Below are 53,139 nucleotides of genomic sequence, written 5' to 3' on the forward strand. Positions count from 1 at the left end.
TCGAAACGCTGCCGGATGCCCACCAATATGCCAGCTTCGGCCATCTCGATGGCTATTCGGCGATCTACTACACCTATCAGTGGTCGCTCGCGATTTCGACGGACCTGTTCTCGGAATTCGAAGCCAATGGCCTGCGGGACGGCGCCACCGCGAAACGCTACCGGGATCTGGTCCTTGCGCCGGGGGCGTCGAAGCCTGCGGCGGAGCTGGTGCATGACTTCCTTGGCCGCGACTGGTCGCCGGAAGCCTATGAGGCCTATTTGCTGAATGCCGCCGAGGCAGAAGTGGAAGAGTAGGGGCCAGGGGGCGGCCGACGGGTCACGGGAGGCTGGCAGGATGAAATGGCAAATCGTCTATTCCGGCATTCTGTCGGCCGGGATGAGCGGCCTGGTTGCCCTGATCGTGACGGCCATCAATACCGGTATTGATCCGGGCCTGGTGCCGCGGTGGCTCGGCGCCTGGGTGCTGGCTTTCCCGGTCGCCTGGTTCGCCGCGGTCTTCTGGGGGCCGTTCGCCCGCCGGATTGCCCGGGTGTTCGTCCCGCCGCCGGGGGAATGAACCGTGCCGCAGCGGGCCGCTTGCCGTCGGCCTGGAACCGGCGCATTTAGGCGCCATGTCAAAACCTGAATACACCCGCCCGCGCACGCGGCTCTACCTGATCACACCGCCCCGGATCGACGATGCCGATGCGTTTGCGGCGCTGCTGGAAACGGCGCTGTCCGCCGGGGACGTCGCCTGCCTGCAGCTGCGCCTGAAAGACGCGAGCGGGGCCATCGATGAGGCAGCTACGCGGGAAGTAGGCGCCGCCGTCACAGAGATGGCGAAGGCCTATGGCGTCGCCGTCCTGATCAATGACAGCCCGCAGCTCGCGGTCGAGCTTGGCGCCGATGGCGTGCATGTCGGCTGGGACGATGTGCCGGTGAAAGATGCCCGCGCCATTGTCGGCAAGGAGATGATCGTCGGGGCGACGGCCAAGAATTCCCGCCATATCGCCATGCAGGCCGGGGAGGCGGGGGCCGACTATGTCGCCTTCGGGGCCTTCTATCCGACATCGACCAAGGACGGGACGGTGCAGGCCACCCCGGACCTTCTGGAAGTCTGGCAGGAGAGCATGGAAATCCCGTGTGTCGCCATTGGCGGCATTACCGTGGAGAACGCCGCGCCGCTGGTGACAGCCGGGGCGGATTTCATTGCCGTGTCATCCGGGGTCTGGGATCACCCGGACGGCGCCCCGGCCGCCATTGCGGCGTTCAACCGGATACTGGACGAGCTGGATCAGGGCCGGTCCTAGCTGGCCGGCGTGCCGGTGCTTTTCATGTTCTTGATGTCGCGCAGGTCGTCGCTGATGCGGAAGAACAGCAGGTAGATCTCGCAGATGAAGCGCCAGAACAGCAGCCCGACAACCGCGCCGATCAAGGCCGCGATGACCATGCCGAGGCCGCCCAGGAAACTCTGGGTCATCATGCCAAGGCCGCCGAGAAACGTCACGATGGCGTAGAGCGCGATGCCGACCAGGCCGATATAGTACATCACCTTGATCAGCGTCGTGCCGATCAGTTTGTCGAAGTTCAGGAATTGGTTCAGCATTTTTCAGTCCCCTTTTTAGCCGAAAGAGGGGGAGAGTTTGCATCCAAAAGGCGGAATCTGCAAAACGGCCGGACGGGCTCCGGTATGGCGGATGGCCGTTTAATCCCTGAAAGCCCATTAACACATGGGCTTCTTGACCCTTTCCGGCCAAAGGCTTACGCCCCCGCCTGTTTCCGGATGAAGCCCGCCGCTGGCCGGGCCTTTGCCCATTCCAGCCGCAAAAGATAGGATAAGCCGATGTCCAAACCGTCACCTGTTGGAAGCGTGATGATCGCCGCCGCCCGCGCTGCCGGGCGCTCACTGGCGCGTGACTTCGGTGAAGTGGAAAACCTGCAGGTCTCGAAGAAGGGCCCCGCAGACTTCGTTTCGAACGCCGACCACCGCGCCGAAGAGATCATCTTCACCCACCTCACCAAGGCCCGTCCGGGCTATGGCTTCGTGATGGAAGAGCGCGGCATTGTCGAAGGCACAGACAAGTCCAACCGGTTCATCGTCGACCCGCTGGACGGCACGCTGAACTTCCTGCATGGCCAGCCGCATTTCGCTGTTTCCATCGCGCTGGAACGCGATGGCGAACTGCTGACCGGTGTCGTCTTCGATGTCGCCAAGAACGAGATTTTCTGGGCCGAGACCGGCCGCGGCGCCTGGCTGGACAATCGCAAGCTGCGCGTGGCGGCCCGCCGGAACCTGAATGAATCGGTCATCGCCACCGGCACGCCGTGGCATGGCAAGTCCGAAGAGAGCCACGTCACCTTCGCCCGCGAAGTCGCCGCGATGACGCCGGCCACCGCCGGGATCCGCCGCAATGGGTCCGCCGCGCTGGACCTTGCCTGGGTCGCTGCCGGCCGGTTTGACGGCTTCTGGGAGCGGAACCTGCAATCCTGGGATATCGCCGCCGGCATCGTGCTGGTCCGCGAAGCGGGCGGCATGATCAGCGAACTCGACGGCGGGGATGTGCTGCAGACCGGCTCGATCCTGGCGGCCAATGTCGACCTGCATCCGAAGCTCGAAAAGCAGATCCGGCATGCGGGTTCCTTCGGTAAGGCCGCCTCCGTCTGAGCGCCTTTTCCGGCTGGTGACCCGGAAATTAATAGATGACGCTCGCGTCACCTATTTCCTTATCCGTAAAAACACGTAATCATGTGTCGCATGACACAGCCAGATACAGACGTTCTCATCATCGGCGCGGGCCTTTCGGGCATCGGCGCTGCCGTTCACCTCGGCAAGCAGTGCCCCGGCAAGACCTATCGGATCTTCGAGCAGCGGAGCGCCATGGGCGGGACGTGGGACCTGTTCCGCTATCCCGGCATCCGTTCGGATTCGGACATGCACACGCTGGGCTTCAACTTCAAACCCTGGACCGAGGCCAAGGCCATCGCCGACGGGCCGTCGATCCGGAACTACATTCGTGAAACGGCGGACGAGCACGACATCACCCGCCATATCCAGTTCGACACGAAGATCGTGGCCGCAGACTGGTCGAGCCCGGACCAGGTCTGGCACATCACCTCCGAAGACACGAAAACAGGCAAGCGCACGGACCTCACGGCGCGGTTCCTGTTCATGTGCGGCGGATACTACAATTACGATGAAGGCTACCGGCCGGACTTCCCGGGCGAGGACAACTACAAAGGCCAGTTCGTACATCCCCAGCACTGGCCGGAAGATCTCGACTATACCGGCAAGAAAGTCGTCATCATCGGCTCCGGCGCGACAGCGATGACGCTGGTGCCGGCCATGGCGGAGAAGGCGGGGCATGTGACCATGCTGCAGCGCTCGCCGACTTATGTCGTCTCCCGTCCGGCGGTGGACAAGCTTGCGAACTTCCTGCGCGCCATCCTGCCGGACAGCTGGGCCTACGCGCTGATCCGCTGGCGGAACGTCGCTTTCCAGCAGTATTTCTTCCGGAAGACGCGCGAGAATCCGGAACAGGCAAAAGAGCGTCTCCTGAAAATGGTGCGCGAGGAACTTGGCCCCGACTATGATGTCGAGAAGCATTTCACGCCGCACTACAATCCGTGGGAACAGCGTCTCTGCCTGGTGCCGGATTCGGACCTGTTCAATGTCCTGAAATCCGGCAAGGCCAGCGTCGAGACGGACCATATCGAGACCTTCACGGAGAAGGGGATCAAGCTCAAATCCGGTAAGGAGCTGGAAGCCGACATCGTCATCACCGCGACGGGGCTGAACCTCGTTTTCATGAACGGTGTCGATGTCTCGCTGGACGGGGTGAAGGTCGATCCCGGCAAGCTGCTCAACTACAAGGGCGTGATGCTGTCCAATGTGCCGAACCTCGCCGTGACGTTCGGGTACACCAATGCGTCCTGGACGCTGAAGGCGGACCTGACCAGTGAATATGTCTGCCGCCTGATCACGCTGATGGACCAGAAGGGGGCGACTTCCGCGATGCCTTACCTTCCGGCCTTCCCGAATGAGACCGAACCCTTCGTGGATTTCTCGTCCGGCTATTTCCAGCGGGTGATGGACCAGTTCCCGCGCCAGCACACCGAAGCGCCTTGGAAGCTGCACCAAAGCTATTTCACCGACCGGAAGAATTTGCGCGAGGAGCCGATCGAGGATGGTGTCATGACGTTCACCACGCCCGAGAACGCCGCTGCGTCCAAGCCGGCCCTCCAGGCGGCGGAATAAACCCGCCTCTAAACAAAGGCCTGCAGGCTTCCTATCTGTGTCCCTGTAAGGGGCGTACAGAAAAAGGAGTGTCTGTATGTGGTTGTGGCTATTGTGGTGGTGTGTGGATGATCACATCGCCGAAGCGGTCGGTGCGCCGGGTCTCGGCGAATTGCCGATCTGGGTGCCGTTGATCCTGTCACTTGCCTTCGCCTTCACGGTGGACGGCAAGGTCAAGAAATGGAAGCGCCGCTGATCTCAGCCTTCCGCAAACTGAAGTTCGGCGAGGCGGGCGTATAGCCCGCCTTTGGCGACCAGTTCCTCGTGGCTGCCTTCCTCGACGATTTGCCCGTGCTCCATGACCAGGATGCGGTCGGCCCGGCGCACGGTGGACAGGCGGTGGGCGATGACCAGGGTCGTGCGTCCTTCCGAGGCGTTTTCGATGGCCCGGCGGACTGCGGCTTCGCTCTCTGAATCGAGCGCGGAGGTCGCTTCGTCGAGCAGGAGAACCGGCGCATCCCGCACCAGGGCGCGGGCGAGCGCGATCCGCTGGCGCTGGCCACCGGACAGGCTGCGGCCCTTCTGGCCGAGCGGTGTGGCAAGGCCTTCCTTCTCTGACAGGAAGTCCATCGCTTCGGCCATGCGGGCCGCGTGTTCCAGCAGCTTTTCGTCGGGATTATCCGTACCAAAACCGATATTCTCTGCCGCCGTGCCGGTGAACAAGGCCGATTCCTGCGGGGCGTAGGCAAAGTTGCGGCGCCAATCGCGCGGGGTGACCTCTGCCGAGGCGATCCCGTCCAGAGTCACCTGGCCGGATTGCGGATCGAACAGACGCAGGGCGAGGCGGAACACGGTCGTCTTGCCCGCGCCGCTGGGGCCGACAAGGGCGACGAACTCGCCGGGCTTCACCGTCAGGGAGAAATCGGTCAGCGCGGAGACCGGCTTGCCGTCATTCGTGGCCTCGTCATAGGCGAAGGTCACATGATCGAAGGTGAGCGCGCCGGTGATTTTCTCCGGCATCGGGCGCGGCAGGGCAGGCGGGGCGATCTCGGGCTCTGCATTCAGCACTTCCGCGGCGCGGTCGGCGGCGCCGGCGGCGCGCATGACCTCGCCATAGACTTCCGCCAGCATGCCGAAGCCGGACCCGGCATACAGGGCGTAAAGCACCATGGCGGAGAGGTCACCGAAGCTCATTTCGCCTTTCGCCACAGCCCGGGCGCCCATCCACAGCACGCAGACAAACCCGCCGAACAGAAGTACCGAGACCATGACGATCATCAGGCTGCGCGCCGTGATCCGGCGCATGGCCGCGGCGAAGGTCGCCTCAACGGCCTCGGTGAAATTGGCAAGGCGGCTGTCTTCACGGCTGTAGGCCTGGACAAGTTCGATGGCGTCGAGCGCTTCTGACGCTTCGGCGCCCGCATCGGCGAGGCGCGATTGGGCCCGGTTCGACATCGCCCGGATGATCCGGCCAACACCCACCACGGGCAGCATCGCGACCGGCAGCATGGCCAGCAGGGTCAGGCCCAGCTGCCAATTCACCACCATCATCATGGTCAACGCGCCAAAGGTCGTGATCAGCGTCCGCGTCGCCATTGAGGCGGAGGTACCGAGAAATTGCTCGATCAGGGTGATGTCGGCCGTCAGGCGGGAGACCGCTTCGCCGGAGCGCATTTTCGAATGATAGCGGGGGCCGAGGGTCAGGAGGTGGGCATAAAGGTCCCGGCGCAGGTCAGCCGCGATCCGTTCGCCGAACCGGGAGACGAAATAGAAGCGTACCGCGCCCAGCACACCGGAGGTGATGGCGGCCGCCGCGACCCAGAAGAAGGATTTGTTGACCAGTTCCAGCAGTTTCTGCGTGTCGCCGCCTGCCTGCCGGCCGCTGTCTGCAGCCTTGCCGAGCAGGATTGGCAGGGTCAGGCTGAGTGCGGCGGCGCCGACCAGAAAGACGAGCGCAATCGCCACGGTCCGCCAATGCCGTCCGGCATAAGGCAGCAGCAATGCCAGGGGCTTCAGGCTGCGCCCTTTGGGGCGGTTGATGGCCTGTCCGCCGCCTGGTTCTGTCGCGCGCCGGTCGATCGTTTGCTGGGATTCCGTGTCGGCCATGAGGAATACCTTTGCAGGACTATGGAAAACGGGTGCTAGGCCCTCTTGCGAAAGGGGCTTTCTTCAGTTACACGCGCCACTTCTGAAAACGGGCAGCAGCCACGCCCGCGCACCCCTACTGGTGAAGCGCGGCGGCCACAAGGCCCGCAGGTAACGGATCACAGAAGGGCGCGAGCCATGAAAAAAGAAGGTCATCCCGACTATCACTTCATCACCGTGGTGATGACGGACGGCACAGAGTACCAGACGCGCTCGACATACGGCGCTGAAGGTGACCGCCTCATGCTGGACATCGACTCCAAATCGCACCCGGCCTGGACCGGCGGCGACGGAAAGCTGATGGACCGCGGTGGCCGCGTGTCCCGCTTCAAGGACAAGTTCAAAGGCTTCGTCTAAGCCTGCCGCACCGTTTCACGGTTGCGATCAAAACAGCCCCGGCCCGCAAGGCCGGGGTTTTGTTTTGGCCGCTGCCTCTGGCGCTTAACTTTCCCTTAAGCGGTCGGGCCGAGCTTTCCTGCCAAAAGGCAGGGAGAGGCCCATGGGACGGAGCGGCCGGCTCAAGGAATGGTTGATCACCTTTGTGGTGCTTGCGGGCATCGCGTTCGGTGTTGCAGTGGTTGCACGGGAACCCGTCGACCCGGCAGGCCCGGCGCCCTTCGATACCTCGTCCGTTTACTGGTCCGATGGCGATTCAGGGCGTCTGGCGGATGGCACCAAGTTCCGTCTCCACGGCGTGGATGCCCCTGAAACCGGGCCGCTGGACTGGGTTTCCGGCGCAAAATGCGAGCGGGAACGCGAACTCGGCTATCAGGCAAAGGCTGAGGTGCGTGAGCTGACACGCAACCGAACGCTCACCGTTTCGCATGATTACGGGCCCGACCGGTATGGCCGGCTTGTCGTTGATCTGTCGCTGGACGGGCAGGACCTCGCTGCGTTGCTGGTCGCTGGCGGCACTCACAAGACCTGGGATTATGATGGCGGCGATGCCAAGCCGGAATGGTGTACGGGCCGTACACAAAAACCGGTTACCGGATCCTGACCCGATTGCAGCGCCAGCAGAGCGCCAGACGGCTTGCCCGGCAGGTGCCGGGGCACCTAGGCTGCGGCCTGGAACAGACATGATGGAGCGATCCCGATGAATTACACGCCGAAGCGATGGATCCGGCTCGGCCTTGGGGCCGCCCTGATAGGCACGGCGGGCCTGGCTGCCTGCGGCGGAGAAGGGGGCGAAGCTGGTGAAACGGCCATGACTGCGCCGGGCGGCGCTGCATCTTACGCGCAAGGCGGCGAAATGGGTGAAGGCGAAGGCGGGGAGGGCGTTACGGCGGTTGATCCGGCCATGCTGCTGCCCATCGATCAGCGCGCCGCGATGATTTCCAGCGAAGTGACCGTGGCTGCTGCCCTCGCCCGGGCGGGGGAGCCTGACGATGCCGCCGAGCACCTGCGCATCGCGCTGGGCGAGATCCAGCCGGGCGGCCTGTCGCGCCTCGTCGAGAAAGGCTTCGATCCGGACCTGATCGACCAGGCCGAAGACGCGCTGTCCGGCAGCGCGCCGCCGGATGAGGTCGAGGCGAAGCTGGCCGCCGTTGAGGCCAATATGGCTGATCTTCAGGCCAATGCAGGCGGCGACCCGCTTGAATTGGTCATCTTCCTGATGAAGCGCTGTGAGAATGCCTACCGGGCCGGCGTGTCATTTTCCAACGAGATTGACGATCCGATCCGGTACCAGAAATCCTATGGCTATGCCGTTTCCGCGCAGAAGGCAGCCGACGCGATCACGTCCGGCGATGCCAGCCGCCTGCAGCTGGAGCTGAAGATGCTGGTCCTGATGTGGCCTGCTGAAGGCCCTGTGACCGGGGACGTTCCGGCCCCGCCATCGACGTTCCTGTCACAGGTCAGCCGCATCGGGCTGGAGCTCTCAACGCTTGAGTAGAGCGTCGATAAAGCCGATGGCCTCGAAGGAGGACCAGTCCGCTTCGCCGGCAAGACGGGCGATTTCCTTGCCGTCCGGCCCGTAAAGAATGCTTGTGGGGAAGCCCTGAACGCCGCTGTCATAGACGAGTTCGTACTGTTCGGGCGTAACGATGCGGAACGGAATGTTCGGGGCCCCGAGCTGGCCGAGGCGTTGCTCGGCGTATTCCTTGTCCTCGGCGGCATCGACACTGATGGCCACGACTTCGAATGTGTCGCCGCCACGAGCCTTTTGCAGCGCGCCCAGAGACGGCATTTCCTTTTCGCAGGGCGCACACCAGGTCGCCCAATAGTTCACGAGGATGGTTTTGCCCTTGAACGCGTCCAGCGTGCGGGCCGATCCGTCCGCCAGATAGAAGGGATCCGTCCCTGCCGGGTCGCCGGCGCTGCTGAAATCCAGCTTCGCGAGGCTGCCCGTTGCATATTGGGCCAGCGGATTTTCATCACGTTTTCCAATGCCTGCGCTGATCAGCACATAGACAATTGCGATCACTCCGACCAAGAAGAGGCCGGGAATGGCGTAGCGCTTCATGTTTGCGCCTTCCGTAAGTTTGTTGAAGGGGTATGCCAATGACGAGCGGCAAAGGCCAGACGATGTGGGGGGGACGGTTTGCCGCGACCCCGTCCGACATCATGGAAGAAATCAACGCCTCCCTCGATATTGACCGGCGCATGGCGGAAGAAGACATCGCCGGCAGCCGGGCCCATGCGGATATGCTGTCGGAGATGGGCATCATCTCCTTTGATGACAATGAGGCGATCCAGGCCGGGCTGGACCAGGTGCTGAACGAGCTGCGCGACGGCACGTTCCCGTTCCGCCGGGAGCTGGAAGACATCCACATGAATGTCGAGGCGCGGCTGAAGGAGATCGTCGGCGAGCCTGCGGGGCGCCTGCACACGGCGCGGTCCCGGAATGACCAGGTGGTGACCGATTTCCGCCTGTGGACACGCCGGGCGCTGGATCATTCGGCCCGCCTGATCGGCGGCCTGCAGGGCGCGCTGGTGCTGCGGGCGGAAGAACATGCCGGCACGATCATGCCGGGCTTTACGCACCTCCAGACGGCACAGCCGGTAACGCTTGGCCACCATCTGCTGGCCTATGTCGAGATGACGTCGCGTGACTGGACCCGCCTGTCGGACTGCGCCAATCGCCTCAATGAGTCCCCGCTGGGTGCCGCGGCGCTGGCCGGAACCGGCTTTCCCATCGACCGGGACATGACGGCAGAAGCGCTGGGGTTCGCCCGCCCGATGGCGAACTCGCTCGATGCGGTCTCGGCCCGTGATTTCGCGCTGGAGTCGCTGGCGGCCCTGTCCATCGCGGCAACGCACCTCTCGCGCCTCGCTGAAGAGATCGTGCTGTGGTCCAGCGCGCAGTTCAGCTTCGCCCAGCTGACCGATGAATGGTCGACCGGCTCTTCGATCATGCCGCAGAAGCGCAATCCGGACGCGGCCGAGCTGGTACGCGCCAAGGCGTCGCTGATCACCGGGTTTTATGCCGGCCTGCAGGGCGCCGTGAAGGCGCTGCCGCTCGCCTATGCCAAGGACCTGCAGGACGACAAGCGCCTGACCTTCGAGGCCTTCGATACGTTTGACCTCTGCGTGCGGGCCATGACCGGCATGATCGAGACGATCCGGTTCAAGCCGGAAAACATGCGCGCCGCCGCCGCCAAGGGCTTTTCCACCGCGACCGATCTTGCCGACTGGCTGGTGCGGGAGCTCGGCCTGCCGTTCCGCGAAGCCCATCACGTGACCGGGTCGCTGGTGGCCGTCGCGGAAGGGAAGGGCGTCGACCTCGCCGACCTGACGCTGGCCGACATGCAGGAGGTTCACAATGGCATTACCGAGGCGGTTTTCGATGTGCTGACGGTTGAAGCATCTGCCTCATCTCGGACATCATATGGTGGCACAAGCCCTGTTCGTGTCGCCGAACAGGTGGCACAGTGGAAGCAGAGACTTGGACTGGAGTAACCGCCGCATGAAACGCCCTCTGGCTATTGCCGCCCTTATTCTCGGCACGCTGGCCCTTCCGGCCTGCGGCCTGACCGGTGACCTGAAGCGCCCCGACCCGCTCTGGGGCGATCCGAACGACGTTGAAGCCGAACTCCCCGAAGGGAATACATCCACCCTGCCGAAGTTGCCGCCCCGCCAGGAAGCGGAAGACTCCGATACCAGTGGTGAAGATGAACTCCTGGGCGGCCCGGAGGACTAATTTCATGAACAGACGCCTGATCCGGCCGGCCGGGCGCATGCTCGCCGGTCTTGCCCTTCTTGGTGCGCTGAGTGCCTGCGCCACAAGTGAGGGGATCCAAGCGGTCAACGCCCCCGGCGCCTATGAGCCGATCGCTGTGGTCGCTGTTGTGGAGCCGGAGCGCGGCCCGCAAGTGAACCAGTGGGGCGGTATCGTGCCCGATGCCAAACCCGTCACGCCCGTCGATGACGGCGCGCTGGCCGAAATCGACAGCTAGGCGGCGGCGATGCATCATTTCGACTACCGGGACGGACGGCTCCACTGCGAGGACGTCGATCTGGCGAAGCTGGCCGATGCCGTCGGCACGCCTTGCTATGTCTATTCCACGGCAACGCTTCAGCGGCATGCCCGCGTGATCGCTTCGGCGTTCGAAGGGCAGGACTGCCTGATTGCCTATTCGGTGAAGGCCAATTCGAACCTGGCCGTGCTGGCGACGCTGGCGGCGGAAGGCTGCGGGGCGGATGTCGTCAGCAGCGGCGAGATGCAGCGCGCGCTGCGGGCGGGCATCCCGGCCTCGAAGATCGTGTTTTCCGGCGTCGGCAAGACGGCCCGCGAGATGGAACTCGGCCTGCGCGAGGGCATCCACCAGTTCAATGTCGAAAGCGCCGCCGAGCTTCGCCTCCTGTCCTATGTGGCCAATGGCATTGGCCTTGAAGCGCCGATCGCCATCCGCGTGAACCCGGACGTCGCCGCGGGCGGCCATCCGAACATTTCCACCGGCAAGAAGGGCGACAAGTTCGGCGTGCCGTGGACCGAAGCCGAAGAGCTTTACGCCGAAGCGGCCACGCTTCCCGGCATCCGGGTCGTTGGCGTCGATGTCCATATCGGCAGCCAGATTGGCGATCTTGTGCCCATGCGGGCCGCATTCGAGAAAGTCGTGGGCCTCGCCCAGCGCCTGCGGGCGGCCGGGCATGACATTGCCCGTATCGATGTCGGCGGCGGCCTCGGCATTCCCTACAAGCAGGGTGACGAACCGCCCCCGCCATCGGCATACGCTGCCATGATCGCGGAAGTGAGTGCGGGCCTCGGCGTCCAGGTCATCCTGGAGCCGGGCCGGGTCATCGCGGGCAATGCAGGGGTCATGCTGACCACGGCGCTGTATGAGAAGACGGCGCCGGACCGGTCTTTCCTGATCGTCGATGCAGGCATGAACGACCTGATGCGTCCGGCCCTGTATGGCGCGCACCATGACATCCAGCCGCTGAAACAGGCGGCCCCGGATGCCCCTGAAAAGACCTATGACGTGGTCGGCCCGATCTGCGAGTCGACCGACAAGTTTGCGTCCGGACGTGACATGCCCGCTGTAGAGCCGGGCGAGCGGCTGGCCTTCATGTCAGCCGGGGCCTATGGCGCTGTGCTGTCTTCGTCCTACAATACACGTCCCCTCGTGCCGGAAGTTCTGGTCAATGGCGACCGGTTCGACATTGTCCGCCGCAGGCCGGACCTCGAGGAAATGTTGCAACTGGAACAGGTGCCGGATTGGCTGAAAAGGACGGACTGAAAACGATCGGGGGGAAGGTCGCGGCCACGCGCCGGCGGCTGGGCCTGCTGGCGTTCGCCCGGGCCTTCTGGCCGCTGTTCGTTTTTCTTGTCCTGTTCCTGTCCATGGCGCTGGCCGGTGCGTTCGACCAGCTGCCGCCAGCCCTCGGTGCCGTTCTGGCGCTTATCTTCCTCATGGGTGGCGCAATCTTCCTGCTGCGCGGGACGCGCCGTTACGCGCCGCCAGTAGAGGCCGAGGCCGTCCAGCTGCTGGACCGTCAATCGCCGCTACGCCCGGTCTCGTCGCTGAGCGACCGGCCGGCGGACCCGTCTCGCGGGGCCCAGGCCCTGTGGGTGCGCCATCGCGACCGGGTGTTGAAAGCCGCGCGGGATCTGAAGCTGCCGAACCTGTCTGCCGAATGGCGCCAGCTCGACCCCTTTCGCCTGCGCTACGTCCTGCCTGTGGCCCTTGTCGGCATTGCCGTGCTGGCGGGGGAGCAGGGACCAGGCCGCCTGTTGCGGGCGCTGAACCCGGACTATGGCGCGCTGGTCGGCGCCGACGACATGACCGTCGAGGCCTGGATCATCCCGCCGGACCATACGGGCCGGGCGCCGATCTTCCTGAAACCGGGGCTGAATGATGTCCGTGTGCCGCGTGGATCCGAGATCACGCTACGCACCGAAGCCCCGACGGCGCCGCGCCTTGTCCTGAAGGGGCGGCATCGCAGCTCGCAGTCTTTCGCCGCCACACCCGACGGGGCCTGGGAAGCCAAGGCCACGCTGGAGGAAGACGCCCGCGTTTCCGTGCGCTGGTGGGGCGAGCGGGCCGCCTGGCGGCTGCTGGCCTCGCCGGACGATCCGCCCACGGTGCAGTTCGTGTCCGTGCCCACCTATGGCCGCCTCGACCGGACGGAATTTGCCTGGACCGCCGCCGACGATTACGGCGTGGTGAAAGCCGAGCTGGCGATCCGACTGCAGGACCCCAATCCGGCCGCCCCGGACGCGGAAGACCGTGTCGCGATCCCGCTTGCGGCGCCGTCCATGCCGGAAATCAAGGACACGACCCAGATCGACCTGACCCGTCACCGCTGGGCCGGCCTGCCGGTGGAGGTTCATCTGGTCGTGACCGATGCGTCCGGGCAGGAGGGGGTGAGCAAGACCGAGTCCTTCACCCTGCCGGAGAAGCTTTTCCTGGACCCGGTCGCGCGGGTCGCACAGGAAGTACGCGTGACGGTGCTGCGGGAACCGAGAGACTATGCGTCTCTGACGAAAAATCCGGACGCCCTGAAACAGGGGGCGATCAATAACCCGGCGGCCAACCGGCTGAACGCCGCGCCGCCGGATGTCCAGAAGGCCGCCCTGATGCTCGACTCCGTGACGCTGATGGGCGAGCGCTACATGCCGAACCAGGCCTATTACCTGACCTTCAAGATGGCAGAAGGCGTGCTGGAAAGCGCCGGCACGAAGGATGAAGCTGACGCGGTGGATCCGCTGCTGTGGTCGCTGGCGCTGAAGGCCGAGTATGGCAGCGCGGCAGATGCCCTGCGCCGTCTTGAAGCCGCGCGCCGCGCGCTGGAGCAGGCCCTGCGGGACGGGGCGTCGGAAGAAGAGATCCGCCGCCGCATGGAAGCATTCCGCGATGCGGCCAATGAATACCTCGCGGCAAAGATGGCCGAAGCCGTCGCCAATGGCGGCGAGATGCCGGATACGAATGAAGACGGCATGGCCATGGGCGGGGGCCAGAGCCTTGGCGGGCAGGATTTCGAGGACATGCTGAATGCCTTGCAGGACCTGACCGATACCGGCGCCACGGAGCAGGCGCGCCAGTTGCTGTCCGATATCACCAACATGCTGCAGAATCTGGAGTTCCAACGTGGCCAGAGTGGCAACGGCATGGCCGGCATGCCGGGTTCCCAGTCGGATGGCGAAGAGCAGGAAGACCTGCCGCCGGAAGAACAGGAAATGACCGACGCGATGCGCCGCCTGTCCGAGATCCTGCGCGAACAGCGCCAGTTGAACGATGATACGCTGGCCCAGCAGCGCGGCGAAATGCCATCAGGCCAGCAGGGCCAGTCCGGAGAGTCCGGTCAGGACTCAGGACAGGAGTCCGGCCAGCAGCCGGGCGGCCAACAGGGCCAGCAGGACGGCCTGCAACCGGGGCAGGGCGGTCAGGGCCAGGCCGGCAACCCATCCGAAGGCGACAATCCGCAGGGCGGCGGCCGCCCGGGTGGTGAGCGTCCGGGCACGAACAGTTTTGCCGGAACCGATGAAGGCGACGCGCCGCAAGGTGGCGGGACGCTGGCCGAACGCCAGGCCCGGCTGGGCGAGCTGGTTGAGAAATTCGCCCGCGAGCAGGGGCTTGGCGAAGGGGCTGGCGAAGACGATGCGCTGACCGGCGCGATCGACCCGGACGCGCTGGCGGCCATTCGCGAGGCTCAGCGCAACGCCGAACGGAACCTTGCCCGCGGTAATGAGGGCGCCGCGTCGAATGACCAGGCCCTTGCCACACAGGGCCTGTCGGATCTCAACCGGAACCTTGCTGCTTTGCTGGATGAAATGCAGCGCGAGCGGACCAATCAGGGCCAGGCCCGAAACGATCCGTTCGGACGCGAAGCCGGCGGCATGGGCAACAATGGCGACAATGTCCGTGTGCCGGAGGAAGCCGAACGCCAGCGCGCCAAGGATATCCTTGAAGAGCTGCGCCGCCGCTACAATGAAAGCGACGACGAAGAAGAACGGGAATATCTCCGCCGCCTGCTTGATCGCTTCTAGGGGGGACGCAGGATGGAGGCGGACAAGCGCAGGCTTCGGGAACGGCAAAGCCGCGCCAACCCCGTGCCGCTCATACTGGCGCTGCTCATTTTTGCGGCCGCCATCCTTGCCATTCATGCCCGGCTGGATCACCTGTCGATGCATCTGATCTATGCCCGGTTTTCATCGCTGGCGCTTCCCGCGGTCCTGATTGCCATGTTGGGCATGCTGGCGAGTTATGCGGCGGCGATGCTTCGCGACAGCCTGACGCTCCGCCATCTCGGTCTTGCCCGGCCATGGCGCGATATGGCGCTCATCTCCTTCACGGCGCAGGCCGTCGGCAATTCCCTCGGCGAAACGGAGCTGACCGGCTCAGCCGTCCGCTCCCGGATCTATGGCGGGCTCGGCCTGTCCGAGGATGAGAGCCAGGCCGTCACTCGCATGACGCGGATCAGCCTGACGGTCGGGGCATTGCTGCTCAGCGGGTTCGGCCTTGTCTTCCGGTCTGAGGCGTTCCCGGTGCATTTCGGCATTCCGGACAGGGCTGCCATCGGCATGGGGTGTGTGCTGCTGGCGCTGGTCGTGTGGCACATCGCCAATGCCAGCTTTCTTGTGCCGGGTGGCCTGACGGGCGTGCTGGCGCGCGTCGGGGTCAGCCTGGCGGACTGGGTGGCGGCAGGTCTTGTCCTGTTCGCCTTGCTACCGGCGGAGACCGCGGTCGGCTTTGCGGCGTTCGTGCCGGTGTTCGCGCTCGCCTGTCTTGCCGGGGGAATGAGCGGCCTGCCGGGTGGCATCGGCGTCTTCGAGGCTGTGATCCTGCTGCTTGTTCCGGCCAGCCCGGTGGAAGGCCTGGTCGCCAGCCTGATCGCCTTCCGGGCAATTTATTACCTCCTTCCGCTCGTCATCGCCGCCGCAGGCATGAGCCGCCGCCTGTTGCGCCGTCATGGCCCCGCCCTGCAAGGGGTCGGGCGCGGGGCAGGGGATGTCGCCACGCTGTTCGCGCCGGTCGTGTTCGGCCTGCTGGCCTTTGTCAGCGGGGCCTACATGCTGGTGGCCGCGATGACGCCTGCGCTGCTGGCGCCTTTACGTGCGGCGGCGCACTACCTGCCTTTGCCGCTGATCGAGCTGTCGCACTTCCTGGCATCGATCGTTGGCCTGTTCCTGATGATTGTGGCGAATGGACTGTCGCGGCGGCTCAGCCATGCCTGGATGGTGGCCATGGGGCTGCTGGTCGCCGGGATCGTGCTGACGCTGACCAAGGGCGCGGGCCTTGCCGAAGCGCTGCCGCTGTGCGTCGTGCTGGGCGTGCTCGGCCTGTCGCGCCCGGCCTTCTACCGCGCCACGCCCTTGGCGGCGACACGGCTGACGCCGGTCATGGCGCTCGCCATCCTCGCGACGCTGGGCGCGGTGATCTGGCTCGGCCTGTTCTCCTATGAACATGTTGATTACCGGGGCGAGCTCTGGTGGCAGGTGGCGTTGCAGGGCGGCACGTCCCGCTTCCTGCGGGCGGCGGCAGGGGTCAGCGTGCTGGCCTTCCTGATCCTCGCCTGGAATTGGCTGCGTCCGTTGCGGGCGCCGCCACAGGAGACACCTGAGCCGAGCGAAATCCGCGAGATCCTTGCCGGCGCCGACACGGCCCAGCCGGGCGCGGCGCTCGCCCTGAGCGGCGACAAGCGGTTCCATTTCAGCCCGTCGCGGCGGTCTTTCATCATGTTTGGCGTGCGCGGATCGAGCTGGATCGCAATGGGCGAGCCGGCAGGCCTTGCCGAAGAGATCCCCTCGCTCGTCTGGTCCTTCCGCGAGGCCGCTGATGCGGCCGGGGCGGGCATTGTGTTCTATGGCGTCGGGCGCAGCTTCCTGCCGCTGGCTGTCGAGCTTGGCCTGTCGGTGCAGAAGATCGGCGAGACGGCGATCGTGCCGCTGACGGAATTTTCGCTGGAGGGGCCGGGCAGGTCGCGCATGCGGCAGGTCTACAACCGGGCGGGCCGCGACGGTCTGAGCTTCGAAGTTCTGCCGCCCGAGGACGTGGCCGGACACATGGACCGGCTGCAGGAAATCTCCGACGACTGGCTGGACGCCCATAGCGGGGCGGAAAAAGGCTTCTCCCTTGGCCGGTTCGATCCCGACTATATCGCAAGCTTCCCGGTTGCCGTGGCCCGGCTGGACGGTGAGATCGTCGCCTTCGCCAATCTCTGGCCGGGGGCCGGCAAGCAGGAGATCGCCATCGACCTGATGCGGTTTTCGAGTGCCGCACCCCGCGCCGTGATGGATTATCTCTTCGTCTCCACCATGCTCTGGGCCAAGGAGGCCGGGTATCAGCGCTTTGACCTCGGCATGGCGCCGCTGGCGGGGCTGGAGGCGCACCGTCTTGCCCCGGCCATGACCCGCATCGGGGCCTTCCTGTTCGAGCATGCCAATGCCGTTTACGGCTTTGAGGGCTTGCGCGCCTACAAGGACAAGTTCCACCCTGTCTGGGAGCCGGTTTACCTCGCTGCGCCGAATGCGCGGGCGCTGCCCGGGGCCCTGGCCGATGTCGGCATCCTGACCAGCGGCGGGCTGACCCGGATATTCCACAAGTAGCGCCCCTTGCACCATGGCGCTGTGTCTGCCTTGATGCGCGCAAAACAGGGAGACATTCATGCCACGCTGGGAATACACCAAAGGGCTGAAGGACATCGGCAACGGGCTCTATGCCTGGCTGCAGCCGGATGGCGGCTGGGGCTGGTCAAATGCCGGCCTGATCGTGGACGGGGACCAGTCGCTACTGGTCGACACCTTGTTCGACGCCCACCTGACACGCGACATGCTGAGCGCGATGGCGGACGCCTCCGGCGTCGGCGCCGAAGAGATCGGCACCATCGTCAACACGCATGCCAACGGGGATCATTGCCACGGCAATGGCTGTTGTCCGCATGCGGAAATCATCGCATCCGAGGCCAGCGCGAAGGAAATGGCCGAAGTGCCACCCGCCATGCTCGCCCAGTTCAAGAAGATGGGAGGCCAGCTCGGCCCGGCCGGAACCTATTTCGCCGACATTTTCGGACCGTTCGATTTCGACGCGGTGGAAGAACGCCTGCCAACCCAGACATTCACCGGCCAGATGGACCTGACCATCGGTGACAAGGTCGTGGAGCTGATCGAAGTTGGCCCCGCGCACACAGGCGGTGACGTCATTGTCCATGTCCCGGAAGACCGGGCGGTGTTCACCGGCGACATCCTCTTCATCGACGGCACGCCCCTGATGTGGGCCGGGCCGGTCAGGAACTGGATCAATGCCTGCGAAAAGATCATCGGCATGGACGCCGACGTCATCGTGCCCGGGCATGGTCCGGTCACGGACAAGGCCGGTGTGCAACGCGTCGCCGACTATCTCGCCTATATCGATGCCGAGGCGCGCAAGCGTTATGATGCCGGCCTTGGCGTGCGTGAGGCGGCGCTCGATATCGCGCTGGGCGATTATGCCAATTGGGGCGATGCAGAGCGCATCGCCGTCAATGTCGACAGCCTCTACCGCGAATATCGCGGCGACGGGCAGGTGACGCCGGTGATGGAGCTCTTCGCGCTGATGGCCGAAACGCGGGATGCAATGCGGGCCTGACGCCATGGTGACGTACTGGTGCACACCATGTGCGGAAGATGCCGCCCGCTATCGCGCCGTCATCAAGGCTTTGGCCCTGGCACAAGGCGCGCCCGCCTATCAGGCGCATCTGACACTCGGGACTTTGGAACGAGCCGCATCTGATCTCAGTGAGGTCGTTGCCGCATTGAAAGGGCTCGTCCTTGAGCCGGTGGGCATTGGTGAAACGGATGTCTTCACCAAATCACTTTTTGTGCAGTTCGAGGCGTCAGATACGCTGCTTGCTGCACGGCGCCAGCTGGAGACAGTACAGGGGTTTCGTCAGGGCAGGGCCTTCGATCCGCATATCAGCCTTTGTTATGGCGCGCCGCCCGAGGGCAGTGCGGCCCGGCGCGATGTACAGGATTTGCTGAGCAAACCCGTACGCTTCGACAGACTGATTGCGGTGAATATTACGCTGCCGATTGAAACCTATGCGGATGTGATGGCCTGCACGGTGGCGGAGACCTTCGAGATCTAACCGCAGGCACCTAGCGGTTCGCGCCCGGCACCCATTTGATGTCATCCGCGCCATTGCTGTTGGCGGCGCGGGCCGCGACAAACAGCCAGTCCGACAGGCGGTTGATGAAGGCAAGGGCTTCCGGGCTCACGGGCTCGTTCTCCATGCCGGAGAGTTCCGCGATCTTCCGCTCCGCCGTGCGGCAAAGGGTGCGTGCGACATGCAGTTGCGCGGCCAGCGGCGTGCCGCCCGGCAGGATGAAACTGTCCAGCGGGGGAATGCGCGCATTCATCGCGTCGATCTCTTCCTCCAGCCGCTTCACCTGCGACTCCACGATCCGCAGCGGCGTCCATTCCAGAACGCGGCCCCGGTCCGGCGTTGCGAGGTCCGCGCCGAGGTCGAACAGATCGTTCTGTATACGGCGGATGGCCGTCAGCATTTCGTCATCGGCATGCAGGGCGGCCACACCGAGCGCCGAGTTCACCTCGTCGACACTGCCATAGGAGGCGACCCGCGGGTGCCACTTGTCGACCTGTTCGCCGGTCGAGAGGCGGGTTTGCCCCTTGTCGCCGGTGCGGGTGTAGATTTTGTCGAGTTTGACCATGGGGTCTCCTCTGGAAAGTCAGAAATGAATGGCCCCGGCCATGAAGCCGATCACCACCAGGAGGGCGATCACGATGGCCTGGATGAAAATACGCATCCGCATCAGCTTGTTGGAGCGGCTTGGCTGGTTCTCGTCGGTCCGTGCCAGATTGGCGATGCCGAGGCCGAGCACGACCAGCAGGGCTGCCAGTGCGCCGTAGAAGAGAATGGTAATGAGCATTTGCATCAGGTGTCGCCTTTCCGGCCTTGTAACGCTTCTAGCATAGACTGGCGACCGGGTGGCGACAGGCGCGAAAGCGTCGCGCCCCGCCTGCGTGCGGTCAGCCGCCCGATTCCAGCCTTGCGGCCAGGGCCTCGATCCGGTCGGAGACGGCCGCCATGGCGTCGGCGGCCTTCTGTTCGGCGGCAGGGGAGGTGCCATCTGTGCGCCGGGCGGAATCCAGCTCGTCGAGCAGGGCCAGCGCGGTGATCAGCAACAGGCGGTCTTCCCCGATATCGCCCACGGCGCTGGCAATATGTTTCACCCGAGCGTCCAGCTGCTGTGAAAGCGCGACAATCCGCGCTTCCTGCCCGGGGGCACAGGCGATGGAATAGTTCCGGCCGCGCAGGATGATATCGGCCTTGGCCATGCCTCAGGCCTCCTTGCCGAGCGCGGCGCGGACTTCTTCGATCGCGGCCCCGAGGGCAGCGCTCGCTTCGTCTGCCAAGGCCTGCAATTCGGTCTCCCGGGCAAGGGATGCGTCGAGTTCCTCGGCCAGTCTTTCCCGGTCGGAGACGAGGGCGGCCATCTCTGCGGCGACCACGTCGGGATCGCCTGCACGGGCCAGCAATCCGTCGACGGCCCCCTCCAGGCGCCGGATGGCCGCATCGAGGCGGCGTGATTCGCGGTCGATGTCGCTCATGTTTCCAAGGCTTAAACTCAATACGCAGCTACGCCAAGCGGCTTGACGTAGCTGCGGGAGTCTGGCCTAGCACACTTCCGGAGCGACTGAGGGAGATCAGCAGAATGGCTGTAACCAACCGGGACATGGCAAATGCCGTGCGTGCCCTATCCATGGATGCGGTGGAAGCCGCGAAATCGGGCCATGTCGGCCTGCCGCTGGGCATGGCGGATGCAGCCACTGTGCTGTTCCGCAAATTCCTGAAATTTGACCCGGCTGACCCCAATTGGGCAGACCGCGACCGGTTCGTCCTGTCGGCGGGCCACGGCTCGATGCTGATCTATTCGTTGCTGCACCTGACGGGCTACAAGTCCGTCTCGCGCGACGATATCCGCAACTTCCGCCAGCTGGGCGCGAAGACGCCGGGCCACCCGGAAAACTTCGTCACGCCGGGCGTGGAGACGACCACCGGCCCGCTGGGGCAGGGCATCGCCACGGCGGTCGGCATGGCGATGGCAGAGCGTCACCTGAACGCCCGCTTCGGTGACGACCTGGTCGATCACCATACTTATGTCATCGCTGGCGATGGCTGCCTGATGGAAGGCATCAGCCAGGAAGCGATCACGCTGGCCGGGCATCTGAAGCTGAACAAGCTGATTGTCCTGTTCGATGACAACTCCGTCACCATCGACGGTGGCACGGACCTGTCCGACAACACAGACCAGTGCGCCCGCTTCGAAGCCTCCGGCTGGATCACGAAGAAAGTGGACGGCCATGACGAGAAATCTGTCGAGGCCGCGCTGACTTGGGCGAAGAAGCAGAAGAAGCCGGTCATGCTCGCCGTGAAGACGATCATCGGCTATGGCGCGCCCAAGATCGCCGGCACCGGCAAGGCCCATGGCGGCCCGTATGGCGCCGAGGAAATTGCTGGCATCCGCGAGAATATCGGCTGGAAATATCCGCCTTTCGAAGTGCCTGCCGCCATCGAGAAAGCCTGGGCGAAAGCCGGGGAGCGCTCGAAGAAGGAGCACGAGGCCTGGAACAAGCGTCTCGCCGGATCCGAGCACAAGGGCGAGTTCAACGCCGCCATGACCGGGCGCCTGCCGAAGAACATCGCCAAGGCGATCATCAAGCACAAGAAGGCCGTCGTCGCGGGCGGTGAGAAGAAAGCCACCCGCCAGTGGAGCGGTGCGGCCCTTGAAGTGCTGACGCATCTGGTGCCGGAAATGATCGGCGGCTCGGCCGACCTGACCGGCTCCAACAACACCAAGACCAGCCATACCGATCCGATCACGCCGAAGAACTGGGCCGGCCGCTATGTCCATTATGGCGTGCGCGAGCATGGCATGGCCGCTGCGATGAACGGCATGGCGCTGCATGGCGGCATCCTGCCTTATTCCGGTACGTTCCTCGTCTTCGCAGACTATTCGCGCGGGGCCATCCGCCTCGGCGCCCTGATGGGCACGCGCGTTGTGCATGTCATGACGCACGATTCCATCGGCCTTGGCGAAGACGGCCCGACCCACCAGCCGGTGGAACATGTCGCCAGCCTGCGCGCCATGCCGAACATGCTGGTCTTCCGCCCGGCAGACGGTGTGGAAACCGCCGAGTGCTGGGAACTGGCCATCGCCAACGAGACCGGCCCATCCGTCATGGCGCTGACCCGTCAGGGCGTTGCCCCGGCGCGGACGACGCATACGGATGACAACCTCTCCGCCAAGGGCGCCTATGTGCTGTCCGACTGCAAGGGCAAGGCGCAGGCCACCATCCTGGCCACCGGTTCTGAAGTCGAGATCGCGCTGGCCGCGCAGGAGATGCTGGCCGAAGACGGCATCGCCGCGCGCGTCGTGTCGTGCCCATGCCTTGAGCTGTTCGAGCAGCAGCACGGCAATTACCGCAAATCCGTTCTCGGCAGCGCGCCGCGCGTGGCCGTCGAGGCGGGCGTCCGTTTCGGCTGGGACCGCTGGATCGGTGAAGATGGCGGCTTTGTCGGCATGAGCAGCTTCGGCGCCTCGGCCCCGTACACCGATCTCTACAAGAAGTTCGGCATCACCGTTCAGGCGGTCGCCGCCGAAGTGAAGAAGCGCATCGCTTAAACAGCGTCAGCGGCCGGTATAATTCGCCCTCGGACGAATGAGCCGGCCGCTTGCCTGCTGCTCGATCGCATGCGCGATCCAGCCGGCCATGCGCCCGCTGGCAAAGATCAGGAAGGGCGCATCCTCCGGCAGGGAGAGATGCACCGACAGCGCCGCGAGCGCCATGTCGACATTCGCCGCTTCGCCGCTGGCGGCTTCCGCGGCCTTGATGGCGCGCTTCAGGGGCGCGGCAGGTTTCATCCACCGGATCAGCGCGGCGGCCCTTGGGTCGCCTGCCGGATAAAGCGCGTGGCCGACCGCCGGAATATGTTCGCCCCGTGCGGCCAGGCCTGACAGCGCTGCCTTCGGGCCATCTTCCATTGCCTGCTTGAGATAGGCGAGCGCCCGGGCGGAGGCCTCGCCATGCAGCGGGCCGGTCAGCGTGGCACAGCCTGCCAGCGCCGAGGCTGCCAGCGGCGCCCCGGTGGAGGCGGCCACCCGCGCGGCAAAGGTCGACGGGTTCAGCTCATGGTCCGCCACCAGCACCAGCGCCCGGCGCAACAGGTCCGTCCCGCCGGGGGAGAGGCCCCAGTGACGCCCCAGCCGCTGGTGATAGAAACCGCGTCCGCCGGTGCCCGTCACGGCCGAGCACACGCCTGCCAGCAATTGTGCGCCATCGTCCGACAGGGCGGTCTCGCCGCGTCCGAAGGCCGGCGGGTCATGCGCCGCCCGGGTAGCGAGATAGGCGAGCAGCCGCGCCTTGCCGGTCTCCTCCGGCGCGATGTCTCCGGCGGCGGACCGGCTCGGAAAGGGGGTCTTCACCTGCCATAAAAGTGCTGCCGCTTCTTCCAGCGTGGCGTCTGCTGCGACGCGCACGGCATCCCTGCCGCGATAGATCAGCTTGCCGTCGCGCACCGTTGTGATCGCGGTTTCCATCACCGGGTCGCCCCAGGAAATGGCGGCGCTGGCGATCGCCTGCCGGCCCCGGCCACTGCGGCGGCGTTTGACCAGTCCTGTAATATCTGCAGCGGAATAGACACTCGCGCGCGGGTCGTTTTCATCCGGCCGGGAGGCAATCAGCCCCCGGCTCACATAGGCGTAGAGCGTCTGCGGCTTCACGCCCAGCGCTTCGAGTGCGTCGTCTCGTCCAATCCAGCTCATATGTTGATTATATTGATCAAGATTGACGAACGCCAGCCCCGGCGCGACATGAAGCCCAGATTTGTTGCCCAGATTTATTGAAGGAGATCTCCCATGGATTCCGGATTGGAAAATGTCGTTGCTGCTGAAACCGTGCTGTCGGACGTGGACGGCCAGAATGGCCGCCTGGTCATTCGCGGCTGGCCAGTGCAGCTGCTTGCCGCCTCAATGGCCTATGAGGATGCAGCGCACCTGCTGTGGCAGGGCTTCTTCGATGACTTGCCGGATGCGCAGGCGCTGGGTGCTCGCCTCGGCGCGGCGCGGGTGGAGGCGTTCGATCTTGTCGGACAAATCCCGGACGGGCTCGATATCATCCGCTTCCTGCGCACCGGCTGGTCGCTGCTGGAAGATGATGAAAGCCTCGATTCCGCGATCCGTCTGGCTGCCGCCGGGCCGGTCTTCACCGCGGCGGCTGTGCGCCGCGAACGCGGACAGGCCCCGATTGCGCCGGATGCGGATCTGTCCCAGTCGGCAGACTTCCTGAAAATGATCACCGGCAAAGTGCCGGGGGAGGCGGAGGCCCGCGCGCTGGACGCCTATCTCGTCACCGTGTGCGATCATGGCCTCAACGCGTCCACCTTTGCCGCGCGTGTCGTTGCCTCGACACGGGCGGGCCTTGTCTCGGCGGCAATGGGCGGCATCTCGGCCCTGAAAGGGCCGCTGCACGGCGGCGCGCCAGGACCGGTGCTCGACATGCTGGATGAGATCGGCATTCCAGAGAACGCCGAAAGCTGGATTGATGCCGCGCTCTCCCGGGGTGAGCGTCTCATGGGCTTCGGCCACCGGGTTTACCGCGTGCGCGATCCGCGCGCCGATGCACTGAAGGCAGCGGTCGCGCGCCTGCCGGGCACGTCGGGCCGGATTTCCTTTGCCGACCATATCGAAAAGACCGTCCTCGGACGGCTGGCGAAGAAATACCCGAACCGGACGCTGGAGACGAATGTGGAGTTTTCCACCGCGCTCTTGCTGGAAGCGCTCGCCATTCCGCGCGAAGCCTTCACCGCTACCTTCGCCTGCGGCCGCATCCTCGGCTGGACAGCCCATGCTCGCGAACAGATCGGTGAAGGCCGCCTTGTGCGTCCCCGCTCGGTCTATACCGGCCCGGTGCCTGAAATGGCCTGAGTGTGCAGGGTGTGGGAGAGGCTGCCGCCTTTCCCACACCTTCCACCATTCATCCCGGAATTTGCGGCGCAAATGACCAGGCGCCAGATGCCGTGTGGCGGCTGCGGGACCGGGGCCCGGATAAGCCCTGCGGGCTCTCCGGGATGACACGGGGCGGGCGATCTCAATTCGTCTGATAGGGCGCGGGCCCATCCTTCCGCCCATGCATCCTGACCTCCAACGCTACTTTACCCATGTCTGGCCGCTGTTCTGGCCGTGGCTGGTGTGGAACCTCGTACGCGTTGCCCGCTGGCACACGCGCACCGGACGGGAGGCTCTTATGGCGGTCGATTGTTTTGGCAATATCCGGCTGGTCTTCGTAGCCGATGCCCCGCCGCCCGATGATCTCTATACATATGAAGCGCCGCGCCTCGCGGCATGGGAGCATCCGGCCCTTGGCAGCGATGTGCCCGTTTGCGTGTCTGAGACGCAAGTCCGTCATGATCCGGTGAAGTCCGGTATGGTCATGCATGATCATGACATGGTCCGGCATGATCCGGTTCAGCACGTCCGGGGTCCGCCCTAGCCGGGCGCTGCTCCCAATTCAGCATCTTTCACCGGACGGCAATCGCCGCGCCGGGCAAACGTGCTGCGCGAAACCTTGCGGCCGGGCCGGGGAGGAGGCAGGGTTCCCGGAAACGGGAGGAAAGCATGACCTATGAAACGGTCTACACGATCATCAATCTCAGCGTGCTGCCGGCCTGGCTGCTGCTCGCGCTGGCGCCGGGATCAAACGTGACGCGCCTGATTGTGCATTCAGGCGTCTATCCGCTGGCACTCGGCATTTTCTATATCGTCACCCTGTCCATGAGCATGTTCTTTGGCATGGGCGCCGATGGCGGCAGTTTCAATTCGGCCGCGGGCGTCTCCCAGCTGTTCTCCCATCCGCTCGGCATCCTTGTCGGCTGGTCGCATTATCTCGTCTTCGACTTGTTCGTCGGGGCATGGGAGTCGCGCGATGCCCGGCGCCGGGGCGTGCCGCACTGGATGGTGGTGCCCAGCCTGTTTTTCACCCTGATGTTCGGACCGGTCGGCCTGTTGCTCTACCTGATCCTGCGGGCCATCAGCGGCAAGGGGCGCTGGGGCCTCGTCGAAGCCTAGGCCTCGTCGTCCGTCCTGGCCTGGCGGAACAGGTCCAGCTGGCGCGGGTCGACATAGCGCCGGCGCGACGGCTTGGTGCGGCCGCGGCGGAAGTAGAGATCGTCGGTGTGATCGCCCGCCTGGCTGGCGGGCGGTTCGGCCTTCGGGGCAGGTTTGGCGGGCTTTTCCGCTGCCTCGCCCGGCGCGGCCAGTTTCCACCAGGTGACCGCGACCACGGGCCGGCCCTTGTCGTCCTCATAGCGCTGGAGGTGGCCATGGGCGAGCGCATCGGAGGGCGCGAACATGGCGTCTGCGGCTTCGGTGGAAACGGTCAGCCAGTCGGTCGCCAGTTCGACGACCTTCAGCTCGCCATCCAGCGTTTCGGCAAGCGCTTCGGCTTCGGCCAGGGTGCGCGCAGCCGGGGCCACCTTGGACAAGGCGGCGTCGAGGGATTTCCCGAGGGGATAAGCATGGCTCATAGGCCGCTGGAAGTAAGCGCTGCTTCGCTCGCCGTCCAGCCTGCATCCGCCGCTGCAGAAAGCCGCATCGCAGCCAGACGAGCCAGGCGCAGGATGACTGCCTTGCGACGGGCAGGGGAGAGCTTCTCCGCCGGCGCCTCCCGGATGACCGCAGCTCCGAAGGCATCGGCGACGATCAGGCCGGCCTCTTCAGGGATCAGATCCTGCGGAAAGTCATGATCGACGGCGAACCAGAACCGGTCGCAGAAGGGAATATATTCCGGCCATTTGGAGTCGGAGCGGAAATCCGGCACGCCGGACTTGATCTCCACCATCCAGATTTCACCGCCGGGCCCAATGGCGGCAATGTCGGCCCGGCGATTGTTGGCGAGAGTCATTTCCTGGATGCCGCACAGCCCCAGATCCGCCAGCAGGCGCAGCGTTCCGCGGGCAATCGCGGCCGCGCGGGCAAGGTCTTCGGCCGGATCGGCGGGCTTGGTCATGAATCGAGTGTTCCGGTATTGTTCCGGCCAACCTAGTCCCGCTCCGGCGGCGCGGTCAAGCGGGCGGCCATCAGGCCGCTTTCAGGCTGGCGGCGGGGGCAGGGCAGGCGGCAGGGTTTGAAGGTTCAGCCCGTGGCTCACCTCCATATGCCGGTCCTTCACATAGCCACGCGCCAGCACCAGCGTGCCTTCCGGCAGCTGGCAATACGCGGCGGCGGCGTTGGCGATGTCGAGCTGCAGCGGACTGCCGCGCAGGCTGAGCGCGCAGCTAGTGCCATATTCGTCTACGCCCGCCATGCCGGTGATCGTGCCGCGCACCAACTGGAACCGGTCGAAGCTTTCCGGCAGCGCGGCCGCATCGGCCACACGGTAAGCCTGCTTCGCCCAGAGGCCGCGCCGGTCGTCCCGGGCTTCGGCTTCCAGCGCGGGGAAAGACTCGCTGCCGCCGGCGGTGTCCGGATAGATGCGCATCCGCGCGCCGCCGCGGCGGAGCATTTCGGCATTGAGCCACAGGTCCGGCCCCAGCGCATCGGTGGTGCGGACCTGGGCGAGGGCGCGGTCGTACCGGTCGCGCGTCAGCCCGGCATAGAAAAGCTGAACCTCCCGGCCGAGCGCCATGTCTTCCAGCATGCGCCGGGCCTCCTGCTGGAAAGGGTCGCCCGCCCGCTCCTTGTATGGCCGGGCAGGGGCCTCGATGCCGGTGAGGCGCACGCTCTGGCCGGTGTCCAGCACGAGCGCGTCGCCATCAATGATGCGCACCACGCGGCCATGTTCCCCCGGCTGCAGCGCGTCGAGGGGATGCGGCTTTGCGCAGGCGGCCAGCAGGCCCAGCCAGACGAGCCAGAAGCAGAGGAGGAGAAGCCGTTGCATACCCGGAACGTCCTAGCATGCCCGCCGGCTGCCGCCAGCCATCAAACCGGGTTCAACCCTCCGGCCAATTGCCTTATAGATCGCTCCCGACGGTCCCGTAGCTCAGCAGGATAGAGCAACAGATTCCTAATCTGTAGGTCGCGCGTTCGAATCGCGCCGGGATCGCCATCCTTATCGACATCCGCCAAGGATCACGGCCGTGCTGACTAGCAGTGCGGTTTCATGTGTTTTCTCGATCTGCGAAGGGTCAGTTCGGGGTGATAGGCGTGCGCCGTTCGAGATGGTCCTCGATCTGGTCACGTTGCAGCCAGAGTTCGCGGAACTCCTTGTCCGACAGCAGTTTCAGCTGGTCGCTGTAGTGCGTCGTGCCAGGCTGGCGGGCGTTGCCGTAGCTCATGCGGCCATAGGCTTTGATCGGCGTTGAGAACTCGACCATTGCCACCCAGGTTTCACCATGGAGCGGCGTGCGGACACCGTCCTCATTTGGTTCCGACCAGGTGATGACATCGAACGAGCCAAGGTTCCCGTAGCCGCTGTGCCCCGGGACGTTCACGTCTTCCAGAATGAAGCGGGAGACCTCGCCATAGACCGGATCGATGACGCCAAATTTTTCCCGGGTCGAGACGATCGCCTCGCGGAGCAGCGCGACAGCCACTTCCGGGTCTTTCAGGCCGGAAGGCGTGGAGATCGGGTTCTCCGCACTCCACGGAATGGCGAAACCATCCTGACCGGTCATGCGCGGCCCGGCGAACAGTTTTGCCCATTCTTCGAACAGGACACCGGCCCGGTTATCGGAAGAGAACGTCCTGTCCCAGGCGGTCAGGATTTCGACAGCCTTTTGCATGTCCGGGTCGTCGTCGCCGGAGGCGGCGGCCAGAAGGTCCGGAAGGACACGGTCTGCCATCAGCGCCTGCGCCGACAGTTTCAGCTCGACAAATTTCTCGAAGGTGATGTCGTTTGAACCGGTCATCATCTTCAGGGAGTTCTGCGCCCGCATCGACAGGGGCGTGCGCGGCGCGAAATAGGCCGGATAGTCGTCCGGTTTGTACGGCACCGGAAGCGTCGCTTCCCATGGCGGATCGTTCGAGTTCTGAATGAATCCGGACTCAGGATCTGTCACGCGCGGCAAATCGTCGAAGTCATGGATCTCGGTCCAGAGGTATTCAGACGTATCGCCCGGCACCAGTCCGCGCCAGAAGGCGATATCTCCCGACGGGCGCTTCGGCGCGATGCCATTGAAGATGTACTCGATATGCCCATCACGGTCGGCATAGGAGATGTTGAATGTCGGCACCTGGAGCCGGGAGATGGCATCGTGGAATTCGTCATAACTGTCCGACGTCACCATATCGAAATATTGCTGCAGCATGCCGGGGCGATCGAGGCCGGCGACGCGAAGCGCAACCGTCTTGCCATCCGGCCGTTCGAAGACCGGGCCATGAACCGTAGAGCGGATCGTCACCGGCACATCCAGATATGTCCCGTCCTCCTGGAGGCGCTTGTAGCTTGTTTCCTCGACATCGAAGGGAAGCACTTCGCCATCAAAGAGATAGCCATTGTCCTTCAGGGTCAGTTCGTAGGTCGTGGCCCCGACCATGCCATTCACGGTGTTGGAAATACCCATCTGCTGGTTGAAGGCAAAGCGGATCACGGGAAGCCCGACCTGCGTTGCGCCATAGACTTCGAAGTCCGGCCCGACGAGGTGGGCTTCATAATAGATGAAGAACGGCATGCTCCAGGGCAGGTGCGGGTTCTGCAACAGCATGCTGTGCCCGCTTGCCGTTTTCGAGGGCGCCACCGCCCATGTGTTCGATCCCTGCTTCTCAAGCTCGGGCGGATCGCCTTCACCAATCGTGCGGTTGGGGGAGGCGACATAGACGAAATTCATCAGGCGGTGGGCATGCGCCACGACATCGACGCCGGTGACGGGCAGCACCCTCTTCACGTCATCATCAATCGCTTCCGGGTGTTCCTCGGCATAGGCATTCATGCCGGCGGCAAAGGCATCGAGATTGGCCCGGAAATCCGGGGTCTGAGCATCATACCAGACCTTTGCCCGCGCCGGCACGCCGTTCATGATCAGCCATCTGGTCGTATCCTCATAGGCCGCGCCCCAGTATTCAGCGCCTTTGCCCCGGGCTTCGCCATAGAGGCGGAAGATCGTGTTGGCGTGGCTGTTTGCCTGCGCATAGCCATACCCATAGAACACCGTTTCGGCATCGGATCCGTAAATGTGGGGGACGCCGTAGGTGTCCCACAAGATTTCTCCCTTGGGCGCGGGCGCTTCCGGTGTGAGCTCTGCCACCACCGCAACAGGCGCGGCTGCCTCAGGGGTCGGCCCGGCGCCTGCGCATGCCGTCAGGATGATCCCGCTGGTCGCAGCGATCATTCCCGTCATCAGGTGTCTGATCTTCATTCCAAATTCCTCGTCATTCTCAAATAGGCGAGCCAGCCAACCGGTAATCCGGCCGGACTGTAATTGCGCTAGTAGCCAAGGGCGAGGCCGTCCTTGCGCATTTCGCTGGCAGCGCCGTAGCTTTCGCCTGTGAACATGGTGGCCTGATAGCCGCCGAAGCCGCCATCTGTGCCGCCGACGGTCCAGCCCATCCTGGCCAGCAGCGCTTTCGTGGTCTCCGGTACGCCGGTTTCCAGCTTCAGGGTGCCAAGCCCCGGCGTGTAGACACCGGTTGGCTGTGATGAGCCATCATGACGCCAGCGCGGGCAGTCGCCTGCGGCCTGCAGGTCCAGGTCATAATCCACCATGTTGAGGATGATCTGCGTCTGCCCCTGCGGCTGCATCCCGCCGCCCATGACGCCGAAGGCCAGCCACGGTGCACCGTCCTTGGTGGCAAAGCCGGGAATGATTGTGTGGAAGGGGCGCTTGCGCGGCGCATAAAGGTTCGGCGAGCCGTCCTGCAGGCTGAAACCCGCGCCGCGGTTCTGGAAGCTGAAGCCCAGCCCGTCCGCCATCAGGCCGGAGCCCATGCCGGCATAGTTGGACTGGATGAGGCTGACCATCATGCCGCTGGAATCGCTGACCGTCAGATAGGTCGTGCCGCCCTGATGCGGGGCATCGCCCGGGAAGGCGCGCGCCATCGGGCGGTCAGGCCGGATCAGCGATGCCCGCTGCTGCCCATAGGAATCCGAAAGCAGCATATCGATCGGGATGTCCGCAAATTCCGGATCGGCGAACCAGCGGGCGCGGTCTTCGAAGGCGAGGCGTTTGGCTTCTGCCTGGTAGTGGATCGACTGGGCCGTCATCAGGCCGGCTTCGCGCATGTCGAAATTCTTCAGGATGGAGAGCATCTGGAGCGTGGTCGGCCCCTGGCTGTTCGGCGGCATGCCATAGACCGTCACACCGGCGCGGTAATCGACATGGTTCGGCTCGACCCATTTGGCGTGCTGGGCGGCAAGGTCGGCCCGTGTCATCCAGCCGCCAATGCGTTTGAAATAGGCTTCGATCGTGTCAGCGATCGGGCCGTCATAATAGGCATCCCGGCCGCCTTCGCCGATCATGCGCAGCGTGCGGGCCAGATCCGGGTTCCGGACGATTTCACCCTCCTCGGGTGTGCGTCCGCGCGTGTAATAGATGCTCTTTACGTTTTCGACTTCCTCGATTCCGGAATCCGGGCGCAGGAAGTAGGCCATGTCGCTTTTCATGCGCGCGGCGATCATCAGCGCGATGGGCATGCCTTCCTCGGCGATGCCGGCGGCCGGCTCCATCAGGTCTTTCCAGGGCAGCTTGCCGTAGCGCTGGTGCATCGTCCACCAGGCGTCGACCGCGCCCGGCACGGTGACTGCGGGGGCGCCATGGAAGGGGACGCGGCCTTTTGGCGACCTTGCCCGCAGCGTCTCAAGCGACAGGGCGGCCGGGGAATGGCCGGACCCGTTCAGGCCCATGACCTTGCCGAGGGCCGGGTCCCACATGAGGCAGAACGCATCCCCGCCAATTCCGTTGGCGGTCGGCTCGACCACGCCCAGCGTGGCATTCGCCGCGATCGCCGCATCGACCGCCGAGCCGCCCTTGCGGAGAATGTCGAGCGCGACAAGCGTTGCGCGCGGATGCGACGTCGCCGCCACACCATTCATGCCCCACACCACGGAGCGGGACGCAAAAGGGGCGCCTGCCAGGCGGTCACCTGAATAAATCGTATTGCTGAGAGGTGGGGGTGCATCGTCCGGCGGCGGCGCAGCGGGCGCGGCCTGTGCCGCGAGGGCCGGGGGTGGCGCCGTGGTGCAGGCTGAGAGGGCCAGGGCCGCCGTCGCGGGTCCGGTAAGGAGGAATTGTCTGCGCTTCATGATGAGATCTTGATCAATGGAGGAGGGGATCGAAGGAACGATCTCAGGTCCCGTCGCCGGGAACCTCAAGCATTGAGGGCGCAAGATGCCGCCGGCCTTCCAAATTGCCCGATTGCGGGCGGTCCGGAGCGGTGAGCGCTAATCTTTTTGGCAGGCTTCGGCGAGAGTGCAGGCGCGGTCGTTAGCGCGCAAACAGTTGCGAGAGGTCCTTGAACGCCTTCATTTCGATCGCATTGCCGGACGGGTCCCGGAAGAACATGGTGGCTTGTTCACCGGCCTGTCCCTTGAACCGGATGTAGGGCTCGATAACGAAGTCCGTGCCCGCTGCGGTCAACTTGTCTGCGACCTCCTGCCAGTCGGACATGCTTAGCACCACGCCGAAATGCGGCACAGGCACGTCATGGCCATCGACGCTGTTCCCCGGATCTCCGGTCTTGGCGGAGTCAGGAACCAGATGGGCGACAATCTGGTGGCCGAAAAAATCGAAATCGATCCATTCGGCTGCGCTGCGTCCCTCGGGGCATCCGAGCAGTTCGCCATAGAATTCCCGCGCGGCTTCCAGATCGTGGACAGGAAAGGCGAGGTGGAAAGGGCGAAGCGACATCAGCGTGGGTCTCGTCATAAAGATGCGGGGAAGTGATCCCCTGTAGCAGGTCCGGACACCGCGCAGATATCCGTCATTTCTGTCATCCGTGGCAGCCGGATGAAAATCTGTGTTCAGATTATTAGCGGGTCGGGACCGGCACGTCGCCCGAATAATCGTAGAAGCCCTTGCCGACCTTGCGGCCGACCCAGCCGGCCTCGACATATTTCACGAGAAGGGGGCAGGGGCGGTATTTCGTATCGGCGAGCCCATCATGCAGCACCTGCATGATCGACAGGCAGGTATCGAGGCCGATGAAGTCCGCCAGCGTCAGCGGTCCCATCGGGTGGTTCGCGCCAAGGCGCATGGCCGTGTCGATGCTCTCAACCGTGCCGACCCCTTCATACAGGGTGTAGACCGCCTCGTTGATCATCGGCACCAGGATGCGGTTCACGATAAAGGCCGGGTAGTCCTCGGCATTGGTTGTTGTCTTTTCAAGACGGTTGGCAAAGCCGATCGCCGTCTCGTAGGTCGCCTGGCTTGTGGCAAGCCCCCGGATCACTTCCATCAGTTTCATCAGCGGCACCGGATTCATGAAATGCATGCCGATGAACTTTTCCGGCCGGTCGGTGGTGGAGGCCAGGCGGGTAATGGAAATCGAGGATGTATTGGTGGCCAGATAGGTCCGGGACGGGACGATTTCGCAAATGGAGCGGAAGATCTGCTCCTTCACTTCGCGCTTTTCCGTGGCCGCCTCGACAACCAGGTCGTCGTTTTCGTGCGCCTTGATCGACGTGGAGGTCTTGATACGGCCCATCGCCGCCTTCATCTCGTCCACGCTGAATTGCTCGCGGGAGACCTGACGGGCCATGTTCTTCTCGATGGCATCCATGCCGTGCTTCAGCGCGTCTTCGGAAATATCCGTCATCACGACATCGTAGCCGGCAAGGGCGCTGACATGGGCAATTCCGTTGCCCATCTGGCCTGCGCCAATCACGCCAATGGTCTGAAGGTTCGTCATCCGCTATCGCCCTGAGTCTTCTTTGCAACTGTCTGACATATCCTGTTTGTGCAGTGCGTCAAAGATCAAGTCAGCACATCAGATACGCCCATGCCGGAATGGCAAAGAGGCGGCAATGTTGCTTCCGGACAACAAAAAGCCCGGCACAGGCCGGGCTTTTCGCGTAATGGGTGATTTTGTTTCGCTTAGAGCGCGTCCGTCAGTTCCGGAACGGCAGCGAACAGGTCAGCGACCAGGCCGTAATCGGCAACCTGGAAGATCGGGGCTTCCTCATCCTTGTTGATGGCAACGATGACTTTGGAGTCCTTCATGCCGGCAAGGTGCTGGATGGCGCCGGAGATGCCGATGGCGACATAGAGTTCAGGCGCGACGATCTTGCCGGTCTGGCCAACCTGATAGTCGTTCGGGGCATAGCCAGCATCCACAGCGGCGCGCGAGGCACCGACAGCGGCGCCGAGCTTGTCCGCCAGCGGGAAGATGACTTCCTGGAACTTCTCGGCAGAGCCGAGGGCGCGGCCGCCGGAGACGACGCGCTTGGCGCCGGCCAGTTCCGGGCGATCCGACTTGACCATTTCTTCCGAAACGAATTCCGACTTGAACGGGCCTGCCGGGGCATCGACCGTCTCGACCGAGGCCGAGCCGTCTTCGCCAGCAGCGTCAAAAGCGGTCCCGCGGACGGTGATGACTTTCTTCGCATCGGCCGATTTGACGGTCATCATGGCGTTGCCGGCATAAATCGGACGCTCAAAGGTTTCCGCATCGATCACGCCTGTGATCTCGGAAATCTGCATCACGTCCAGCTTGGCCGCCACGCGGGGGGCCATGTTCTTGCCGGCCGTCGTTGCCGCGAAGAAGACAGCGTCATAGCCGTCCATCAGCGGAACGATCAGCGCTTGCATCGGTTCAGCGAGCTGCTTTGCGACACTGGCACCGTCGGCGTGAAGCACCTTGCGTACGCCGGCCACTTTCGCAGCCGCCGCAGCCACATCGCCAGCGCCTTCGCCGGCAACCAGGATATCCACATCGCCGCTGAGTTTTGCGGCGGCGGTCACGACCTTGTTGGTGGCGTCCGAGAGGGCCGCATTGTCGTGTTCAGCAATTACGAGCACAGCCATATCAGACAACTCCTGCGGTTTTCAGTTTCGACACGAGGGTGGCGACATCCTCGACCTTTTCACCAGCCTGGCGCACCGGCGGTTCGGTGACCTGAACGACAGACAGGCGCGGAGTGATGTCGACGCCGTAGTCGGCCGGGGCCTTCTCGTCGATCGGCTTCTTCTTCGCCTTCATGATGTTCGGCAGGGAGGCGTAACGCGGCTCGTTGAGGCGCAGGTCCACCGTGACAACGGCCGGCAGGGCCAGCTTCACGGTTTGCAGACCGCCATCGACTTCGCGGGTCACGGTCAGCGCATCGCCGTCCTTCTCCAGCTTGTAGGCGAAGGTGCCTTGCGGCCAGTCGAGCAGGGCGGCCAGCATCTGGCCGGTCTGGTTGGAATCGTCGTCGATCGCCTGCTTGCCGACGATCACGAGGTCCGGCTTTTCTTCCTCGACCACTTTGGACAGCAGCTTGGCAACGCCCAGCGGCTCAACCGTTTCATCGGTCTTGATCAGGATGCCGCGGTCACCGCCCATGGCGAGCGCCGTCCGGATGGTTTCCTGTGCCTGTTGCGGGCCGATGGAAACGATCACCACTTCGGTGGCCGTACCGGCTTCTTTCAGGCGGACAGCCTCTTCGACGGAGATTTCGTCGAACGGGTTCATCGACATTTTGACATTGGCGAGATCGACCCCGGTCTTGTCCGGTTTGACGCGGACTTTCACGTTGTAATCGATCACGCGTTTGACGGGCACGAGGACCTTCATGAGCAGCGCTCCACACGTTTCGAGAGATTGGACTTATAAGATGGGCGTTGCCTACAGGCACTGAAAAGCTTTCGCAAGTTTGACGTTGACGTAAGTGTCAAATTGGCGCGCTAAAATGGGGTAATTTCCGGCCTCAAACGGCGTGATTCCTGCAATATGAGACCCCTATGACGCGATCTGGACTGTTCTTCAGCCTAATTTTTGCCTTTGCCCCGCTCTTTCATGCGGCTGCAGAGGGCCTCACCCGGCTGGACCCCGGCCTCTATGCCATATCCACCGAAATCGAAACCAGCATGCAGGATCCGGGGACGGGCACGCTGCTGGAGACCTGGACGGATCCCTTTGGCGGAGCAGCCTGCCTGGAGGGGGAGGAAGCCCGCCATATCCGCCCGGACTCGTTCATCGACCCGCGCTGCCATGTCTCCAATGTGCGGGCGGATCCTTATGGAGAGGCCTTCGACCTTGTCTGCGCCTTTCCGGAAGGCCTGCTCAGCGGGACCGGGACCCTCGCGGTGGATCCGACCCGGCCGACGGAGTTCCTCCAGCGGTTCACCTTGCGCAGCCCTGGCCCGGTTGCCTCCCAATGGGTTACCATCCGGGGCCGTCTTGTCGGCGCCTGCCTGCCGGACGACCTGGCCGCTGGCCCCTAGACAGCAGCGCCTACGTAGAATCCGCAATTGGCAATTTCACTGGCCGGTCGGACATGTCATAGAGACGCCGCACATTATCGGAGGACATCCATGTCGCACACGCCCCACGAACTGACCGAAGAATTCCCGGATCTCGCTGACAAGATCCACGCGCTGAAGACCAGCGATGCCCACTTCGCGAAGCTCGCTGACGAATATCATGAGCTGAACCGCCAGATTCACCGCATCGAAACCGATGTGGAACCGGCGAGCGACGAGCACCAGACGGAACTGCGCAAGCAGCGCATGGCGCTCAAGGACGAGCTCTACAACATGCTCAAGGCGTAAGCCCTTTCCGGCAAAGGCCAGGGCGCGAAGGGTTTAGGTAGAATCCCGAATGGGCGTGTCTGCCTCTGTCTGCCAGATTTGGCGGGAAGACGGATGCAGTTGACCCGGGAGGATGAGCCCGATGACCCACTTGCCCCTTGGCCTTGCCGGCGACTTTCCGGAATCCGTCGGCCGTATCTTTGAACTGGAAGCGGAAGAGGGGGATTTCGTGCAGCTGGCCGAAGCGTACGAAGCCATCACGCTGGAACTTCAGGAAATCGAATGCGGGATCGAGCCGGCCTGTCATGCCTATGTGGCCCAGCTTCGCCGCCAGCGTGATACGCTCCGCGAGACCCTGTTTGCCCGTCTGAGCGCCTGACCTAGCGCCACAGCTTCGGCTGCGCGTCCGCCACACTGTCCCGGCAGCCCTCGTCCCACGGATAAAGCCCGTCCAGCAGGCCAGGCCAGACGATCTGGACAAGCGCCGGATGCCCGCCCTGGCCATTACGGGCCCACAGCCAGTCGGCCAGCTCGGCATATTTCCCGAACGCATCCTCGTGCGAGACCTTGCGGCCGACGCAATCGAAATCCTCGTGCAGGCCTTTCCAGACCTGGTTGTCTTCCAGCTTCCGGCCCGCCTTGATCTGGTCGTGGACGTTAGCCAGCATGTCGTACATCACATCCCGGTGCAGGCCGAAAACGATGAATTCCGGGGCGTCCAGCGTTTGCGAGAAGCCGACCGTATAAGTGTAGTTCGGGGTGACCAGCTCGGGATCGTACCGGTGTGCGGCATACCAGCCATGGGCCTCGATGCTGCCCAGGATCCGCTGTTCTTCTTCGCTCACGATACCGCCCGCCATGGGCGAATGACGCGCTGTGCCGGGCTTGGGGTCAAGAGATAAGTCTTCAGGTGACGGAGATTTAAGCATGACAAGGCGTTCATGCGGGCGACCCTGGGACCTGGTGCCGGGGAGGCAAGGCCGTGATCCTCTGGACGCTCGAAGACGGCATCTGGAAGATGCAGTGGGACAGCTAGAATAACGGCCCGGTGGACCAGGGGCTTCGGTCGCCGGCAGACCGGTCTAGTAATGCGGCGGGGGCGTGTTCGCCGGGGCCGCTTCGCTCACGGCCTGTTCGGTTTCGGCGACCCGTTCGCCCAGCCGAGCGACCTGACGCTCCAGCCGGTCGATCACCTTCCATTGCGCCGTGATGGCCGCGTTCAGGTCCTCAATCGTCTGGTCCTGATGGACCACACGCATTTCAAGCTCGTCGAGGCGGGCGGAGTCCGATGAAGTGCTGTCTGTCATGGGGGAGGGATTAGCGCTGCTGGTGGAGCGTGGCAACGGCTTCGGAACGTTGAAACGTAGCGGGGTAGGGTGGGTTGAAGCAACGCCGACACCCGCTATCCGGACTCATCGCAGGTGTTGCACGGAAAGTGCTGTGAACGCACAATCGCCAGAAAACGGATGCACGTGTCTGAATTTCAACGTTTTGTTGACAAAATCACCAAACTAATCTCCCTGTGATTCTGCCAATCACTTGGGGGAAGTTTTTTGGGTTACGCACTAGAAAAACAGGTTATGGAATCTGTTTCTAAGGGCTTATTGCGAAAGCAAAGCCCGAAAAAGGCGTCAAGGAAAGAGTTGCTGGCCTTGAGCGTGGACCCCTTTGGATCTACCAGCAGTAGGCTGCGATCGCTGTTTCTCATTCTGAATATAATGCGGATCGGCAAGATTAACTCCTATGGCAATCCTTTAAGCGCGGGGTTTTCTCACAGCCGAGTGTTTCTTTGTTCGAATGAAGAGCAAAACATCTTCTTTGACAGGTCGGTGGGGCGGGTTCCTCTTGATGCGGCGAAATATATATCTGACCTTATTACTGTGTTTGACATGCACAGTATGGGTAATGTCTGTCTGAAGAGCATATCATTTGAGTGCCTGTCGGTCGTTCTTCTGGTCGATGATGATGACGAAGAATTGCTATCAAGAGTAGCGCATTCGCTGGATGATCCACATACAAAAATTTTAGAAAAGTAGCGAGCAATTCGGTGAGTATCTGCCTATTTATACCGCTCCGGAAGGAGCTGAACTATGCGAAAACTGTGCTGAATGAGTTTGGACAACTCGCTACAAAGAAGTCGAGTGTGGTACCCTACAACTTTAAGGGGCTGCTGTTTAAAAAGAGACTCAAAATTTCAGTTTGTCTTATCGACGACATGGGAAATTGGCCGACCGCAGCATATGTTGCTTGGGCTTTAGGCGCCCTTAAACCAAAAATTGCTATTCTTGCGGGTATCGCCGGTTCGTTGGATGCGAAAGCTTTGCCGGTTGGAAGTGTCGTGGCGTCCTACCGGGCAAAAACAATATACGCCAATAAAATCAAAAAACGGTCGGAGCGAGAAGTGTTCGTCGACGAGTACTTGTCTAGTGCGGACGGTAAGATCCAAGTCGATAGACGGGAGAAGGTATTCACAGACTCGTTTTTCCGGAATAAGCGTCGCTACTACGACCCGCTTCCGATGGAAGAAGAGTTTTCCAAAATAATTGAAGAAATACGTACACGGTGTATGTCTGTGGGGCTTCCTCCTGAAGTTTCATCGGTGATTTCGGGTATAAAAATTGGTCAGATTTTTTCAGGGGACCTTGTTATAGATTGCGAAGAAGCCGTCCAATATATATCCGATAAGATAAAGGATGATACGCTGGACTACTATCGGCAAAAGGACATGCTTGATAGCGCAGATGGGAACGCAAGTTATATCAGGGCGGATTGGGATTTCGAGCCAGCCTCAGCTGTTGATATGGAATCGGCGGGCTTCCTTCACGCTATTCAAATAGCAGAAGCGACGGTTACTCCCTTTATCGTTAGGGGTATTTCGGATGTCTGTGCTCAGAAAAATGATAACCATCAAGAGCTAGCAGCAAGAAATGCAATTGTATCGGCACTCGCAGTTGCAGAGATGGCATATAATCATGGTGCGGTTATTCCTGGTCTCAATGATTAGTTTTTTCGACGTAGATATTTCTCCCCTTCTCCATAAACTCGCGGCTCTTCTCTTCCATCCCTTTCCGCGCCTCCGCGGCTTGCTTCTCCAAATCGTTCCGTTCGTTCTCGCTCATGCCCGCTGCGTATTCCCGCACTTCTGCGGTGATCTTCATGCTGCAGAATTTGGGGCCGCACATGGAGCAGAAGTGGGCGACCTTGTGCGCCTCTTTGGGCAGGGTCTGGTCGTGGAAGTCGCGGGCGGTTTCGGGGTCGAGGCGATTGGCGCCTTACGGGTTGCTGGGCGTTGACAGTCTTTGTTCGAAAACGAGTTTGATAAAATCGTGCTCGGTTATGATCTGCTCTTTCAAAGCCAATAGACGACGTCTTCCGCATCGTGCGTCCGAAATCGCCAATCCCCGGATCAGAACTGCTTCAGACGCCAACATGTCATCAATGCTCATACTCAAACTATCAAACAGCATTTCGTTTGATTGGGACACCGGGGCCAAGCCTTCAGCGGCGACTTTCTCAAATGAGTCCTCGTAGGTGTCGCCAGATTTCAGGTGAGTCTGCATTAATTGCGAAGCTTTGAAGTCTGACGTTGAGTATATGCGTTTCTTGTCGAGCGTGATCCAGATTTCGCCTAATCGATGATGGTGGCCCATTCGCTGGCGCGTCTCATAGATATGCAAGCGCCCTTTCAGACAATCGGCGAAGCGGTCTTCCAGTCTTTGCTTGAGCTTGGACCACTGCATTTATCTGTATCCCAAAGAGCCCATCCGTAGAGTGTCGTTGAGCAAAGCGAAATGCGCCATCTGCGCCAATGGTGCATTTCGTGCCTCAATGTACTCTACGATTTAATCAATCGCTTCGCGCTTTTCGCCGGTTTCCGAGAGATAAATCTCCCCGCCTTTCTCCATAAACTCGCGGCTCTTCTCTTCCATCCCCTTGCGCGCTTCGGCGGCCTGTTTCTCCAGATCGTTCCGTTCGTTCTCGCTCATCCCGGCCGCATATTCCCGCACTTCGGCGGTGATCTTCATGCTGCAGAATTTGGGGCCGCACATGGAGCAGAAGTGGGCGACCTTGTGGGCCTCCTTCGGCAGGGTCTGGTCGTGGAAGTCGCGGGCGGTTTCGGGGTCGAGGGCGAGGTTGAACTGGTCTTCCCAGCGGAAGTCGAAGCGCGCGCGTGAGACCGCATCGTCGCGCACCTGCGCGGCGGGGTGGCCCTTGGCGAGGTCTGCCGCGTGGGCAGCGAGGCGATAGGTGACCACGCCGACTTTCACATCGTCCCGGTCGGGCAGGCCCAGATGCTCCTTGGGCGTCACATAGCAGAGCATGGCCGTGCCATACCAGCCGATCATGGCCGCGCCGATGCCGGAGGTAATGTGGTCATAGCCCGGCGCGATATCGGTGGTGAGCGGCCCGAGCGTATAGAAGGGGGCCTCGCCGCATTCGCGCAGCTGCTTCTCCATGTTCACCTTGATCTTGTGCATCGGCACGTGGCCGGGCCCTTCGATCATCACCTGGCAGCCTTTGTCCCAGGCGATCTTCGTCAGTTCCCCGAGCGTTTCCAGCTCCGCGAACTGGGCTGCGTCATTCGCGTCGGCAATCGCGCCGGGGCGCAGGCCGTCGCCGAGGCTGAACGAGACGTCATAGGCCCGCATGATGTCGCAGATTTCCTCAAAGTGCGTGTAGAGGAAGCTTTCGGTGTGGTGGGCCAGCATCCATTTCGCCATGATCGAGCCGCCGCGGCTGACGATGCCCGTCACGCGGTCTGCCGTCAGGTGGATATAGGCGAGGCGCACGCCGGCATGGATGGTGAAATAGTCGACGCCCTGTTCGGCCTGTTCGATCAGCGTGTCGCGGAAGACGTCCCAGGTGAGGTCTTCGGCGACGCCATTCACCTTCTCCAGCGCCTGATAGATCGGCACCGTGCCGATCGGAACCGGGCTGTTGCGGATGATCCATTCGCGCGTGTTGTGAATGTTGCGGCCGGTGGAGAGGTCCATGACGTTGTCGGCGCCCCAGCGGGTGGCCCACACCATCTTGTCGATCTCTTCCTCGACGGAGGAGGTAACGGCGGAGTTGCCGATATTGGCGTTGATTTTCACAAGGAAGTTCCGCCCGATGATCTGCGGTTCCAGCTCAGCATGGTTGATATTGGAGGGGATGATGGCGCGGCCGGCGGCGATCTCGTCCCGCACGAATTCCGGCGTGATATATTCCGGGATGTGCGCGCCGAAGCTCTCGCCCTGTTCGATCCGCTCTGCGGCGCCTTCGACGGCGGCGCGGCGGCCGAGGTTTTCGCGCGTGGCGACGTAGATCATTTCCTTGGTGACGATGCCGGCCTTGGCGTATTCATACTGGGTGACCGGGCCGGTGCCCGTGCCGCGCAGGGGGCGGTGCTTCACCGGGAATTCGCGGGCGAGGTGTTTGCCGCTGGCGCCGCCATTGTCTTCCGGCTTCACGTCGCGGCCGTCATATTCCTCGACATGGCCGCGCTCCAGCACCCAGTCGCGCCGCGTTCGGGCAAGGCCTTTTTCCACGTCGATGGTCACCGACGGGTCTGTGTACGGACCGGACGTGTCATAGACCGGCACCGGCGGCTCATTGGCGGAGGGGTGCAGGTCGATTTCGCGGTGCGGCACGGCCAGATCGGGCAGGGGGTGGGTGTAGACCTTGCGGCTGGCGGGCAGCGGCCCGGTAGTGACCTGCGGGGTGGTGAATTCGGATTGGTCGGAAGGCTTGTTCATTGTGCAGGCTTTCTCTGGTGATAGGTCAACGCCATGGCGAGGCAATGGCGGATGGGGTCTGCGGGAAGGGGGGCGCCGAGGGGCAGGCGGAGTTCGCGATTGCCGACAAGGTCAAGCGTTTCGCCGTAAAGTGTGCGCCACTCGTCCAGCAGCGTGGTCTGGCAGTTGACGAAAATGCCGGCGCTGTCGGGCCGTTTGGGCGACCAGGCGAGGCGGATCGTCGTGCCGCTTTTCGGGGCGCTCGTCAGATAGGCGGGCTCGCCCCATTTCAGGGTTTCGGTGATGCGGCCCGCCTCTGGCAGGCTATCAGCCGTTTCATAGAGCATGCCCCGGATCGCGAGCAGCAGTTTGCGTGCCGGGGCGGGATAGGTGGCAAACACCTTGCCGACATCGCCGCCGGGCGCGGGGATCTGGAGGTTGGCCGTCTTCATGGCGCCATGCTCCCGGCCTGTTCCGGCGTCAGTTCGATCCACAGCGTGTCGGCCTGCGCCAGCAATGTGCCGTCTTCAGCATGCAGCGCGGTGCCGGCGAAATGCTTCCGCCCGTCGCTCCATTCATGCCAGGCATGGATGATCACGGGCTGCCCGGTCAGGATGGGCTGGTGGATGGCTGCCGTCATCTCCCCCAGCAAATAGGTCGTCTCGATCTCGGGCAGCGCAAAGCCGCCGGGGCAATCCAGCGCCGCCCAGACATATTCCGGCCGGACATGGCCATGCCCGTCATCGAAATTGGCATGCGGCGTCCAGACGGCCGCCGCTTCCAGCTTGCCGCCGAGCCGCCCGCAATGGATGTGCAGGCCGTCGCCCTCTTTCCGGTTCCGTCCGCAGACGAAGCAGGTGGAGAGGCCGCCCGCACCGAAATAAGTCGGGGTCTCCCCGGCTTTCCGCGCGGCTTCCATCGACGGCGCTTGGGGCGGGGTCAGCGTGACACCGCCGGGGCGCGCGGTGAGGATGGGCTTCTCGCCAAGGGTGGCGACCAGTTTGTTGTCCTGCTGTGTAACGGCCAGTGGCGTATCCAGCGGAATCGGGGCGGAGATGCGCACGGTATGGGGCGTCTCGAACAGGCGCGACAGCATGCCGGACGCATAGCCGCCATTGCCCGAAGTGGGCGGGCCATTAAAGGCAGAAGCAATGGTGATGTCGCCAACCGGCTGCATGGTGTCCGCTCCGTCCCTCGCGCCGGCCACGCCGCGCATGCGCAGCATTCCCCGGATCAGGTTCAAAGGGTAAAGTCTCAGCCCGCCCGGCTCATTCCGGTGCGGACACCCCTCGGATGCGTGTCAGACTAGCGGGTTTGCGGCGCCCTGCAAAGGGGGGCGCGGAAGGGCGTGGGCTTAGGCCTTTTTCAGCTCGATCCAGAGCTGTTCGGACTGGGCGATCAGCTGGCCGTCGCCGGTGTAGATGGCCGTGCCGGCGCCGTGTTTTCGCCCGTCATGGAAGTGGTGCCAGCCGGCCACGACCAGCCTGTCTCCGGCGGCCGGCAGGGCGTGGAGATTCCCGGCGATGCGGGCGAGCACCATTGGATTGTCGCCGAAGCCGACCGCAAAGGCGCCGGGGCAATCAAGCGCCGCCCACAGGATTTCCGGGCGGACACGGCCGTCATCTCCGGCAAATTCCGGTGCAGGCACCCAGACATCGGCCACGCCGTCAAAGCCGTCGGCCGGGCCGGTAAAGAGGCGCAGGCCGTCGCCGACCTTGCGGTGCGGACCGCAGACAAAACAGCTGGGGAAGGCATGGGCCTCTTCCGGCGGGAAATGGCTGCGGCCGTTGAGGGCCTGGTCTGGCGTCGGGGCGTCCGGCGGCGGTGGCAGCAAGCCGGACGGGGCAGACGTGGCCACCAGCGTGTCGCCGTCGAAGAACTCAAAGCCCTGCGCGGCGGAAACAACCCGGATCGGCTTGTCCAGCGGCGGCGGTGCGCGGAGGTTCACTTCGGCTGGTCCGTCGATCAGCGCGGCGAAGACGCCCGCCGCGTAGCCGCCATTGGCCGAGCCCGGCGGACCATTGTAGCGGGCCGCGATTTCGATCGTCTCAGGATGCGTCAATGAAAGGTCCTTCCGCAGCGGTGCCAGCACGAGTTCCGCCCCGCGATAGAGGCCGGAGCGCGGACGGTCCACCGTGCGAAAACGCGCAGGCGTGAAAGCCTATTCTGCTGCTTCGGAATCGAGCTTTTTGATCGCTTTGTCCCAGTCGCTGACCTGGTCCTCCGGCGTCCTATCGATATGGGGGCGGCATGCGCACCGGCGGCGTGATTAACAGCCAGCGCAGTTCCATTAACCTTCTGTCGACACGATTGGTTCAAGTCTGGTGGCAGAGACTGAACACACGGACGGGAGATCCGCCCATGGCCTTTGACGCAGCGCTTGCCGCCGCCCCACAGACCGATACGAAGCCGACCAAATGGCAACGCTTCAAGGTCGACCTGTGGCTGACAGACCTGAACCTCACCGAAATCGGCATCATGAAGCACACGCAGCATGAGGCCGAGTCCGACCAGTTCACCAAGGACATGGAGATTATCGGCCAGATCCGGGAAGATGGAAAACGCTCCGGTATCGTCGCCTACCGCAAGGAATTGTGGAAGGATGGCAAGGACATGAAGCGCCGCCTGGTGATCAAGCTGTTCTCGGAGAACATGCATTGGCGCGGCACGATGGAGCTGATGATGGGCCGCTCGCTGCAGCTGTCCATCGGCGCGCGCGGCGTGCCGGTCACGGCCTTTTCACTGAACCTGTCCCGGTCGAAACAGCTGATCCAGCTGGAGCGGTCGGCGCAGAAATGGCCGCTGTTCCCGGAAAAGTTCTCCTTCTTCATCGAAACGTCGCGGGGCCCGCGTTTCTACCGCCTGCGCCGCAATGTGATCGGTATCGGTGCGGACTACACGCTGTATGACGACAAGAACCGCAAGATCGGATCGCTGGATCACCGGATCATCAATCTGGGCGGCAGCTGGATCGTGAAGCTCGATGCCTCGCATTCCTATGCGGCGCTGGAATCGGTGTTGCAGATGTTCTGTACCATGTTGCGCTTCAACGGGGCGGTGCGCCGGCATGTCTCGCACGAGGTGGAGATGGTCAATCGCGGCCGCGCGGTGCGCGAACTGGATCATCAGGAGTCGGATCTTTACCTCAATCCGCGCCGCCGGCGCTGACGCCTATTTTCCGTCCTTGAGGAAGCCGAGCTCGCGCTGGAGCTTTTTTGTCAGCCCTGCCGCCACGAGCTGGTAAGAGCCTTCGAGATAGGCCTTCAGATCATCGTCGGAGAGCGTGTCCGCGCTGTAGCGCTGGATCCATTTCATGCCGCGTGAGGCAAGGTGCGGCGCGCCCCGGCAGCCGGGCTGTTCCTTCAATATGTCGAAACTCATCTCCGAGACCTTGAACGAGCAGACCATGTCACCGTCTTCCTCGCGGCCGATGGCGAAGACCTTGCCGCCGATCTTCCACACGGTTGCCTCGCCCCACTGGATGACGCTGGTCGTGTGCGGAAGACCGCCGCAGAATGTGTTGTAGGCTTTGAGTTTCATGGCGTCCCCTTCACCCGCAGTCTAGCCGGGGAAGGGGGCGCCGGATAGTCAGCCTTCGTAGCCGTCGTTCAGGCCCTTGAAGATCTGGTCGAAATTGCCGCTGGCTTCGGCGGCGCGCAGCATTTTCGCGCGCTGGACGCAGACCTCGGCGGGCGTGTCTTCAATGCGGAAGCTCTCCATCGTCTCGGCAACGAAGTCTTCCAGAGGCATATAGCTTTCGCGCGTTTCCTGGCCGGGGGTGATGCCCGTCCGCACGCCCGGCGGGGCCAGCTCAATGACTTCCACATTCGTGTCGCGCAGCTGGTAGCGCAGCGATTGCGTCCAGGCATGGAGCGCGGCCTTGGACGCGCTATAGGCGGGGGCGTGGGCGAGCGGGACATAGGCAAGGCCGGAAGTGACATTGACCACGCGCGCCAGAGGCTGTGCGCGCAGATGGGGGAGGAGGGCCGCGGTCAGCCGGATCGGGCCGAGAATGTTGGTCGTGACGGTTGCCTCGGTGACCGACAGGTCCACCGGGTCGGCCAGCCAGTCTTCTTTCACCATGATGCCGGCATTGTTGAACAGCACGTTCAGGGCCGGAAAGTCCGCGATCAGGGCCTTGGCGAAGCGGGAAATGTCTGCCGCGTCGCTGACATCCAGCGTCCGCGCATGCATGCCGTCACGCCCGGCAATCGTTTCTTCAAGGCTGCTGGCGGTGCGCCCTGCGACGATGACTGTATTGCCGAGCGCGTGGAATTCGCGGGCCAGTTCCCGGCCGATGCCGGAGCCGCCACCTGTGACGAGGATCGTGTTGCCTGTGGTTTTCATGATGTCTCTCCTTGCGGGCGGGCCGGCTGCCCGACTGTTCAGGAGATAGGGGCGAATCGGCACATTGGAAGTGGTGGCCATGCAGTGCATGGCGCGCAAGAAATCCGCTTACGGAAGAGTGTCTGCTAAAGCGCCTTTTCCATGAACAGGGCGCTGCCCATGGCCGGGTCCAGCTCGTAGGCGCGGTAACCGGCCGCCTCGTAGACGCCGCGGGCGCGCGTATTGCCGGAGAGCACTTCGAGGGTGAGCTTGCAGCAGCCGCGGCGGCGCGCTTCGGCCTCTGCCGCATCCAGCAGCAGGCGGCCAAGGCCCTTGCCGCGATGGTCCGGATGCACGGCAATGTCGTGTACGTTCAGCAACGGCTTGCAGGCGAATGTGGAGAAGCCCTCGAACGCGTTCAGCAATCCGGCCGGTGCATCGTCGTCAAAAGCGAGGAAGGAGACCGCGGTGGGCCGCGCCGCCAGTTCTGCGGCAAGGTGGTCCCGCGTGTGCGCGCTCAGCGGTTTGCCGCCGCCCATCGGGTCGCGCGCATAGATGTCCAGCAAGCCGGTCAGCGCGGCGGCATCTGAGGGGTCGGCATAATCGGCCTGGCGGATGGTCAGGGTCATGCCGGTCAGCCGAGCAGGGCGCTCTGCACGTCCTTGCCCCAGCCGACATGGACATCGCTGCCGGCTTCGATGACCGGGCGTTTGATCAGGGTCGGATGTTCCGCCAGCAGGGCCTTTTCGCCATGCGTGCCAGCCTTGGCCTTTTCGGCATTGGTCAGCTTGCGCCATGTGGCCGAGCTCTTGTTGACCAGTTTGTCGGGGGCGGCTTTCAGCCAGGCCGGCAGCTTCGCGGGAAGGTCTGCCTCGTCGCGGATGTCGACAAATTTTACCTTGCTGCCGGCGGATTCAAGTTCACGTTTTGCTTTGCGGCAGGTGTCGCAATTCTTGAGTCCATAGAGGACGACCGCCGATCCGGGCATGCTCTGTCTCCGCTTTGAAAGAGGCGAGTCCCTATCCCCAAAGAGGAGGCGGCACAAGTTGCCAAACGCGCTGCGGTGCAGCACTTCGCAGGGTTTTTCCGGATCAGCGTGGGTTCCGTGCAGGGGTGCGCACAATGGCGACAATGGGGCCCATATCCAGGCCGCCATCGTCCCGGTTCAGGGAGGGGGCGTAGAGGCGCGAAACCACGCCGTCGAGGTAAAGCGCATCCGGGGCGCCGAGCCGGTCGCGGAAGAGCCGCGCGAAGGTGTCGAAGTTCACCGGCGCATCGCTGATCGCGAACCAGAGCGTCTTCCCATCCGCGCTGAGGCCGACTCCGTTGCGGCGCTTGCGGCTGGTGCCGTCCGGATTGAAGGCCGGGTGCAGCGCGCCATCGATCACCAGCATCGGGCCGGACTGGGTGGCGAAGCGGACGTCCGGGGCGAGCGCGTCAAAGGCCAGCGTCTCGGTCACATGCGCGGCGCCATCCTCATCCACCCAGAACACACCGTTCGGCAACATGCCGAAATTGCCGGGCCCGGCATTGGTGACGAGCCGGGCGCTCTGCTGGCCGTCCTCGACATAGAGGCCGACCGGGCGGCGGTCGTCATGGTACATGCCGGCATTCATCGCGAAGACGAGTTCGCCGCCGCCCGCCGCGATGGACTCCGCCAGCCGGTCAAAGTCTGCGAACGGCGCGCCATCGGCATGAGTGTGGAACAGGGCGAGGCCCGGATCGTCGTCGGCGAAATGACAGACCGTGAAGGGCTGCTCCTCAAACCGGATTGCCTCGCAGGCCTGCGGTCCGTCGTCCCGGCAGGCAGGCAGAATGAGCAGCAGGAGAAGGATCGGCCAGGTGCGCATGGCCGCAACCTATCTGCCCTCCTGCCCGCCTTCCAGAGCCTCAGATCAGCTGTGCGACATCTTTTCGATATATCGATACTTGTTATTTCGATATATCTAAACTATATGGAATTCAGATATATCGAAAGGACACAAAATGAGATATCGAAACAGACATTCAAATCGCGGTGCCGGCAGGCATATCTTTGCCGATCAGGGCGGAGACTGCCTTGGCGACTGCATGGACCGGGAAGGCAGAGGCATGGGCCAGGGACGAGGTGGACGCGGACGTGGTCAGGGCAGGGGTCAGGGCATGGGTCCGGGGAGGGGGCGCGGACGCCGCCGCCCGCTGGATCATGGCGCCCTGCGGCTCCTGATGCTGAAACTGATCTCCGAAGCGCCGCGCCACGGCTATGAGATCATCCGAGAGATCGAAGCCCGCACCGGCGGCGCCTATGTGCCAAGCCCCGGCGTTATCTATCCCGCGCTGGAAGCGCTGCTGGACCTTGGCTTTGTCCAGGCCGAAGCCGACGGATCGCGCCGCTCCTTCAGTCTGACTGAAGCGGGCGAGGCGGAGCTGGAGGCGGAAGCCGAAACCCTTGAGCGGATCGAGTCGAGGCTGGGCGACCTGCTGGACAGCGACCGGCCGGAAGACCCGCAGGACGTGCGCGGCGCGATGTGGCGGCTCCGCCATGCGGTACGCGAAGCCGTTCGTACGGACCCGGACGATCCGGACCGGCGCAAGGCTGTCGCAGACATCCTGACCGAAGCGCAGGAACGCATCAGCAAGCTGGATGAGGACTGACCCGTCCAGCCGGCCGGGCGATAAAGGGAAAGGGAGGCGCAGGCCTCCCTTTCTTTTGCGCTGTGGCAGGGTCGCGAGTTGGGGCGGCTTGGGTTAGGCTGCAGGCAATGTCACGCCTTTCCGGGCGCGGCTTTACCACAAGGAGGCCGCCATGGCCGAGAAGTTCGAACGCCACCGCCAGGCATGGACCACGGACGAGATCCAGAAACTGCACCTGCTGGCGACCAAGGGGATGAGCCTGAAGGCGATCAGCAAGGCCATGACGCGCAGCGAAGAGTCGATCCAGAAGCGCGCCAAGATCGACAAGCTCAAGATCTCAAAGATGCGCTAGGCGCGTCCTTACTCGGCCGCAGGGCCTTCGGCCTGACCGGTTTCGGCAGCCAGGGCCTCGCGGCGCTTCTCCGCTGCGGATTTTTTGACGCTTTCAGAACGTAGCTGGCCGCAGGCGGCGAGGATGTCGCGGCCGCGCGGCGTGCGGATCGGGCTGGCATAACCGGCCCGGTTCAGCACTTCGGCAAACTCTTCGATCGTTTCCCAGTCGGAGCATTCATAAGGGCTGCCCGGCCACGGGTTGAACGGGATCAGATTGATCTTGGCCGGCACACCCTTCAGCAGGCTGACAAGGTCGCGCGCTTCGGCAAGCGAGTCGTTGACGCCTTTCAGCATGACATATTCGAACGTCACGCGTTTCGAATTACCAAGGTCCGGATAGGCGCGGATCGCATCGAACAGGGTCTGCAGATCGTACTTGCGGTTGATCGGCACGATCTCGTTGCGCAAATCGTTGTTCGTGGCGTGCAGCGAGATGGCCAGCGCCGCATTGGTGCGGTGGCCGAGTTCTGGAATCTTCGGCGCCACGCCGGCGGTCGAGACCGTGATGCGGCGGCGGCCGATGGCAATGCCGTCCCCGTCGGAGATCGTGTCGATTGCCTCGGCGACATTATCCAGATTGTAGAGCGGCTCGCCCATGCCCATGAAAACGATATTGGTCAGGCGCCGGTTCTCGGTCGAGGTCGGCCATTCGCCAAGCCCGTCGCGGGCGATCAGTACCTGCGCGACAATTTCCTGTGCCGTCAGGTTGCGGACAAGTTTCTGCGTGCCCGTATGGCAGAAGGTGCAGTTCAGCGTGCAGCCGACCTGGCTGGACACGCACAGGGCGCCCGCCTTGCCGACATCCGGAATGAAGACGCTTTCGCCCTCGATGCCGGGGCCGAACCGGGTCAGCCATTTCTGCGTGCCGTCGCGCGAGACCTGATGGTCGGCAATTTCCGGACGGCTGAGGATAAAGCGCTCGGCCAGCTGCGCCCGCAATTCCTTCGCCACATCGGTCATGTCGGCGAAATCCTGGGTGCCGAAATGATGGATCCAGCGGCGCAGCTGCCTGGCGCGCATGTTCGCCTTCTTCGGCTCGACGCCGATGGCTTCCATCTCTGCCTTGAGCGCAGGCAGGCTCAGCCCGGCCAGAGACGGGGGAGCCGATGGCAGGGCGGCAGGGACCGCGTCAGGGCGGCGGGAGAGGTCCAGTTCGATCTTCATTCCGCGGCGCCTATATCACGGTTGGGTGACAGGCGGAAACCGCCAGCGCACTTATGGTTCACAAGCCGTTCATTTGTGCGCCCTCAAAAAGCCATGAGTGGAACATATGTCTCCGCCTCGCGTTGTTACGCGACCCGTTTAGTGGGCTGATCCAGAATATGGAGCTGATAATATGAAACGTCTCGCCATTGCCGTCTGTGCTGTCTCGATGCTCTCCGCCTGTGCGGAAGGGCCAAGCCGTAACGTCTGGACCGGCGCCGCCGCCGGCGCGATCCTGGGAGCCGGAGCCGGTACGCTCGCAGGCGGGGACGACGGCCGCAATGCTGCAATCGGTGCAGCAGTGGGCGCCATCGCCGGTGCCGCCGTCGGTGATTATATGGACAAGCAGGAACGCGCCCTGCGCGAACAGACTGCCGGTACCGGTATCGGTGTTGAGCGCCAGGGCGACCAGATCGCGCTGACCATGCCGTCGAACATCACGTTCGACGTCGATAGCGCCACCATCAAGCCGGCCTTCTATCAATCGCTGAACGAAGTGGCCACGACCCTCGTGGACTACCCGTCCACCGCTGTCGACGTCATCGGTCACGCCTCGGCGGATGGCCCGGATGACTACAACATGCAGCTGTCGCAGCGCCGTGCCGCCTCGGTCCAGAACTATCTGGTCGGCCAGGGCGTCGCCTCGGTGCGCCTGCGGGCCATCGGCATGGGCGAAACCCAGCCGATTGCCGACAACTCGACGCCGGAAGGCCGTGCGGCCAACCGCCGGGTTGAAGTCATCCTGACGCCTGTGACGCAGGACAGCTACTAAGCTGCCTCACCCGTTTGAGGGTGCAAGATAATAAAAGGCCAGCCGGACATTTCGGCTGGCCTTTTTTTATGCCGTTTTCAGGCCGGACTTTACGCGACTTCTGTGTCCGGAAGGCCTATACACTTGTGCAGAAGGGGACGCTCATGACGAATGAAGACGGCCCTGTGCAACATCCGCGCGGGAAATTCGGCAAGCCCGGACCCTATCGCGGTGTGTTTTCCGAAGGGGTGCGCGGCCTGTCCTGGCTGTGCCTGAAAGCGGCCGGCTGGCATGTCGCAACGGACTGGCCAGGCGCGGCGAAATCGGTGGTCATCGCGGCGCCGCACACATCCAATATGGATGGCCTCCTGATGCTCGCCATTGCCGGCTGGTACCGGCAGAAGCTGAGCTGGATGGGCAAGGCCTCGCTGGTCTCCGGGCCACTCGGCGGGCTCGTGCGCCGGGCGGGATGCGTTCCGGTCGACCGGTCGAAATCGGCCGATGTGGTGTCCCTGATGCGCGAGGCCTTCGACGAGGCCGGCTCCCTGCATCTTGCCGTGTCGCCGGAAGGAACGCGGAATGCCAATGCGAACTGGAAAACGGGATTCTGGCACATCGCGAAATCGGCCGGTGTGCCGATGCTGATCGCGGTGCTGGATTTCGGCACGAAAGAGATGCGCTTCGAAGGGCCGATGATGCCCGGCGAGGACATTGAGGCCGACATGGCCGAGATTGTCTCGTACTATCGCGATGCCGAAGGCAAACACCCGGAGAAATTCGTCCTGCCGGGCTGACGCGTCAGCGGCAGGTGGCGGCGGCCTTGTCGATGGCAGCGGCCGAGCCGCTCAGCGAGAAGTGATAGGCAACCTGCGTGTTCCGGGCCGAAACGGCCTGCACGCGCAGTTCCGATCCTTTCTTCAGTGCCGTGACGATGCGGGCATCGTCGGAATCGTCGGCGAAGGCTTCACGGCCGACCGCGAACAGGGTCCACGAGGAACGCCCCACCCGGGCTTTCGGGGCCATGTCTTCCCGCAAATTGTACCCGACCTTGAGGCTGGGCTGGTTGCGGGCGCGGCCGGATTTCCAGCTGGTCACATAGAACCAGACATCGCCATGGTCGGCATTTTTCGGTGCCTTGTCGGTTGCGGGTGTTGCCGCATAGCAGATCGTCTCGCCGCCGGTCGTGTCGGTGAAGACCGACCAGTCCTTGTAGCGGCCCACAGCCGCCGGGTCCGCAAGCGCAAGCGGGGCGGCCAGGAGTGTAGCGGCGGCCAGAAGGCCGGAAAGGCGGAGGCCTGAAAAGCGAAGGCCCGAAAAGCGAAGGGAAGGGGTCATAAATGTATGCATCTTCTATACAGCGTCTCGTCCGGTTCGGTTTCTGCCGCCAGTGTAGGTGTCATAGAGTTAAGGCCAAACTTCGGCAAACTGAATGACACGATCTTCCGCGGCTGATTTCTATGACAGGCATCCTGCCATACGAGGTGTGAGTGCGGGATGAACCCCGCCGTTGTGCGTCGTTCAGGCGGGAGACTCAGCCCGGCAGCTTGCCGTCGCCCGGAACGCCGCCCGGCATGATCGGGCGAGGGGCATAGGCGCCGAGGGCGAGGTGGCGGTCATACATGACCAGCGCCCCGGCGAGGCTGAGATTGATGCAGAACTTGGTCGGGATCTTCACGACATGGTCGCAGCGGGCGAGGGTTTCCGGCGACAGGCTGCCGCGCTCGGGGCCGAGGATAT

Annotated in this window: 64 protein-coding genes, 1 tRNA gene and 1 pseudogene (2 of these 66 cut by a window edge); 32 read left to right on the top strand and 34 right to left on the bottom strand. The window is 63.4% G+C overall.

Translation table 11 applies throughout. From position 1 onward, the window contains the following. The 3 genes in view from HAD_RS05515 to thiE are tightly spaced (at most 55 nt apart) and all read left to right on the top strand, a layout consistent with a single transcriptional unit that may run on beyond the window. On the top strand, window positions 1-296 hold the end of the coding sequence (locus tag HAD_RS05515) for a M3 family metallopeptidase (RefSeq protein WP_051595941.1). Its footprint begins 1,783 nt before the window's first position; only the last 296 of its 2,079 coding nucleotides appear in the window; the start codon falls outside the window, past its left edge; the stop codon is at window positions 294-296. Window positions 297-336: 40 nt separating this feature from the next. Then, window positions 337-558, top strand: coding sequence for a DUF2798 domain-containing protein (locus HAD_RS05520; protein ID WP_035569875.1), 222 nt, complete (start codon window positions 337-339; stop codon window positions 556-558). Window positions 559-613: 55 nt separating this feature from the next. Then, entirely contained in the window at window positions 614-1,291 is a 678-nt protein-coding gene (thiE, locus tag HAD_RS05525) for a thiamine phosphate synthase (RefSeq protein WP_035569877.1), read from the top strand. Here thiE and HAD_RS05530 read toward each other — a convergent pair. Beyond that, window positions 1,288-1,587: a DUF4282 domain-containing protein gene (locus HAD_RS05530; RefSeq protein ID WP_035569878.1), complete on the bottom strand. Its 300-nt coding sequence runs from the start codon at window positions 1,585-1,587 to the stop codon at window positions 1,288-1,290. The two genes, thiE and HAD_RS05530, sit on opposite strands and share 4 nt — an antisense overlap. A 237-nt stretch (window positions 1,588-1,824) precedes the next feature. Between HAD_RS05530 and HAD_RS05535 the strand changes: the two genes are divergently transcribed. From HAD_RS05535 to HAD_RS18725, 3 genes are all read left to right on the top strand, one after another. Next, window positions 1,825-2,646 carry an inositol monophosphatase family protein gene (locus HAD_RS05535; protein WP_035569879.1) on the top strand — a complete coding sequence of 274 codons (822 nt, stop codon included), beginning with the start codon at window positions 1,825-1,827 and terminating at the stop codon, window positions 2,644-2,646. Window positions 2,647-2,736: 90 nt separating this feature from the next. Beyond that, on the top strand, window positions 2,737-4,236 hold the full coding sequence (locus HAD_RS05540) for a flavin-containing monooxygenase (protein WP_035569880.1): 1,500 nt from the start codon (window positions 2,737-2,739) through the stop codon (window positions 4,234-4,236). Between the two features lie 76 nt (window positions 4,237-4,312). After that, window positions 4,313-4,471, top strand: a complete 159-nt coding sequence (locus HAD_RS18725) for a hypothetical protein (protein ID WP_199285843.1) — start codon at window positions 4,313-4,315, stop codon at window positions 4,469-4,471. Window positions 4,472-4,473: 2 nt separating this feature from the next. On the opposite strand, the gene HAD_RS05545 is transcribed toward HAD_RS18725, so the two are convergent. After that, window positions 4,474-6,321: an ABC transporter transmembrane domain-containing protein gene (locus HAD_RS05545; protein ID WP_084331783.1), complete on the bottom strand. Its 1,848-nt coding sequence runs from the start codon at window positions 6,319-6,321 to the stop codon at window positions 4,474-4,476. Between the two features lie 177 nt (window positions 6,322-6,498). Here HAD_RS05545 and rpmE point away from each other — a divergent pair, with 177 nt between their 5' ends. The 3 genes from rpmE to HAD_RS05560 all read left to right on the top strand — a co-directional run bounded on the left by rpmE (window position 6,499) and on the right by HAD_RS05560 (window position 8,254). Beyond that, window positions 6,499-6,717 (top strand): 50S ribosomal protein L31, encoded by a 219-nt coding sequence (gene rpmE, locus HAD_RS05550; RefSeq protein ID WP_035569881.1) that lies wholly within the window; start codon window positions 6,499-6,501, stop codon window positions 6,715-6,717. Between the two features lie 142 nt (window positions 6,718-6,859). Next, window positions 6,860-7,360, top strand: a complete 501-nt coding sequence (locus HAD_RS05555; protein ID WP_035569882.1) for a thermonuclease family protein — start codon at window positions 6,860-6,862, stop codon at window positions 7,358-7,360. Window positions 7,361-7,456: 96 nt separating this feature from the next. Beyond that, the gene (locus HAD_RS05560) at window positions 7,457-8,254 is read left to right on the top strand and encodes a hypothetical protein (RefSeq protein WP_051595942.1); all 798 of its coding nucleotides are present in this window, start codon (window positions 7,457-7,459) and stop codon (window positions 8,252-8,254) included. On the opposite strand, the gene HAD_RS05565 is transcribed toward HAD_RS05560, so the two are convergent. Further along, the gene (locus HAD_RS05565) at window positions 8,240-8,824 is read right to left on the bottom strand and encodes a TlpA family protein disulfide reductase (protein WP_035569883.1); all 585 of its coding nucleotides are present in this window, start codon (window positions 8,822-8,824) and stop codon (window positions 8,240-8,242) included. The two genes, HAD_RS05560 and HAD_RS05565, sit on opposite strands and share 15 nt — an antisense overlap. 38 nt (window positions 8,825-8,862) lie before the next feature. Between HAD_RS05565 and argH the strand changes: the two genes are divergently transcribed. The 8 genes from argH to HAD_RS05605 are packed head-to-tail and all read left to right on the top strand — an operon-like array spanning window position 8,863 to window position 18,867. Beyond that, complete coding sequence (argH, locus tag HAD_RS05570) at window positions 8,863-10,260, top strand: argininosuccinate lyase (protein WP_035569884.1); 1,398 nt, start codon at window positions 8,863-8,865, stop codon at window positions 10,258-10,260. A gap of 7 nt (window positions 10,261-10,267) precedes the next feature. After that, complete coding sequence (gene lptM, locus HAD_RS05575) at window positions 10,268-10,501, top strand: LPS translocon maturation chaperone LptM (RefSeq protein ID WP_035569885.1); 234 nt, start codon at window positions 10,268-10,270, stop codon at window positions 10,499-10,501. A gap of 4 nt (window positions 10,502-10,505) precedes the next feature. After that, a complete protein-coding gene (locus tag HAD_RS05580) occupies window positions 10,506-10,757 on the top strand; it encodes a hypothetical protein (protein WP_035569886.1) in 252 nt (83 codons plus the stop codon). Between the two features lie 9 nt (window positions 10,758-10,766). Continuing rightward, a complete protein-coding gene (gene lysA, locus HAD_RS05585; protein ID WP_035569888.1) occupies window positions 10,767-12,041 on the top strand; it encodes a diaminopimelate decarboxylase in 1,275 nt (424 codons plus the stop codon). Beyond that, entirely contained in the window at window positions 12,020-14,791 is a 2,772-nt protein-coding gene (locus HAD_RS05590) for a DUF4175 domain-containing protein (protein ID WP_084331784.1), read from the top strand. The genes lysA and HAD_RS05590 overlap by 22 nt, the downstream gene beginning before the upstream one ends. Before the next feature lie 12 nt (window positions 14,792-14,803). Beyond that, window positions 14,804-17,350, top strand: coding sequence for a bifunctional lysylphosphatidylglycerol flippase/synthetase MprF (gene mprF / locus HAD_RS05595; protein ID WP_051595943.1), 2,547 nt, complete (start codon window positions 14,804-14,806; stop codon window positions 17,348-17,350). A gap of 58 nt (window positions 17,351-17,408) precedes the next feature. Continuing rightward, the gene (locus tag HAD_RS05600; protein WP_051595944.1) at window positions 17,409-18,368 is read left to right on the top strand and encodes an MBL fold metallo-hydrolase; all 960 of its coding nucleotides are present in this window, start codon (window positions 17,409-17,411) and stop codon (window positions 18,366-18,368) included. A gap of 4 nt (window positions 18,369-18,372) precedes the next feature. After that, window positions 18,373-18,867, top strand: coding sequence for a 2'-5' RNA ligase family protein (locus tag HAD_RS05605; RefSeq protein WP_035569891.1), 495 nt, complete (start codon window positions 18,373-18,375; stop codon window positions 18,865-18,867). A gap of 10 nt (window positions 18,868-18,877) precedes the next feature. Here the strand turns inward: HAD_RS05605 and HAD_RS05610 are convergent, their stop codons facing one another. From HAD_RS05610 to HAD_RS05625, 4 genes are all read right to left on the bottom strand, one after another. After that, a complete protein-coding gene (locus HAD_RS05610) occupies window positions 18,878-19,450 on the bottom strand; it encodes a cob(I)yrinic acid a,c-diamide adenosyltransferase (RefSeq protein ID WP_035569893.1) in 573 nt (190 codons plus the stop codon). 18 nt (window positions 19,451-19,468) lie between these two features. Beyond that, complete coding sequence (locus HAD_RS05615) at window positions 19,469-19,675, bottom strand: twin transmembrane helix small protein (protein WP_035569894.1); 207 nt, start codon at window positions 19,673-19,675, stop codon at window positions 19,469-19,471. A 94-nt stretch (window positions 19,676-19,769) separates the two neighbouring features. Next, window positions 19,770-20,078 (bottom strand): cell division protein ZapA, encoded by a 309-nt coding sequence (zapA, locus tag HAD_RS05620; protein ID WP_035569896.1) that lies wholly within the window; start codon window positions 20,076-20,078, stop codon window positions 19,770-19,772. A 3-nt stretch (window positions 20,079-20,081) separates the two neighbouring features. After that, on the bottom strand, window positions 20,082-20,351 hold the full coding sequence (locus HAD_RS05625) for a DUF4164 family protein (RefSeq protein WP_051595945.1): 270 nt from the start codon (window positions 20,349-20,351) through the stop codon (window positions 20,082-20,084). 86 nt (window positions 20,352-20,437) lie between these two features. Between HAD_RS05625 and tkt the strand changes: the two genes are divergently transcribed. Further along, complete coding sequence (gene tkt, locus HAD_RS05630; RefSeq protein WP_084331934.1) at window positions 20,438-22,426, top strand: transketolase; 1,989 nt, start codon at window positions 20,438-20,440, stop codon at window positions 22,424-22,426. A 6-nt stretch (window positions 22,427-22,432) separates the two neighbouring features. Here tkt and HAD_RS05635 read toward each other — a convergent pair whose 3' ends face one another. Beyond that, window positions 22,433-23,566: a citrate synthase gene (locus HAD_RS05635; RefSeq protein WP_035569899.1), complete on the bottom strand. Its 1,134-nt coding sequence runs from the start codon at window positions 23,564-23,566 to the stop codon at window positions 22,433-22,435. A gap of 93 nt (window positions 23,567-23,659) precedes the next feature. On the opposite strand from HAD_RS05635, the gene HAD_RS05640 reads away from it, so the two are divergent. The 3 genes from HAD_RS05640 to HAD_RS05650 all read left to right on the top strand — a co-directional run bounded on the left by HAD_RS05640 (window position 23,660) and on the right by HAD_RS05650 (window position 25,867). Further along, complete coding sequence (locus HAD_RS05640; RefSeq protein WP_035569900.1) at window positions 23,660-24,727, top strand: citrate synthase/methylcitrate synthase; 1,068 nt, start codon at window positions 23,660-23,662, stop codon at window positions 24,725-24,727. A gap of 202 nt (window positions 24,728-24,929) precedes the next feature. Then, window positions 24,930-25,292, top strand: coding sequence for a hypothetical protein (locus HAD_RS05645; RefSeq protein ID WP_156942170.1), 363 nt, complete (start codon window positions 24,930-24,932; stop codon window positions 25,290-25,292). Window positions 25,293-25,417: 125 nt separating this feature from the next. After that, window positions 25,418-25,867: an ABA4-like family protein gene (locus HAD_RS05650; protein ID WP_035569903.1), complete on the top strand. Its 450-nt coding sequence runs from the start codon at window positions 25,418-25,420 to the stop codon at window positions 25,865-25,867. Here the strand turns inward: HAD_RS05650 and HAD_RS05655 are convergent. The 3 genes from HAD_RS05655 to HAD_RS17810 form a co-directional block, all read right to left on the bottom strand. Further along, window positions 25,864-26,325, bottom strand: coding sequence for a hypothetical protein (locus tag HAD_RS05655; RefSeq protein WP_035569904.1), 462 nt, complete (start codon window positions 26,323-26,325; stop codon window positions 25,864-25,866). The two genes, HAD_RS05650 and HAD_RS05655, sit on opposite strands and share 4 nt — an antisense overlap. Continuing rightward, complete coding sequence (locus HAD_RS05660) at window positions 26,322-26,807, bottom strand: MmcB family DNA repair protein (protein ID WP_035569905.1); 486 nt, start codon at window positions 26,805-26,807, stop codon at window positions 26,322-26,324. The genes HAD_RS05655 and HAD_RS05660 overlap by 4 nt, the downstream gene beginning before the upstream one ends. An 81-nt stretch (window positions 26,808-26,888) precedes the next feature. Next, window positions 26,889-27,677 carry a thermonuclease family protein gene (locus HAD_RS17810; protein WP_051595946.1) on the bottom strand — a complete coding sequence of 263 codons (789 nt, stop codon included), beginning with the start codon at window positions 27,675-27,677 and terminating at the stop codon, window positions 26,889-26,891. 91 nt (window positions 27,678-27,768) lie between these two features. On the opposite strand from HAD_RS17810, the gene HAD_RS05670 reads away from it, so the two are divergent. Further along, window positions 27,769-27,845 (top strand) — tRNA-Arg (locus HAD_RS05670). A gap of 79 nt (window positions 27,846-27,924) precedes the next feature. On the opposite strand, the gene HAD_RS05675 is transcribed toward HAD_RS05670, so the two are convergent. From HAD_RS05675 to HAD_RS05700, 6 genes are all read right to left on the bottom strand, one after another. Next, window positions 27,925-30,093, bottom strand: coding sequence for an acylase (locus HAD_RS05675; RefSeq protein ID WP_241765304.1), 2,169 nt, complete (start codon window positions 30,091-30,093; stop codon window positions 27,925-27,927). A 68-nt stretch (window positions 30,094-30,161) separates the two neighbouring features. Continuing rightward, a complete protein-coding gene (locus tag HAD_RS05680) occupies window positions 30,162-31,976 on the bottom strand; it encodes a gamma-glutamyltransferase family protein (RefSeq protein WP_035569907.1) in 1,815 nt (604 codons plus the stop codon). Between the two features lie 181 nt (window positions 31,977-32,157). After that, a complete protein-coding gene (locus HAD_RS05685) occupies window positions 32,158-32,580 on the bottom strand; it encodes a VOC family protein (RefSeq protein WP_199285844.1) in 423 nt (140 codons plus the stop codon). Window positions 32,581-32,701: 121 nt separating this feature from the next. Next, window positions 32,702-33,580 (bottom strand): 3-hydroxybutyryl-CoA dehydrogenase, encoded by an 879-nt coding sequence (locus tag HAD_RS05690; protein WP_035569908.1) that lies wholly within the window; start codon window positions 33,578-33,580, stop codon window positions 32,702-32,704. Window positions 33,581-33,765: 185 nt separating this feature from the next. Further along, entirely contained in the window at window positions 33,766-34,695 is a 930-nt protein-coding gene (locus HAD_RS05695) for an electron transfer flavoprotein subunit alpha/FixB family protein (protein ID WP_035569910.1), read from the bottom strand. Window position 34,696: 1 nt separating this feature from the next. Next, on the bottom strand, window positions 34,697-35,443 hold the full coding sequence (locus tag HAD_RS05700) for an electron transfer flavoprotein subunit beta/FixA family protein (protein WP_035569911.1): 747 nt from the start codon (window positions 35,441-35,443) through the stop codon (window positions 34,697-34,699). Between the two features lie 167 nt (window positions 35,444-35,610). Between HAD_RS05700 and HAD_RS05705 the strand changes: the two genes are divergently transcribed. From HAD_RS05705 to HAD_RS05715, 3 genes are all read left to right on the top strand, one after another. Then, a complete protein-coding gene (locus tag HAD_RS05705) occupies window positions 35,611-36,093 on the top strand; it encodes a DUF3617 family protein (RefSeq protein ID WP_035569913.1) in 483 nt (160 codons plus the stop codon). A gap of 90 nt (window positions 36,094-36,183) precedes the next feature. Then, on the top strand, window positions 36,184-36,420 hold the full coding sequence (locus tag HAD_RS05710) for an HP1242/YdcH family protein (protein WP_035569915.1): 237 nt from the start codon (window positions 36,184-36,186) through the stop codon (window positions 36,418-36,420). Window positions 36,421-36,541: 121 nt separating this feature from the next. Next, window positions 36,542-36,778: a hypothetical protein gene (locus tag HAD_RS05715; RefSeq protein WP_035569916.1), complete on the top strand. Its 237-nt coding sequence runs from the start codon at window positions 36,542-36,544 to the stop codon at window positions 36,776-36,778. A 1-nt stretch (window position 36,779) separates the two neighbouring features. On the opposite strand, the gene HAD_RS05720 is transcribed toward HAD_RS05715, so the two are convergent. Together HAD_RS05720 and HAD_RS05725 are read right to left on the bottom strand one after the other, a co-directional pair. Further along, complete coding sequence (locus tag HAD_RS05720; protein WP_156942171.1) at window positions 36,780-37,328, bottom strand: DUF4262 domain-containing protein; 549 nt, start codon at window positions 37,326-37,328, stop codon at window positions 36,780-36,782. Window positions 37,329-37,481: 153 nt separating this feature from the next. Then, window positions 37,482-37,706 carry a SlyX family protein gene (locus tag HAD_RS05725; protein WP_035569919.1) on the bottom strand — a complete coding sequence of 75 codons (225 nt, stop codon included), beginning with the start codon at window positions 37,704-37,706 and terminating at the stop codon, window positions 37,482-37,484. A gap of 246 nt (window positions 37,707-37,952) precedes the next feature. On the opposite strand from HAD_RS05725, the gene HAD_RS05730 reads away from it, so the two are divergent. Beyond that, complete coding sequence (locus HAD_RS05730; RefSeq protein ID WP_162177472.1) at window positions 37,953-38,435, top strand: hypothetical protein; 483 nt, start codon at window positions 37,953-37,955, stop codon at window positions 38,433-38,435. Between the two features lie 65 nt (window positions 38,436-38,500). Then, entirely contained in the window at window positions 38,501-39,403 is a 903-nt protein-coding gene (locus HAD_RS05735; protein WP_156942172.1) for a nucleoside phosphorylase-I family protein, read from the top strand. On the opposite strand, the pseudogene HAD_RS05740 reads toward HAD_RS05735, so the two are convergent. From HAD_RS05740 to HAD_RS05765, 6 genes and pseudogenes are all read right to left on the bottom strand, one after another. Further along, window positions 39,393-39,659, bottom strand: a pseudogene (locus HAD_RS05740) (phosphomethylpyrimidine synthase ThiC); the annotation flags it as partial. The gene HAD_RS05735 and the pseudogene HAD_RS05740 sit on opposite strands and share 11 nt — an antisense overlap. Before the next feature lie 12 nt (window positions 39,660-39,671). Beyond that, the gene (locus tag HAD_RS05745; protein WP_035569926.1) at window positions 39,672-40,139 is read right to left on the bottom strand and encodes an SF0329 family protein; all 468 of its coding nucleotides are present in this window, start codon (window positions 40,137-40,139) and stop codon (window positions 39,672-39,674) included. Window positions 40,140-40,241: 102 nt separating this feature from the next. Next, on the bottom strand, window positions 40,242-42,137 hold the full coding sequence (thiC, locus tag HAD_RS05750; RefSeq protein ID WP_035569927.1) for a phosphomethylpyrimidine synthase ThiC: 1,896 nt from the start codon (window positions 42,135-42,137) through the stop codon (window positions 40,242-40,244). After that, window positions 42,134-42,568 carry a DUF1801 domain-containing protein gene (locus HAD_RS05755; protein ID WP_051595947.1) on the bottom strand — a complete coding sequence of 145 codons (435 nt, stop codon included), beginning with the start codon at window positions 42,566-42,568 and terminating at the stop codon, window positions 42,134-42,136. The genes thiC and HAD_RS05755 overlap by 4 nt, the downstream gene beginning before the upstream one ends. Further along, the gene (locus tag HAD_RS05760; RefSeq protein ID WP_162177448.1) at window positions 42,565-43,341 is read right to left on the bottom strand and encodes a hypothetical protein; all 777 of its coding nucleotides are present in this window, start codon (window positions 43,339-43,341) and stop codon (window positions 42,565-42,567) included. The genes HAD_RS05755 and HAD_RS05760 overlap by 4 nt, the downstream gene beginning before the upstream one ends. A gap of 129 nt (window positions 43,342-43,470) precedes the next feature. Then, window positions 43,471-44,250 carry a hypothetical protein gene (locus HAD_RS05765; protein WP_051595949.1) on the bottom strand — a complete coding sequence of 260 codons (780 nt, stop codon included), beginning with the start codon at window positions 44,248-44,250 and terminating at the stop codon, window positions 43,471-43,473. 227 nt (window positions 44,251-44,477) lie between these two features. Here HAD_RS05765 and HAD_RS05770 point away from each other — a divergent pair, with 227 nt between their 5' ends. Continuing rightward, window positions 44,478-45,284, top strand: coding sequence for a hypothetical protein (locus HAD_RS05770; protein WP_051595950.1), 807 nt, complete (start codon window positions 44,478-44,480; stop codon window positions 45,282-45,284). Window positions 45,285-45,287: 3 nt separating this feature from the next. Here the strand turns inward: HAD_RS05770 and HAD_RS05775 are convergent, their stop codons facing one another. The 6 genes from HAD_RS05775 to HAD_RS18665 form a co-directional block, all read right to left on the bottom strand. After that, on the bottom strand, window positions 45,288-45,656 hold the full coding sequence (locus tag HAD_RS05775; protein WP_035569929.1) for an MmcQ/YjbR family DNA-binding protein: 369 nt from the start codon (window positions 45,654-45,656) through the stop codon (window positions 45,288-45,290). 48 nt (window positions 45,657-45,704) lie between these two features. Continuing rightward, entirely contained in the window at window positions 45,705-46,463 is a 759-nt protein-coding gene (locus tag HAD_RS05780) for an SDR family oxidoreductase (RefSeq protein WP_035569931.1), read from the bottom strand. Window positions 46,464-46,588: 125 nt separating this feature from the next. Further along, window positions 46,589-47,071 carry a GNAT family N-acetyltransferase gene (locus HAD_RS05785; RefSeq protein WP_035569933.1) on the bottom strand — a complete coding sequence of 161 codons (483 nt, stop codon included), beginning with the start codon at window positions 47,069-47,071 and terminating at the stop codon, window positions 46,589-46,591. Between the two features lie 5 nt (window positions 47,072-47,076). Next, a complete protein-coding gene (locus HAD_RS05790; RefSeq protein ID WP_035569934.1) occupies window positions 47,077-47,430 on the bottom strand; it encodes an ArsC/Spx/MgsR family protein in 354 nt (117 codons plus the stop codon). 103 nt (window positions 47,431-47,533) lie between these two features. Continuing rightward, window positions 47,534-48,292 carry a phosphodiester glycosidase family protein gene (locus HAD_RS05795; protein WP_084331786.1) on the bottom strand — a complete coding sequence of 253 codons (759 nt, stop codon included), beginning with the start codon at window positions 48,290-48,292 and terminating at the stop codon, window positions 47,534-47,536. A 157-nt stretch (window positions 48,293-48,449) separates the two neighbouring features. After that, on the bottom strand, window positions 48,450-48,629 hold the full coding sequence (locus HAD_RS18665) for a hypothetical protein (RefSeq protein WP_051595951.1): 180 nt from the start codon (window positions 48,627-48,629) through the stop codon (window positions 48,450-48,452). Between the two features lie 18 nt (window positions 48,630-48,647). Between HAD_RS18665 and HAD_RS05800 the strand changes: the two genes are divergently transcribed. Continuing rightward, complete coding sequence (locus tag HAD_RS05800; protein WP_051595952.1) at window positions 48,648-49,076, top strand: PadR family transcriptional regulator; 429 nt, start codon at window positions 48,648-48,650, stop codon at window positions 49,074-49,076. Window positions 49,077-49,227: 151 nt separating this feature from the next. Then, window positions 49,228-49,407: a hypothetical protein gene (locus HAD_RS05805; RefSeq protein WP_035569936.1), complete on the top strand. Its 180-nt coding sequence runs from the start codon at window positions 49,228-49,230 to the stop codon at window positions 49,405-49,407. 8 nt (window positions 49,408-49,415) lie between these two features. On the opposite strand, the gene rlmN is transcribed toward HAD_RS05805, so the two are convergent. Further along, window positions 49,416-50,612, bottom strand: coding sequence for a dual-specificity RNA methyltransferase RlmN (gene rlmN, locus HAD_RS05810; RefSeq protein WP_035569937.1), 1,197 nt, complete (start codon window positions 50,610-50,612; stop codon window positions 49,416-49,418). A 172-nt stretch (window positions 50,613-50,784) separates the two neighbouring features. On the opposite strand from rlmN, the gene HAD_RS05815 reads away from it, so the two are divergent. Together HAD_RS05815 and HAD_RS05820 are read left to right on the top strand one after the other, a co-directional pair. Beyond that, a complete protein-coding gene (locus HAD_RS05815; RefSeq protein ID WP_035569938.1) occupies window positions 50,785-51,423 on the top strand; it encodes a YiaD family glycine zipper/OmpA-like lipoprotein in 639 nt (212 codons plus the stop codon). Window positions 51,424-51,566: 143 nt separating this feature from the next. Continuing rightward, window positions 51,567-52,196, top strand: a complete 630-nt coding sequence (locus HAD_RS05820; protein ID WP_162177473.1) for a 1-acyl-sn-glycerol-3-phosphate acyltransferase — start codon at window positions 51,567-51,569, stop codon at window positions 52,194-52,196. Window positions 52,197-52,200: 4 nt separating this feature from the next. On the opposite strand, the gene HAD_RS05825 is transcribed toward HAD_RS05820, so the two are convergent. Next, window positions 52,201-52,737 carry an invasion associated locus B family protein gene (locus tag HAD_RS05825; protein WP_035569939.1) on the bottom strand — a complete coding sequence of 179 codons (537 nt, stop codon included), beginning with the start codon at window positions 52,735-52,737 and terminating at the stop codon, window positions 52,201-52,203. A 196-nt stretch (window positions 52,738-52,933) separates the two neighbouring features. Then, window positions 52,934-53,139, bottom strand: partial view of an RNA methyltransferase gene (locus HAD_RS05830; protein ID WP_035569940.1) — the 3' portion only. Its footprint extends 295 nt past the window's final position; 206 of the gene's 501 nt are visible here — the last part of the coding sequence; the start codon falls outside the window, past its right edge — the gene reads right to left on this strand; the stop codon is at window positions 52,934-52,936.

The sequence above is a fragment of the Hyphomonas adhaerens MHS-3 genome (assembly GCF_000685235.1).
GTDB classification, from domain to species: domain Bacteria; phylum Pseudomonadota; class Alphaproteobacteria; order Caulobacterales; family Hyphomonadaceae; genus Hyphomonas; species Hyphomonas adhaerens.

Coding starts and splice junctions, on each gene's coding strand:
- HAD_RS05520 (WP_035569875.1), top strand. CDS start 337: ATGAAATGGCAAATCGTCTATTCCGGCATTCTGTCGGCCGGGATGAGC.
- thiE (WP_035569877.1), top strand. CDS start 614: ATGTCAAAACCTGAATACACCCGCCCGCGCACGCGGCTCTACCTGATC.
- HAD_RS05530 (WP_035569878.1), bottom strand. CDS start 1,587: ATGCTGAACCAATTCCTGAACTTCGACAAACTGATCGGCACGACGCTG.
- HAD_RS05535 (WP_035569879.1), top strand. CDS start 1,825: ATGTCCAAACCGTCACCTGTTGGAAGCGTGATGATCGCCGCCGCCCGC.
- HAD_RS05540 (WP_035569880.1), top strand. CDS start 2,737: ATGACACAGCCAGATACAGACGTTCTCATCATCGGCGCGGGCCTTTCG.
- HAD_RS18725 (WP_199285843.1), top strand. CDS start 4,313: ATGTGGTTGTGGCTATTGTGGTGGTGTGTGGATGATCACATCGCCGAA.
- HAD_RS05545 (WP_084331783.1), bottom strand. CDS start 6,321: ATGGCCGACACGGAATCCCAGCAAACGATCGACCGGCGCGCGACAGAA.
- rpmE (WP_035569881.1), top strand. CDS start 6,499: ATGAAAAAAGAAGGTCATCCCGACTATCACTTCATCACCGTGGTGATG.
- HAD_RS05555 (WP_035569882.1), top strand. CDS start 6,860: ATGGGACGGAGCGGCCGGCTCAAGGAATGGTTGATCACCTTTGTGGTG.
- HAD_RS05560 (WP_051595942.1), top strand. CDS start 7,457: ATGAATTACACGCCGAAGCGATGGATCCGGCTCGGCCTTGGGGCCGCC.
- HAD_RS05565 (WP_035569883.1), bottom strand. CDS start 8,824: ATGAAGCGCTACGCCATTCCCGGCCTCTTCTTGGTCGGAGTGATCGCA.
- argH (WP_035569884.1), top strand. CDS start 8,863: ATGACGAGCGGCAAAGGCCAGACGATGTGGGGGGGACGGTTTGCCGCG.
- lptM (WP_035569885.1), top strand. CDS start 10,268: ATGAAACGCCCTCTGGCTATTGCCGCCCTTATTCTCGGCACGCTGGCC.
- HAD_RS05580 (WP_035569886.1), top strand. CDS start 10,506: ATGAACAGACGCCTGATCCGGCCGGCCGGGCGCATGCTCGCCGGTCTT.
- lysA (WP_035569888.1), top strand. CDS start 10,767: ATGCATCATTTCGACTACCGGGACGGACGGCTCCACTGCGAGGACGTC.
- mprF (WP_051595943.1), top strand. CDS start 14,804: ATGGAGGCGGACAAGCGCAGGCTTCGGGAACGGCAAAGCCGCGCCAAC.
- HAD_RS05600 (WP_051595944.1), top strand. CDS start 17,409: ATGCCACGCTGGGAATACACCAAAGGGCTGAAGGACATCGGCAACGGG.
- HAD_RS05605 (WP_035569891.1), top strand. CDS start 18,373: ATGGTGACGTACTGGTGCACACCATGTGCGGAAGATGCCGCCCGCTAT.
- HAD_RS05610 (WP_035569893.1), bottom strand. CDS start 19,450: ATGGTCAAACTCGACAAAATCTACACCCGCACCGGCGACAAGGGGCAA.
- HAD_RS05615 (WP_035569894.1), bottom strand. CDS start 19,675: ATGCAAATGCTCATTACCATTCTCTTCTACGGCGCACTGGCAGCCCTG.
- zapA (WP_035569896.1), bottom strand. CDS start 20,078: ATGGCCAAGGCCGATATCATCCTGCGCGGCCGGAACTATTCCATCGCC.
- HAD_RS05625 (WP_051595945.1), bottom strand. CDS start 20,351: ATGAGCGACATCGACCGCGAATCACGCCGCCTCGATGCGGCCATCCGG.
- HAD_RS05635 (WP_035569899.1), bottom strand. CDS start 23,566: ATGAGCTGGATTGGACGAGACGACGCACTCGAAGCGCTGGGCGTGAAG.
- HAD_RS05640 (WP_035569900.1), top strand. CDS start 23,660: ATGGATTCCGGATTGGAAAATGTCGTTGCTGCTGAAACCGTGCTGTCG.
- HAD_RS05645 (WP_156942170.1), top strand. CDS start 24,930: ATGCATCCTGACCTCCAACGCTACTTTACCCATGTCTGGCCGCTGTTC.
- HAD_RS05650 (WP_035569903.1), top strand. CDS start 25,418: ATGACCTATGAAACGGTCTACACGATCATCAATCTCAGCGTGCTGCCG.
- HAD_RS05655 (WP_035569904.1), bottom strand. CDS start 26,325: ATGAGCCATGCTTATCCCCTCGGGAAATCCCTCGACGCCGCCTTGTCC.
- HAD_RS05660 (WP_035569905.1), bottom strand. CDS start 26,807: ATGACCAAGCCCGCCGATCCGGCCGAAGACCTTGCCCGCGCGGCCGCG.
- HAD_RS17810 (WP_051595946.1), bottom strand. CDS start 27,677: ATGCAACGGCTTCTCCTCCTCTGCTTCTGGCTCGTCTGGCTGGGCCTG.
- HAD_RS05675 (WP_241765304.1), bottom strand. CDS start 30,093: ATGAAGATCAGACACCTGATGACGGGAATGATCGCTGCGACCAGCGGG.
- HAD_RS05680 (WP_035569907.1), bottom strand. CDS start 31,976: ATGAAGCGCAGACAATTCCTCCTTACCGGACCCGCGACGGCGGCCCTG.
- HAD_RS05685 (WP_199285844.1), bottom strand. CDS start 32,580: ATGTCGCTTCGCCCTTTCCACCTCGCCTTTCCTGTCCACGATCTGGAA.
- HAD_RS05690 (WP_035569908.1), bottom strand. CDS start 33,580: ATGACGAACCTTCAGACCATTGGCGTGATTGGCGCAGGCCAGATGGGC.
- HAD_RS05695 (WP_035569910.1), bottom strand. CDS start 34,695: ATGGCTGTGCTCGTAATTGCTGAACACGACAATGCGGCCCTCTCGGAC.
- HAD_RS05700 (WP_035569911.1), bottom strand. CDS start 35,443: ATGAAGGTCCTCGTGCCCGTCAAACGCGTGATCGATTACAACGTGAAA.
- HAD_RS05705 (WP_035569913.1), top strand. CDS start 35,611: ATGACGCGATCTGGACTGTTCTTCAGCCTAATTTTTGCCTTTGCCCCG.
- HAD_RS05710 (WP_035569915.1), top strand. CDS start 36,184: ATGTCGCACACGCCCCACGAACTGACCGAAGAATTCCCGGATCTCGCT.
- HAD_RS05715 (WP_035569916.1), top strand. CDS start 36,542: ATGACCCACTTGCCCCTTGGCCTTGCCGGCGACTTTCCGGAATCCGTC.
- HAD_RS05720 (WP_156942171.1), bottom strand. CDS start 37,328: ATGCTTAAATCTCCGTCACCTGAAGACTTATCTCTTGACCCCAAGCCC.
- HAD_RS05725 (WP_035569919.1), bottom strand. CDS start 37,706: ATGACAGACAGCACTTCATCGGACTCCGCCCGCCTCGACGAGCTTGAA.
- HAD_RS05745 (WP_035569926.1), bottom strand. CDS start 40,139: ATGCAGTGGTCCAAGCTCAAGCAAAGACTGGAAGACCGCTTCGCCGAT.
- thiC (WP_035569927.1), bottom strand. CDS start 42,137: ATGAACAAGCCTTCCGACCAATCCGAATTCACCACCCCGCAGGTCACT.
- HAD_RS05755 (WP_051595947.1), bottom strand. CDS start 42,568: ATGAAGACGGCCAACCTCCAGATCCCCGCGCCCGGCGGCGATGTCGGC.
- HAD_RS05760 (WP_162177448.1), bottom strand. CDS start 43,341: ATGCTGCGCATGCGCGGCGTGGCCGGCGCGAGGGACGGAGCGGACACC.
- HAD_RS05770 (WP_051595950.1), top strand. CDS start 44,478: ATGGCCTTTGACGCAGCGCTTGCCGCCGCCCCACAGACCGATACGAAG.
- HAD_RS05775 (WP_035569929.1), bottom strand. CDS start 45,656: ATGAAACTCAAAGCCTACAACACATTCTGCGGCGGTCTTCCGCACACG.
- HAD_RS05780 (WP_035569931.1), bottom strand. CDS start 46,463: ATGAAAACCACAGGCAACACGATCCTCGTCACAGGTGGCGGCTCCGGC.
- HAD_RS05785 (WP_035569933.1), bottom strand. CDS start 47,071: ATGACCCTGACCATCCGCCAGGCCGATTATGCCGACCCCTCAGATGCC.
- HAD_RS05790 (WP_035569934.1), bottom strand. CDS start 47,430: ATGCCCGGATCGGCGGTCGTCCTCTATGGACTCAAGAATTGCGACACC.
- HAD_RS05795 (WP_084331786.1), bottom strand. CDS start 48,292: ATGCGCACCTGGCCGATCCTTCTCCTGCTGCTCATTCTGCCTGCCTGC.
- HAD_RS18665 (WP_051595951.1), bottom strand. CDS start 48,629: ATGATCCAGCGGGCGGCGGCGTCCGCGCCCCCTCCCCGGACCCATGCC.
- HAD_RS05800 (WP_051595952.1), top strand. CDS start 48,648: ATGCTGAAACTGATCTCCGAAGCGCCGCGCCACGGCTATGAGATCATC.
- HAD_RS05805 (WP_035569936.1), top strand. CDS start 49,228: ATGGCCGAGAAGTTCGAACGCCACCGCCAGGCATGGACCACGGACGAG.
- rlmN (WP_035569937.1), bottom strand. CDS start 50,612: ATGAAGATCGAACTGGACCTCTCCCGCCGCCCTGACGCGGTCCCTGCC.
- HAD_RS05815 (WP_035569938.1), top strand. CDS start 50,785: ATGAAACGTCTCGCCATTGCCGTCTGTGCTGTCTCGATGCTCTCCGCC.
- HAD_RS05820 (WP_162177473.1), top strand. CDS start 51,567: ATGACGAATGAAGACGGCCCTGTGCAACATCCGCGCGGGAAATTCGGC.
- HAD_RS05825 (WP_035569939.1), bottom strand. CDS start 52,737: ATGACCCCTTCCCTTCGCTTTTCGGGCCTTCGCTTTTCAGGCCTCCGC.